Here is a 57,671-nt window from a genome sequence, read left to right as displayed (position 1 = left end):
ACTTCGCGATGATCAAAGTAACCAAAAGAGTTGTTGTTTTCACCGTATTTGGCTTGCAACGCCTCAAGGCGTCCACTGTCAGCAATATTTTGACTTGGTGCTTCAAGCCCTAATGCCATTTTAATCGGGTTTTGAACGCCCAGTTGCGGAACATCAACCGTTAACGTAAGCACGTTATCAACCACGGCTACAACCAAGCCAATACCGTCCTGCGGGTCAATTGAATCAGTCATCTCGTAACGACGATACTCGACTTCACCAAGCTTAACCAACTCATGCTTAGCGCCGCTCATCTGCTCTTCATGATCCAGTGTTTTCCATAACGCGGCAGGGTCTTCAATATCCACTTTGTACACCGGTACCATACCAATTGTGTACAACACAGGATTAATGTTTTCCCCGGTGCCCAAATAAGCTTTTAATGTTTCTGGCGACGCAGCACTCTCTAGGTATCCATCGAATAAGTTAACTGCAAACTGCTGTTGTGGAGACAGTGGTTCATCGGCAAAAAGTTCTGCAATCGAGCCTTGATTCGCCGTACCGAATGCGTTCATGTATTTATAATGGTTAAAAGGTTCAGTCTGATACGTCACCATAAGTGAATCTGCAGGAACTTGCGTTAACAGTGAGCCTGCATCACTCGCGGTAGTATTGTTTTGGTACAGGTAGCCAGCGCCCCCTGCTGCTGCGACCACTGCTGTAGCCAATAGTAGTTTTTTCACGACCAACTCCGTTGTCATAGTTATGTGTTCCTAAACGAAATGTAACGCTTAGGTTTAAAGCCAATGAATAGTGCTTTATATCAACCGCTATCATAAACAAGTTATCGATGTAATGAATGTCGGTTTGATAAATTATCCAACATTTATAAGGCAAACCGTGAAGTAAGTTGAATTGCGTGCGGATGCTATTGGCAATATTCACAATCCAATTTCTCGGATAACCGCCTTAAAAATCATAATATTCAGTTAAATGAAGCGATTTGGAGTAATTACGACCAAAATCAGCAGAATATTAAATCTTTATTGAGTCTTTTATCTAATATCTGAAAACGCCTCACGACCTGACACTTCTTTCCAATTTGCCTCTGGCAGTCCCTACTCGTTTTCCTTACATTCCTACTAACTCAGTGACGAGACGTATACCAAATACGAGCAATAGAAGACGATGAAAGACCAGTTGACGATCTCTATATCAACTATCAATGGCTCAAGACATTGGTACTTCAGTAAAAGGATGCAACGCAACATAAAAACGTTTTTCGTTTTTTTTGTTGTTGCTCTGGCCGCGACCGTAATCTTAATTCATCACTTGTACACTCGCGTTGATAATGCAGCGTTAAAACAAGCTGAATTGACAGAGCATTCACGCACCATGGGTGAAGAGCTCAGCACACTGAAAACACTTAAATCAGAGCTAGAAAATGACCTTTCAGAACGGGAAGAACGGGTACAACTTGTTTCGGAACGTTTGGGTGAATTAGAGAAAGTGCTTGGGGTTGGAGAACATACCTCGACAAATAACTTGGATGCTAGGCTCGATGCAGCGGCGATAACCTCAAACGTTCGCATGGTGTTATTAAACCAAATACCAAGTGGCTCTCCAGTCGGCAACGTACGGCTATCTTCCGGATTCGGTAAGCGTATCCATCCGGTGACAAAAGTTGCCAAAATGCATCGTGGGCTCGATTTTGCCGTAAATATCGGTACCAAAATTTATGCCCCTGCCGATGGGGTAGTGGAAGTTACCCGCCGCAGTAATAAAGGCTCTGGTAACTTCCTCAGGCTACAACATTCTTTCGGTTTTTCGAGTTCTTATTCGCACTTGAAAGCGTTCAAAGTAAAAAGTGGTCAGTTCGTCAAAAAAGGGCAGCTGATTGCAATTTCCGGCAACAGTGGGCTCTCTTCTGGCCCTCACCTGCATTACGAGGTGCGATTTGTTGGGCGAGCACTGAATCCGAAACCATTTGTCGATTGGAGCCTTAATGATTTCGAAGACATTTTTACTAAGGAGCGAAGAATACGATGGGAATCTTTAATCAAAACAGTGGAACAACGAGTAGCTCAGCAGCTTCAACTCTCATCGCCAAAGGCTGTTCTCTTAGCGGAGAACTCAAAGTAGAAAACGATGTCCAGATTGATGGCATCGTCGATGGTCAAATTAACGTGGAAGGCACTCTCGTTGTCGCAGAAAGCGGGCGAGTAAACGGTGAAATCTACGCTAAACAGCTGATCATTAATGGCATGATGGACGGAAACTGTCACGCAGAACACATTCAAGTGCTTGCCAAGGGACGCGTAAGCGGTAGGATCTGGAGCAATAACCTCAGCATTGAACCTGGTGGCAAATTCTTTGGTGAAGCAGCCGAATTACCTGAAAAGGAAGTGGTAACGTTAAAGGGTAAGGCTCAAGACAGTGCGATCACAAAAGAAAATAACACCAACAATGAAAAGCGACTTTCGCGTAAATCAGCATAAAAGCTTTGATTAAAGTGCTTAAAAAAGACGGCTTTCACGCCGTCTTTTTTATTACTATTGCCACGATTTTCGTCAGAAACTACGTGATTATTCGGCCGGATTTAAAACCATTACCGAGCGTTTTGCTTGTGGACCAAAAGCTGATTTTGCATGCGCTTTCACTTCATCTAACGTCACACTCTTAGCCACTTTCTCAACGTCAAGCAACACATCGACGCCGTAATCATGCACCAAATAACGAGTATATGCCCATGATCTCTGTGCTGGGTTGTCATCCAATCCTTGCATCGCGACTGCCAGTTGTTTCGCGGCCGTATCCACTTCTTTTTGGGTAATATTTGACGCTAAACCATCAAACACTTTGCCCAGTTTACTCTCTAAAAGTGCCACGTCTTCGGGCTCAACTTGAGACTCCAAGAGCCAATCAGAGATGGGTTCGCGATCTTGTGTCATGGTGTAAATGCTCGGGCTGTAATCAAGGCTAGACTCTTCTCGCACAATATCCAAAACACGTGCATTACTAATACGTTGCAAAATATCTTCGATAACCGTGTCTCTTGCCGTACGTTGGTAATCGCTCGTATTAGTCAAACGCATTACATACAACGATGAAGGTTCATGCCCATCCGCAACCACAGTTCGCTCCGGCACTTCCGGGTTAAACGCAACGTGATAATCAATCGAACGACTCGGTTTCATTTCGATAGAGGCCACATACTTACGCAAAAGTGGTGTAATTTCTTCCGGCTCTACGTTTGCAACAATAACCATCTTAAAACCATCATTGGTTTTGAAAAGTTGCTCATGCACCGCTAGTATCTGCTCGGAAGTCACTTGTTCAACATCATCACTGGACACTATACGATGACGACTACCCGGCAAATAAGAATTGCCGTTTGCTTTTTGAATCAGTTTTCCCATCGGTGATTCAAAAAAAGCGCCGCTCTGCTGTTTAAACTCTTGCTTCGCTGCTTCCATCTGGCGCTCGTCGACTTTAATCTCCGTCGCTAGGTTGTATAGTCCATTCAAAGCATCAGTTAGGTGCGTATTTGGCGCCGTAATTTGAGCTCCGTGACTGGTCGCATCAAGCATCGCGCCAAGCGCAATGTTGTTTTTGCGTAAGTAGCTATCTAGCTCTGAACCAGAAAATGTCCCTAACCCACTGCGTATTGCCGTTGTTGCTGCGATTTCATAAGCGGCATACAACGTCGGATCAACAGCGGCTTTACCACCTTGGCTCGCATAGTAAATATACGCTCGACCACCCGCTTTAGTATCTTTTTGGAACCACACTTCGATACCGTTTGATAGCGTATAGACTTGAAAACCACCCGCTTCCTGACGCATGCTCGTGATGCTGCCTTCCTGGGTAGGCTTTAAGAATCCATCCACTTTGTCATACATCTCTAACGGTTTTTCGCCAGTTTGAAGATAGGCACTGTTTAGAGCGGCAAATACACCATTGAACTGTTCTGACGTTTCGCTTTTCCCCAAACCAATAAAAAAGCTTGGCTGCTGAGATAACAAAGCCGTCAATTGTGTGTTAATGCTCTCTAAATTCTCGTTGTTGATGAATTCTGCCAAACTCTGGGCATAATTCTCTTTTGATTGGCTGACACTGTCTTGTCCAATTTGAAAAACACGTGCTTCTGCGTAACTGTTTGGCTTACGCTGACTCCAATCTGAATCAATATTTGCAAGTTCACCTTGCCAATTTGACATAACGCTATCTAACTCGGATTGAGTCGCACCATAATCTCTTAACGACGCCAAGGTACGAATGAAAGTCTGGTGCATTTGTTCGCGGCGATCTGGTGCAAACGAAATCCCTGCCGACATCATACGCTGATAGTTAGAGTAATAGGGCTCTGCATAAGCGTATTGAAAAGGTTCAGCGGCATCACTGAGTACACGGATCAAACGCTGTTGAATGAGTTGTGTTGCGACTTCATCACGCCACACTTCATGTTGTTGCTCAATCGTCGCGCTGCCACTTAGACCACGCTCAATCACTAAATGAAGACTTGGTGATTCCATCGTGTTACTTGGCAAGATTCTGTTTTCGTTGTTCACTCGAATATCACGGCGCTTCTCTATTACCGTATCCGAGGTACTTTCCCAGTTCGAGAACTTGCTTTTGATAATCTTGGACAGTGAATCTACGTCGATATTACCAGTCACAATCAACTCGGCATTTTGTGGCTGGTACCACTTGTCGTAAAACGCCTTTAACTTACTCGAGGAAGCGTTTTGAATCGCTTCGCGAGTACCAATTGGGTCATGTTCACCATACATAGTGCCTTCAATCGAGGCTTGGTAAGCATGCATAGAAAAGGACTTATCATCTGGATTAGCACGTCGCCATTCCCCAAGAATCACCCCTTTTTCTTTCTCTACTTGCTCAGGAGCAAACTCAAGTCCGTTACCGATATCTCTCATCCACTTCAGGGCATCTTCTAGCTTCGTATTATTCGCAAGGTCAAGTTGGTAAGACGTTTGCTGATAACTGGTAAAAGCGTTGATATCAGCGCCAAAGCTACCACCAGATTGCTCAAAAAGTTTGACAACGTCGTTACCGGTAAAATGCTCACTACCATTAAACGCCATATGCTCAACAAAGTGAGCGTAACCCTTTTGAGAAGATGTTTCTTGGAATGAGCCGATATTCATCACCAAACGGACCGAGACTTCTTGGTCTTCTGTTGGATAGAGATGGTATTTCATACCGTTCGATAACTGGTCCACGTGCCAGTTGGCGTCAGGTTGAATCGGCGTCGACTGTTGTATCAGAGCACACCCTGACACTAATAACGCGGGGACTAACAATATACTGCGCATAACGATTGCCCATAACAATGATTAAGCTAATCAATATATATCCGGTGCTATAACCTTCACATTTTTAATGGATTATCAGACACGCAAATGTGATAAAGATCACCATTTATTGAAATCAATTCTCATTTACAAAAATCGACAAATCCTTACTTTACAAATACATAAATAATATCGTTCCAAATCCTTTTGCTTATTTGGTGTAAAACTCAAATTCGCGACATGGAGTCAGTATTTATTTTGAGCAATAAAATATAATTATTGAACAGATTCGAATCTGACTTTCTGCTGCATATTCAACAGCGCAGAGAGCACTGATGAGAATAAAAACACAACAACTATTATTCAAAGATCTATTATTCGCTTTATGTTCAAAAATCTATCATTAAAAAACAAACTGGCAATCTCTGCCAGTGCCGCCATCATTCTAGGGGGAGTGCTGGTAGAGGGGCTGTCTTTTCGAGATTCATTAAATAGGCTCGATGTCGAAGTCGCACAGCGACTAGAAAGCACTAGCGCATCTTACAATCAATACGTAAAGGACTGGCTACTCTCTAAAGAGCGCGCACTGACTTCACTCTCTTCTGATTCAGAGAAACGTTCTCTGGTTACACATTTGAAACAAGTCCGAGACTCTGGCGCGTTCGATAACGTTTTCCTCGCTTACCCGGACGGGTCACAAGACAACGCTAATGGGGTGGTTTTGCCACCAGGTAATAACGATCCTCGCAAGTGGGGCTGGTACACCAACGCCATTGCCAATCCATCGAAAGTCTTTATGGATAATCCGACCGTTGCTGCTGCAACTGGTGCGAATGTGGTGTCGCTCGGTAAAGCCCTGCAATTGCATGGTCAAACCGTCGTTCTGGGTGCTGACGTAGAGATCGGTGATATCCTGAACAGCCTCAACCAAGTGATCCTACCGGGTGAAGGTTATATGTTTATTGCCAATGAACAGGGCAATATTTTCACTCATAACAACGGTAAACTGCTGAATCAACCGGTTAGCAAGCTAGGCCTCAACAACAACGACATTACGTCAGCCGCACGTTCAGGTACAGAACGTCGCGTCTCTATTAACGGCATCGAATATGTGATTTACGCGCGCCACATAGAGGGTACCAAACTCACAACGGTCACAGTGTTAGATCAAAACTCGTTGGTTGCCCCACTTTACGATGCAGTTTGGGATCAAATCATCGCAACCACTATCGTCGTCGTTATCTGTGTGGCTTTGTTTAACCTGCTATGTAACATCTTGTTCCGTCCGCTCTACAATGTTTCGAATGCGCTTGCGCAAATCGCCAACGGTAGCGGCGATCTGACTCAACGCATCAAAGTAGAAAACCGTGACGAAGTTGGTGAACTGGCTGAAAACTTCAACCAGTTTGTTGAAAGTTTACAGCAGCTTATTGGTCATATTCGTCACCAAGCGGAAGAACTAAGCCAGCAATCAGAACTGAGCACGACTCGCGCGAATCAGTCGGTTTCTGATCTGAACCATCAGCAACAAGAAATCACTATGGTGGCGACCGCTGTGACCGAAATGGCATCGGCAACGCAAGAGATTGCCGCACATGCAGAGCAGACGGCTAAAGCCGCTCAAGACTCTTCAGCAAGCACACAAAATGGTCATGAGTTGGTGATCAACTCCAAATCGTCCATCAATAATTTGTCTTCTGAAGTCAACCAAGCGAGCGTTGTCATCGGTGAGCTCAACCAGCACGCGCAAGACATCTCAACCGTGCTATCAACGATTCGAGACATCGCAGAGCAAACCAACTTACTGGCTCTGAATGCGGCGATTGAAGCGGCGCGTGCAGGTGAACAAGGTCGCGGTTTTGCCGTTGTTGCAGACGAGGTTCGCGTGCTATCACAACGCACACACACCTCAACCGAAGAAATTCGCTCGACGATCGAGACCTTGCAGCAAACCACACAACGCGCTGTGACTATCATGGATACAAGCTCTCAGCTCGCGCAAGGTTCGGTGGAAGATGCTGATCGCGCAGCACTGGCTCTGGATGAAATCAACGCGGCCGTTGCGCTGATCAGCGATATGGCAACGCAAATTGCGACAGCCGCCGAAGAGCAAACGCACGTAACCAATGAAATCACGCAAAACGTCACGTCCATTAAAGATGTGACCGATCACTTGGTAGTTGGTGCCGAAGAATCGATGAATCAATCTGCTGAGCTGAAATCGCAAGCTGAGGATCTCAACTCGAAAGTGGCAACGTTTAAACTGGCTTAAACGCCACATTAAGGACGCTCTTAAAAACAACAAACCCCGCTAGCGACTTTGTTACTAGAGGGGTTTGTTTTTATGGATCGACGTTTTTATTGCAGATAGCTTTCGAAAGACGTAAACCTACACCGCCACACACATCGGCGTGCCTGAGATTGGGTCGTTAAATACTCTCGCTTGTAAATCAAACACCGATGCCAACATACCTTCTGTCAGTACCTCTTGCGGTGTTCCCTGCGTGACTAACTGACCTTTTTCCAACACCACCAAATGATCGCAGTAACGGCACGCTTGGTTTAGATCGTGCAGCACTACCACCACTGTTTTGCCTTTGTCGTTCATCTGCCTCATGAGTTTCATCAGCTCAACTTGGTGAGAGAGATCCAAGTAAGTGGTTGGCTCATCAAGCATCACTACGTCGGTATCTTGCGCCATTACCATCGCAATCCACGCCCTTTGTCTTTGGCCACCAGACAACGATTCAACTGGCTTGTCAGCAAACTCAATCACGCCAGTATCTTGCATTGCTTGCTCGACCAAGGCTTTGTCTTGTTGACTTAACCTGCCCCAATGAGAGAGATAAGGCGAGCGGCCATATTCGACCAGTTTTCTGACGGTAATACCTTCAGGACTGACAAGAATCTGCGGCAGCAAAGACAACGAACGCGCCAAGCGTTTATCACCGTAGCTGCTTAGTGGTTTGTCGTCATACAACACTTGGCCAGAAGCAGGTTTATTGATGCGTACCAAGGTTTTTAATAGTGTCGATTTACCGCAACCATTTGGACCAACTAGTGCGGTAATTTTACCTTGAGGAATCGACAAAGAGAGATCTGGAATGATGGTCTGTTTGCCGTACGCGACGGATAAGTTCTGCGTTCGTAACATGCTTACCAACCTCTGTAACGATACAAAAGAAAAATGAAATATGGTGCGCCAATAACAGATGTTAGCACTCCCGCTGGTAGCTCAATTGGCGGCTGTAAGCCTCTCGCTAAACCATCGGCGCAAATCACCAACAAAGCGCCAAGGGTTGCAGCGGCTGGAATCAACAACTTGTGGTTGTGGCCAAACAGCAAACGCGCAAGATGCGGCGCAAGCAGGCCAACAAAGCTGATCGTGCCTGCCACAGACACACTGATGCTCGCCAATAGCACGGCAGCAATCAGCGCAAGAATTTGGATCTGTCTTGGTTTCGTGCCAAGCGTAGTAGCGCTTTCTTCTCCCAGTCCCATAACATCTAGCCGCCAAGCCAGCCAAAACGCCAATGGCAGTAGCAGCAATAGAGCACTCCAAATAAACGGCACTTGTTGCCAATTTCGTCCCCACAAACTGCCGGTTAGCCATACCATCGCCGTGTTGATTTCGATAGGGTGCACAATCAGAAGAAAATCGATACCGCTGGCTAAAAATGCGCTGACAGCAACACCAATCAGCGCCAAACGTGCTGGTGTTGGTTTCGACCAGTAAGCCAGCACAGCAATAAAGCCAGCAGCAAGCAAGCCTCCCGCCATAGCGACCATCGGCAACATTGCCACTGGCGCATTCGGATACAGCACCAAACAAGCGGTAGCCGCCAGTCCTGCTCCGGCGCTTATCCCCATTAAATCTGGTGAGGCAAGTGGGTTACGGATGACGCCTTGAACTAAAACGCCTGACAGCCCCAACCCAGCGCCCACGCCAATGGCGAGCAACATTCTCGGTAATCGATATTGGTGAATCACAAAGTCCGAGTCAGAGAAAGAAAACAGTAATGCAAAAACCTGTTGAGCCGACATGTTCGCCTCGCCAACAAACAGCGTGAGAGAAGACGCAATCAGCAACAATCCAACTAATGCAAACAGTTTGGTTTGATTCATCATGATGATTTCCTCATTGCAATCGCGATAAAGCAAGGTGTGCCCAACAGCGCGGTAATCACGCCCACTGGCGTTTCAGCCGGAAAGGCAATCGATCGTGATAAAGCATCTGACCACGTCACCAATGCCGCGCCACACAAAGCGGAAACCGGAATGAGAATGTGATAGTTGTGACCAACAATCGGGCGTACCAAGTGCGGCACTAACAACCCGACAAAGCCAATTGGCCCAGCAATCGCCACGCTAGTACCCGCCAACAGCACAACCGCTAAACCACTGATTAATCGCGTAAGACGAATGTTACCACCTAGCCCAACAGCAACTTCGTCCCCCAACGCGAGTAAATTTAAGTTTCGCGCTAAGCCCATGGCGAGCACCAAACCTAAGGTCACAAAAGGCCACAGTTGCTGCCACTGCTCAGAATCTACGGCAGAGAGTGAACCCGTTAACCAATGCAACACGCTGTAAGCCATGTCATCCGCCAAAATTACCGACGCACGAGTTAACCCTATCAGCAGTGCACTGATGGCAATGCCCGCTAGCACTAAACGCAATGGGTGAGAACGCGCGGAGAAAAAACCACCCAACAACATGACCGCACCACCACTTAGTAGCGCGCCGAGTACTGCGTTGATGATTGGGTTCAATTGACTAAAGAATGGTACGCCGATGGACGCCAAGGCCATAAAACAAGCCGCACCAGCATTAATGCCGAGAATGGATGGCGACGCCAAAGGGTTACGAGTCAATCCTTGCATCAGCACTCCAGATACCGCAAGCGAAGCGCCAATTAGTAACCCAGCATAGGTACGAGGCGCACGCAGCGTCTCGAGGATTTGATGCAGCATATTGCCCTCATCAAACGCAAACCAATAGCTTGTCAGATCATTAACGCTCAAAGAAAAGTTGGACCAGCCAATCATTGAGGCTGCATAGCCTGAGAGCGTACACAACGCCATAGCACAGACAAACAAGCTCGCTTTCCAATGCGATTTGCTAACCGAAGACGCGCTTTCCGAGCTTATCGCCTCACTCATGAGCGCTCCAATAACGCTTCAAGATTGCGGGCAATTTCTTCCGCAGCCAACATGCCGCGATTTAACGACCACAGTTCAGGAGAAACCTCAACAAGTTGCTGTTTTTTTGCAGCAGTTAGCAACTTAAACAATGGATTTTTGCGCCACTCATCCACAATATTTGGTTGAGAGTAAAGTCCAACTAACAACCAATCAGGGTTGGTTTTTAGTAAAAGTTCGAAACTGGTTGGGATATACGCTTTTTGCTCAGATGGAGCCAGCGGGCTTTGGATGCCTAGCGTACTCAAAACGCCACCAGCGTAAGAAACCGGGCTATGCAGCCACATCCCTTTGTCAGAAACCACACCAAACTGAATGGTTTCTTGTGTTGCAAAATGCTGTTTGAACTCCGCCATGGTCTGTTTGTGCTGCTCAATTCGTTGTGTCATTTTCGCTTGTTTGCCAATTGCCACGCCGATTTTGTGTGCGGATTCGAGATTTTCTTGATATGTCTCACCACGGCTTTTTAACAGCAAAGTTGGCGCAATTCGCTGCAAATCTTGATAAATCGCGCGATGACGTTCTGCATCAGCAATGATCAAATCCGGCTTGAGCACCGCAATCGCCTCTAAACTCGGTTGCGAGCGCATGCCGACCGATTGCCAAGGCTCAACCTTGGCACGAACAGCAGGAATGACTCGTGTGGCATCGTTGTCATCGGCGACGCCTACCGGTGAGACATCGACTGCCGCTAATGCATCGACAAACGAAAATTCTAAAACCACAATACGTTGAGGTATCGCTTCTAGCTCAAAAGTGCCTTGCTCATCTTGCACGCTGCGCGCCTGAGAAAATGCGCTAAATGACATCAAAGCTGAGCTCAGTAGCATCAGCAAAACGGTTGAAAAGTGTTTGATCGTAAATTGTTTTTTATTTTTCATCTTGCTTTTTTCCAGTGCTAAGAGTTTTCCAGTATCTAAGATCGGCAAAGTCGCCAAGGTAAATTGGCGACTTTTCTTTTCAAACTCGGTGAACGAAACGCTTAAAACTGATAGTTCAGATCCAGTGTGTAAGAGCGTCCCGGAGCTGGGTACCGACCAACTGGGCTTGTATCAATCCCGCGGAAGTAATACTCCTCGTCAAACAAGTTGTTCACCGCAACATTCATGCGTAACTTGCCTTTGTCGTCTTTGTATAAATCCGTCCCCAAGTTGAAGTTCCACACCATGTAAGATGGTACTTTACCCGTTGCGCCAGTTGCATCTTCGGCACTGGTGTTGGCGTTATCGGTATACGAATCACTAAAGTAGAAGCCCGATAGCGTGGTGTCCATGCCGTAAAATGCGTAGGTTGCATCCCAACCAAGCTGATGCTTAGAGGTGTAAGGCAGTTGATTACCTTTATTCGCGCCTTCTTCTTCAAGCGTAGCGTCTAGATAGTTGTAGCTTGCGCCTAAACTCAGTGCAGGTAGTGCTTCAGGCACGTAACGAGCAGAAAGCTCTATGCCTTGGTGAAGTGTTTTTCCGATGTTATCGAAGGTCTGCGTTGAGCTTTGCCATTGCAATTGATCTTCAAAGTCGATGCGATAAAGTGCAGCGTTAAAGCTGGTCGCATCTTGGGTGTAACGCGCGCCGACTTCGTAGTTCCAAGCCAGTTCGCTACCTTCTTCACCCAAACCTCGGATGTAGGCAATTTGTGGCGCACGAAGTGATTTTTGCGCGTTCGCATACGTCACCCACTGGTCAGTTAAGTTGTATGCCACCGTCAAACCTGGCAACCATTCCGTCACGGTGTTGTCTGCCGTTTGTTTTTTACCACGATCGGTAAACGTCATTCGAACCGACTCAACACGCAACCCAGGCGTTACCTTCAATGTATCATTGAACAAACCAATTTCGTTGCTAACGTATCCAGCAAACGCGTCCGTATCTAGATGCCAATCACGCGGAACGCTGGTTGCACCACCGGCGATTGGAGTCTGAGTGAGTTTGTAGTCAATGTCTTCATTAACATAACGGGTACCCACGATCCAGTTTTGAGTAACGGATTTACCTTCGCCAAAGTACATCGCCATTTTTGGCTCTATACCATACACGGTAAATTCACGTGGAGAGGTACGAACGTCCGTCGCTGGCAGAGCCGGATCCGCCCAATGGCCACCCGCGCTGTTAAAGCCCCACTTGAAAAGACGCTCTGACTTATGGCCAAACGTTAGCACTTCTAGCTCGGCACTGTCGGCAAATGGCAAATCGTGGATGTACTTAACACTCCAGCGTGTCGACTTACCTTCATAATCATCGTAAGGACGTTTCGATTGGTGACGATCTTGTTCGTAGTCTTGTGGCGAAAGTGCGCCCGGCATTTGCGTTTCAGCATCGTAACGTTGCAGGAATGCTTGAATCTCTTGAGTGTCACTCAATAGCCACTGTGCTTTAGCTTGAAAGTTCTTCACGTCCGTATCGGAATGTTCACGGAAGCTTTCACCTTTTAGGAAGTTACCTTCCAACTGTAGTGCAAATGTGTCGCTTAACCAGCCGCCCGTGCGTAGGTAAAAATCATTCAGCGGCGCATCACCGCCATCAAACACGGTAAGGCGGTTACTGATTTCAGTTTGCCACGTGTGTGGAATCGGTTTGGTCACTAAGTTGATCACACCACCGACGTTGTTTGGGCCGTACTGTACTGCAGCACCACCGCGTACAATGTCAATACGATCAAGCATCGACAGTGTTGCTGGGAAGATAGACTGACCAGTGTGACCATATGGCGCAAGTGTTAGCGGTACACCATCCATCAAGAACTGAGCATGACCACTACGGCTTGCTTTCAAACCACGTACGGAAATGTTGGGCAATACGCCCGTTCCGCTTTCATCCTGAACTTTAATACCCGGCACGCGCTGTAGCGCATTATCAATCGAGCCTGCGGCGGTTTTCTCGATTTGATCGCGGGTAATGACGGTACGAGCACCTGGGTACTCTTTGACGTCTTCAATTTCAGATTTACCAATCACGCTACCAGTGACAACGACGGTTTCCATCGCGGTAGTTTGTTCTGTTTTAGCAGGAGCGGCAACCGCGCTCATGGATGTGGCAGAAGCGATTGCAATCGCAAGCACACTGTAAGTGGTAGACAAACCAGCACGTACACGCACTTTACCATCCAAATTCTGGTAAGACATTAAGATCTCCTTTGCGAGAAATTGAGCCTCGGGCAGAATACATCCCGTAAGCTCTCGGGGCTAAACATCCTCAATATGAGGTAAAAATTGGCTAACAGGCGCTAACTACGCACAAAAAGCCTAGAACTGATATCCGTAGCTGAGCATAAACTCGGCTGGTGCGCCGTAGCCAATCTGGTTTAAGCCAGACGTGCCGTTTGTTGCGCCAAGAATGTATTTCTCATCCAAAATGTTGTAAGCGTTCGCTTGGATTTTATGACGACCAGTGGTGTACGCCGCCATCAAATCCACCGTTGTGTAATCGCCAAGTGCGACAGCTTCGTCGTTACCTGCGTAACGGTCGCCCACGTACTTCACACCACCGCCTAAACGCCAGTTGTCATCCAATTGGTAAGTGCTCCAAAGAGAGAACAAGTGGTCTGATACATCGTTCGGCTTTTTGCCTGTGGCTTTGTCTTCCGCGTCCAAGTAGCTGTAACCCACAGAGATGTCCCACTGTTTGGTGATTTGACCGCGAGCCTCTAATTCAATACCTTGGTGACGCACTTCAATTTTATCGATCACATCGCCGTCCACGTTAGTTTGTGGTTGCTCTTGATCAATCTGGAACAGTGCCGCATTCAACATTAATGCGTTATCCAAAAGGTACGCTTTCGCACCCACCTCTTTTAAGTCGGTGTGGAAGAATTCCGCCAATTTTGGATTGATGTAGATACCAGCGTACGGTAACTGCCAAGAGCGCGCTAAACTGGCGTATACGGATGTGTCGGAATTGATGCGGTATACCAAACCAGCACGGTAGCTGACTTTGTCATCATCCAATTTTTCCTTATCTGAGCCCGCTTTTTGTTGTTCGAGCTCCATCGAGTCGTAACGCACGTTACCGATCAAAGAAAGGTCGCCCCACGTATAGACGTCTTGCACATACAAACCTGTCGTGGTGGTGGTATTGTCACGAAATGGCTTAAAGCCCGGATCAGGCGTTGGACCAACGACTGGGTCGTAGATATTTTGCGGAGGAAGCGTTTTGTCACTTGCCAACGTTAGGTCGATATCGATCTGGTTGAAATCTGCACCCACCATCAATTGATTGTCCCTGGTTTCCCAAACCAACTCAGATTGTAAAGTGGTCGTAGTACGTGGATCGTAACCAAAGTTGTTGACGGTTTGAGACACTTCATTACCCGTCACTTTGCCCTGACGCGTGCCTTTTTGCTCAAGTTCGATATGGTTGAATGCCGCTCGGTTGTTCCATACCCATTGATCATTCAGACGCCATTCGTAATCCACCGCAATACGGAGACTGTCTGACTCCTGATAGTCGTTTGTGCCGCCAAAGTAAGTGCTTACTGGCAAATCAACTGGCTTGCCATTTTTTGATGGCACACCACGATACGGCACTAGTTCTTGATGGGCGTATTCCACGTCAACATCAATGGTGTGACCTTCCGCTGGTAACACACGAATGGTCGGTGCAATGAAGAAATCGTTTGAATCAACATGATCAACGTACGAGTCGGCTTGACGGTATTCCAGGTTAATACGCCCGTTGACCTTATCTGTAAACGCCATTGAGCTGTCGACCTGACCGACATACTGGTTGTTGCTACCTACACTGCCGTTTACGTGAGTAAAATTCTCACCGTTAGCGCGTTTCGTCACCAAGTTGATGATGCCCCCAGCCGAGCCACGGCCATACAAAGCGCCCGCAGGGCCTTTCACAATTTCAACGCGTTCAACATTCGCTAAGCTGCGGTAAGACTGCAACGTACCGTCATCTCGCAAGCCATCACGGTACATATCGTTGAGTGAATCAAAACCACGTATCATGAACTGATCGCGGCTGCCTTCGCCCAAGGTGTTATTGACCCCGGCTACCCCATCTAGCGCATCCACTAAGCGCACCGCGCCTCGGTCTTGCATTTCTGTTTTCGTTACTACGGATACCGCTTGTGGCACATCAAGCCATTCCACATCGGTTTTGGTGCCTGATTGAGGCATGTGTTCAGCATAACCTTCGTACTGATGACCGAAGACTTGAATCGTTTCAGTTGCTGATGGGGTTGAGTTCGTCTCTTCTGAAGCCACTGCGCTTGGTGCTACTAATGAAGAACCAATCGCGACCGCCAAGGGGGTCAGGGTCAATAATTTATTCATTCCATAATTCCGTTTAGTTGTTATAAAGCCAACGGATGGAAATAAGAACAAATATTATTTCTATTTGCAATATTAATTTTATGCTCTATATTTATTTACCCTAAAAACACAACTAACAACAAAAAAAATCAAACATCATAACAATAAACACTAAAACTTCTGCCCTCCGTCTCGAGAGAGGCACATTGGAAGACGACCGTGAGCGACTTTATCAACGTTAGAAGAAAATGTTAGAAAATTAGGAAAGCTCATGAAATCTACGATGATTATCGTAAGTCATGTCGTTAACGATGCAGTCACTCACGGGTTTGTGCCTGCAGCTAAAGCGATGGACCTTCACGTCGTTCTTATCACCGACCACAAGCTAAGCCATTTAGAGCTGGCGAGTCGTGATAGTCACTTTAATCCGGATACCATTCTAGAATGTGATGTCTTCAACCCATTAGAACTCATCGAAACCATCACGGAGCATGAATTAAAGCCAGACGCTATTTTTAGCAATAGTGATCACTTACAAACTTCCACCGCCATCTGCGCGCAATTTTTTGGCCTCCCATCCAAAGATTGGTCTGTCACGTTAAAGGCCAAAAACAAACACTTAACTCGACAAGTGTTAAATGAAAAATCCTTACCCAACACACAAAGCTGTTTGCTGCATCGCCATTCGAATGTGGCATTAGGCATGGCCTTCCCTGTCGTAGCAAAACCCAAAGAAGGCGTGGCAAGTTTAGATGTACAGCGCTGTGACTCCCAAAGCGAGCTCGATGCTTACTGCGAGGCGTTTTGGCAAAAGCACCCAAACGCCGCCATTCTGGTGGAGCAGTTTCTTCAAGGACCGTTGGTTACGCTCGAAACTTTAGGAGACGGTAACCAACTTATCGCCGTGGGCGGTTTTGATGTGTCGCTCTCTGAGCCGCCTTACTTCATCGAAACCGCCGCAGACTGGAACGGACCAAACGGCATTGCTCACCGAGAAGCTTGCTTGGCTCAACTGAAAGCGTTCGGCGTTGGTTTTGGAGTTTGCCACAGCGAATTTATCATTACGGAAAATGGCCCGATTCTGGTGGAAATCAACTACCGCAGTATTGGAGATGGCCGCGAATTCTTGCTCAACAATCTCGCTCACTTTGGTTGGTTTAGCACAATTTTGGGTCTGCATTTGGGTCGAAGATTGGACGGCGATTACCAAATTCATGGGTCAGCGCACGTGCACTACGTAGTTGCGGAACACAGCGGTGTGATCGACGGAGGTTCGACGTCGTTCATCCAACACGATGACGATATCATCACCCAGCAACAGGTACTAAAAACCGCTGGAGAACACTTCCAACAGAGTTATTCCAATAAGGATTATCTCGCCCGAATTTCGATTGTCTCACCATCAGGGCGAAACCTCGACCAAGCGCTGCAGAACGCGCTTAGCAATTTCGATCTCGCTCCGACTCGTGAGGTGGCAGCATGAATGACAACGCTTTGTATCTAACGCAACGATTGATCGACACTTGCTTACGCGAAGACATGTTTGGCATTTTGTCGAAGGCCAAGTTCAGTAGAGACGCGCCAAAAGGGGTAATTGTTCCTCAAGACGAGCAAGTCTGGCTGATATTTGCCAACTCTGATTTCACGTTGTATTTACCTGTTGCGCCAACGTATTACATGCAGCACTGGCGCTACGGTCACGCCAATGACGAAACACCACCAGGTTGGTGGGTGGAGAAAAATGGCCAAGTCGAGCATCAACAGCATTACAAAGAGTGGATTGCGCTACTAACGACACTGGCGCATGAGAGCTCTCACGAGTTGCTGGCGGGATACCTTCAAGAACTGGAATGTGCAGAGAAACACAAAGCGCTGTGTGACCAAGCGTTTCATCATCACGCAGACCACATTTCTCAACCAATATCCGAGCTTGGTTCTTGGCATCAAAAACTGCTGCTAGCCGACCAGATCGCTTCTTACCTTGACCATCCGTACTATCCAACTGCGCGGGCGAAGTTTGGTCTGAGCGATGAAGACCTTGCTAAGTACGCGCCCGAGTTTGCACCAAGCTTTGCTCTGCATTGGATTGCGATTGAAAAATCACTGGTGACATTAACCAGCGAACAACCTGATTGCTGGCCGACCATGGAGCAAGTTGGGCTTCCTGCTGATTTTGCACTGAGCCACGTTCTGTTCCCTGCACATCCGCTCACCCTGCGATCTTTAGAAGCCTTACCCGAAGGTGTAATAGAAGCGCCTTTAACGTATCTAGACGTGACGCCAACGCTTTCCGTTCGTACTGTGGTCGTCAACGAGGCACCGCACATTCACATCAAGGTTCCGCTGATCATGCGATCGCTAGGCACGAAAAATATTCGCTTAATCAAGCCTTCAACACTGTATGACGGCCACTGGTTTGAACGCCTACTCAGCCACCTTGAACAAACGGACGCCGATTTAAACAGTCGCTTGTTCCATTGCAACGAAAAACACGGTGGACACGTCGGCGAGGATAAAACCTTCGCGTACATCGTACGTGAGTACCCACTTACTCATTGCGAAGACAAAGCGTTAGTTCCGGTTGCAGCACTAGCAAGCCCAATGCCTGACGACCGCTTGTTCTTAGAACATTTGGCAGAACATTACTATCAACAAGATACGCTGGCGTGGTTCCAAGATTACGTCGACCTATTATGCCAAGTGCACCTCACCTTGTGGCTTCGTTATGGCATCGCATTGGAGTCCAACCAGCAAAACGCCATCATTGCATTTGATCAACAGGGCAAAATGACGCTCGCGATGAAAGACAACGACGCGGCGCGGATTTGGCCAGAGCGCTTCCACTTTGCAACAGAGCATGCAGCCCAAAAACACGGCGCAAAACTACTTCCAGTGGATTGCGATGAACTGCTCGATCAACGCATCAAAGTCGACAATGAATTGGCGCTCGGTCAGATGTTTACCACCATCACATTACAATTGGATATCGCAGCGATTGTAGAAGCCATGGCAGCGAAGGGCATTGCCTCTTCAGCATCGCTTTATGCCATCGTGGCCAAAAGCATTGCAGAGCAACTCAACCGATTGGAAGGCGAAGGGTTAGAGACAAAACTGGCACGCGAGTTACTGCAAGAAGCACCTGATTTGCACGCCAAATACTTGTTGAGCTCTGGCAGTTTGCTCTCGAAAGAAGCCTCCGGCGCGAGTGACATCAATAAGTTCTATGGTTTGTCGGCTCCGAACTTCTTGCTGCTTTCTAGCGAAGAAGCGCAACGCGCCTACTTAGAAGCCATCAAAAAAAGCGTACGTTAAACGATTATGACCAAACTCATCTACAGTGTGTTGTTGTGCCACTTTATCGCTGCGTTTGCCGCGTTAGGTATGCCGCTATTTCTACCCGTCGTGTTGCCAACATTAGGCGCAAGCATTGATGCGGACTGGGCAGGGGTATTGTTTATCCTACCTACGTTTTGTACTGCGTTGGCGGCGCGATTTTGGGGCAACTTTGCCGATCGCTACGGTCGCCGCCGCTCACTCTTGCGTGCGCAACTTGGCCTTGCAGCAGGGTTTGCGCTATGCGGCTTGGCAGACAACCTCGCCATGTTTGTGTTTGGTCTTATTGTTCAAGGAACCTTTGGCGGCACCATGGCCGCCTCGAACAGCTACTTATCTAGTCAAATTAAAGAAGCCAAAACACTCGGCAAGTCACTCAATAAAACCCAACTATCTGCTCGCTTGGCGCTGATCGTTGCGCCCATTGGGCTCGGCTGGAGCTTGTCCGAAACCAACCCACTCAACGCGTACCTTTGGTTATGCGTTTTGCCTTTAATTGCTATGGGCATCACGCTAGCACTGCCAGCGGATAAACCCGCCGAACAAAACCTCGAAAAGCCAAACTCAGAATCTCAGCAAGAACAACCCATTGCACAGAAAAACGCAATGCATGCCATTCGTTGGATCTTCTTTGCTCAGTTCGGGTTTGCGTTTTCTATGGTGGTGACCTTTCCTTATTTCTCGCCGTTTGTGCAGCAATATGGCATCACTAACCACGCATGGATCGGTTTTTTGTACGCACTGCCGCATGGTGTCTATCTGTTGCTGGCAGGCAAAATCCACGTGTTGTCAGATGGGCTGAATCGCCATCAACCGCTGCGCACGTTGTGGCTTGGGTTTGCATTGCTTGCCGTGAGCTCTGCCTTGCATTTGATTGCATCCGAAACCGCACTCATTGCTGCGAGAATTATCTTCGGCATCGCGATGGTGTGTTGTTATCACGGATTGCATCAGCATCTTGCGAGCAATCTGGATCGCAAACTCAGTGGCAAAGTATTTTCTCGCTTTGATGCCATGTCCAAATGGGGGGGCGTGGCAGCGGGATTTTGCGCTTCTTTCATTTCTAGCTTGGGGCTACTTGAGGTTCCTTTCCTACTTTCTGCGATAGTCAGCGTAATCACCTTGATCGCGCTGGTTCTCCATTCAAAATTTGGAAATCAACATGTTACAAACTCAATCCTCTCAGACTAGCGAGTTGCGCGCGCATGATGTGCAGCTCAATCGTGAGAAGGCCCAACTCAACACGATAATGGGTGTTCTTAATTGTTACTTACGTGAATTTGCGCTACCGAATCAACAAGTGGAATGGCACTACCAATCGACATCGCTACCCCAAACGTTAAAACGCAACTATTCCGCCAAGCAGCGGGTAGCCGTTCATCTTTCTCAACAAAATGGCGTGCTGGTTTTGCCGATTCACTACGCGAGCAAACTGGGCAAAATCAAATTGGCAGAACTGCCGTGGGCGAAAATGCCGGGATCTGGTTGGGCGAAATTGGATGCCACGCAAACTCTTACGCTTTTGCTTAACTATCTCAAGCAGGTGTTGGCGATCCCGTTCAACCATGAGCTGATCGAACAACTGGAAAATAGCGTGCTGGTTACCGAGCAGTTTCTCAACGTCGCGCCCAAATCGCATCACAACGAGTTTATCGCTTCGGAACAGTCTCTGATTTGGGGGCATACTTTCCATCCGACCCCGAAAAGTCGTTCGGGCGTCACCATGGATGATCTCTTGGCGTTTTCTCCAGAAGTCGGCGCGCAAGTCCCGTTGTACTGGTTTGAAGTGGATACATCGTTACTTGATGTGCTGAGTTCCGACGGAGAAGCTAACCCTGCGCAACGCATGCTACAACAGCTCGCGCCACAACACACCACCAGCAATGGGAAGACCCTCTACCCTTGCCATCCTTGGGAAAGCTACACCATTTTGAGCAACCCAAGCGTGAAGCGTGCCATTGAACAAGGCAAGATCACGCCACTGGGTTTAGGTGGTGAAAAGATGCAGCCGACCTCTTCAGTTCGTACCCTCTACCACCCAGATATGGATTGGTTTGCGAAATTCTCCATCAACGTACGATTAACCAATTGCGTGCGAAAAAACGCGTGGTACGAACTCGACAGCGCCGTGCAGCTCACGTCGATTCTCAAACCAATTCGAGAAAACGAACAGCTGCACAACCCCGTATTTAAAGTGATGACAGAGCCTTACGCCACCACATTGAATCTAGAAAGTGTCGCTGAGCGTAATTGGGATGACAACACCAAAGCGCGCGAATCGTTTGGGATTTTGTATCGCGAAAATTTCTCGCTGAGCGAAGTCGATATCTTAAAACCAACCCTCGCTGGCGCTCTGTTTGCTTACGACAAAAACGGCAACAGTTGCATTGCTCAACGCCTTAAAAACAAAGCGCGTACTACGCAAAATCGCTATTCCGACATCGCGACACTGTGGTTTGAGCGCTATTTGCATTGCCTGATCCCGGGCGTATTTAATTACTACTTCAAACACGGGGTGGCGTTTGAGCCGCATTTGCAAAACACCCTGATTGGCTTTGAGCAAGAGATGCCGTGTTGTGTTTGGATTCGTGATTTGGAAGGCACTAAATTACTGCCGGAGTTCTGGCCAGCAGAAACATTAACTGACTTGTCTGAACGCGCGCGACAATCGGTTTGCTACAGTCGCGAACAAGGCTGGAATCGCATCGGATACTGCACCTTTATCAACAACATCAGCGAAGCGATTTTCTTCATCGCAGAAGGTGATGAGCCACTAGAGCAAACGCTGTGGAATGCGGTGCAAAGTGCCATTGTGCGTTGGCAATCCGTGAATGGAAAACAGCCGGAACTAGAAGCGTTGCTGAATGGCGGTCACTTCCCAAGCAAAAATAATTTCACCACGCGCTTGATGCAAAAAGCCGATAAAGAGTCGGGCTATACCCAAGTCGCCGCGCCTTGGCAGCAACACGAAAAAGGAGCGCAACATGTCTAATTCCCTCTCTCTACCGACACGCGTTAGCCAACAAGTTCACACGCTCGCACAGCAGCAAAATCAACCCTTGTGCGCGTACGTGTATGACCTAAACGCCTTAGAAGAACACATCAAACAACTGCGTCACGTTTTGCCGAAAAATGTCGAGCTATTTTACGCAGCCAAAGCCAATCCATCAGGCCCTGTTCTCAAAACACTCGCGCCGTATGTCGATGGTTTTGAAGCGGCATCTGGCGGGGAGCTGGCACACCTCCACCAGCAACAACTCGATAAGCCATTGATCTTCGGTGGCCCAGGAAAAATGCAAAGTGAATTGCAACAAGCGATTGAGCTTGATGTCGATGCAATTCATGTCGAAAGCCTCACCGAGCTACAACGCATTGGAGCACTAACCGAGCGCCTCAACCGCCCGGCTTCGATCTTTTTGCGTATGAACATTGATATCGGCGACATCACGCTCAGCAAGTTGGCGATGGGCGGCAAGCCGACCCCTTTTGGTTTGGACGAGTCCGAACTGAGTAATGCTTTGATGTTGCTGCGCGATTTCCCGCAAGTGTCACTGAAAGGATTCCATTTTCACTTGATGTCGCATCAGCTCGATGTTGAACGTCACTTAGCGTTAATGCAGCGCTATTTCCAAGTCGTGAAAACGTGGCAGCAGGAGTTCGAACTCAGTGAGCTGATGATCAACTTGGGCGGCGGTATGGGGATTAACTACCAAAACCCTGAGCAACACTTTCCGTGGATGGAGTTTTGCGACAAGTTGGAATTCCTCATCGCCAAAGAGCAGTTGCAAGACTGGACACTGCGTTTTGAATGCGGACGTTTCATCACGGCGGCATGCGGTTATTACGTGATGGAAGTACTGGATATTAAACAAAATCTTGGCGAAAACTTTGTCATCGCGCGCGGAGGAACTCACCACTTCCGCACGCCAGCGGCGCAGAGCCATGATCATCCATTCGTCATCCTGAAAAGCGAGCAACACCATGAGATTTCTCATCCAATTCAGCATGCACAAGCGACCTTTGTCGGCCAGCTTTGTACGCCCAAAGATGTGCTGGCACGCAATCAACACGTCGCCCACGTCGATATTGGTGATTACGTTGTGTTTACCTTAGCGGGCGCCTATGCGTGGAACATCTCCCATCAAAACTTCTTGATGCATGAACCGCCGATCTTCCACTATTTCTAAACGGCATACTTCGCTTCACTCAAGCCCCAATCATTGGGGCTTTTTTATTCCATCTCGGCACAGATTCATTGCCATTAACCGCTTTTCGAAATCGCAATAATGCGTTTTATCAGCTCGTCGGGTTCCATCTTGGGGTTGCGGTAAAAACGGAAAATTTCCGAGTTTATCGCTTGGTGGGCAACCGGATTGACCGCCATTGAATCAATCATACTCGGCACAGCGAGGTTGTGTTTAACGCCGTAGTGAAAGTCTTGATATGACTGGACCTGACACGGATTAAAATCGCTGATGTCGATATCGGTACGTACCGGAATCGAGCCCTTTACCTTATTGAACTTAGCTTGAAACTCGACATCTGCCAGCGCGCTTGCGGTTTGCTGAGCAGCCTCGGCAGAAAACGACTTGCTCGACATAAACACCAAGCTGTCCATGTTGTAGAGGAATACACCATCGCTGTCCGGCGTTGGGTAACAGCCGACCTCTTGCGGAACCGAGACTTGATTGGCGAGCAGCTCACCTAAAATCCAATCTCCACCGATTTGAAACAGCGCTTGACCGTCGGCTAGCGCTTGGGTTGCCGTATCCCATTTACTGTCGGGTAATTGGTTGTCGATCAACAAACTTAGGCGGCGAAATTGCTTCAACGCTTGGCGCAGTGTATCGCTGTCGATGCTGTCGCGTTCTAGTTTAACCATCGCATTGGTGTAGAACTCAACGCCGCCAGTGGAGATCACTAAGTTCTCGAAAAGTTGGGCGACTTGCCACGGCTGCTCACCGACCGCGATCGGCACGATGCCATTTTGCTTAGCAAGCTCCATGGCGGCGAACATCTCTTGCCAGTTTTTCGGCGCGGACAGATTCAGTTGTTTAAGCAGCTTGTGGTTGACCCACAGCCAGTTTAAGCGGTGCAGTGTGAGTGGCAGGGCGATGTAGCCGTTTTGTGTTTTATTGATTTCGATAGACAGCGGGTAGAGCACCTCGTCCCAGCGCTGCTCATCCGCTACCGCGTTGACGTTGTGCAAAATACCGATGGCATCCCACGCCTTAATACTTGGCCCTTCGATTTGCGCGAAGCTCGGTGGGTTGCCCGCCAGCGCGCGTGCTTGCAGTACCGTCATCGCGCTGTCGCCACCACCGCCTAACACCGGACTTTGCAGCAGCTCTATATCGTGCCGTTTTAGCTGAGCTTTAAGTGTTTGCAGCGCTTGCTGCTCGCCGTCAGAAGTCCACCAATGTAAAAACTCTACCCCTTGTGGCGACTCAGCGCGAGCGACGCAAGGGGCGAGCAACAGTGGGAACAAGAATGCCAGTTTGTTCATAGTCAGTCTCTCGGGAAAGTCAGTGTGGCGCAGAGGCCGCCAAACTGAGAATGGCTCAGCAACAAGTTGCCACCATGAGCCTTTGCAATGCTCTGTGAAATGGTTAACCCCAGCCCACTGCCTTCTTTATCGTTGCTAGCGCGGAAGTATGGCTGGCAGAGCTTTTCAAGTAATAAGTCGTCAACACCATCACCGTGATCTTCAATTTCAATCTGGATCGACTCTGGGCTTTCACTCAGCGTAATGTCCGCTTGATGGCCGTATTTGAGCGCGTTATCGACCAGATTCTGAATGCAGCGCTTAATCGCTAACGGTTTACCAGCAAAGTGGGTGCGGATTTCACCGTGGATGCGAATTGTGTCCGGCGCATCGGCGATATTGGCGGAAATGTGCTGAATCAGTTGGGTGAAATTGATCGGCTCGATTTCCTCGTGGATATCGGTCTCTTTAATGCATTGCAATGCGCCTTTGACCATCAAATCTAGGTCGTTACTCAGGCGGATAAAGCGTTCTCGGTCGGCGTCGTCATCCAGCATTTCCGCCCGTAGTTTTAGGCAAGCAATAGGCGTTTTCAGATCGTGTGAAATGGCACTGAACAGCATCTCGCGGTCTTTAATGTGGCTGTCGATGCGTCGGTTCATTTTGTTAAACGCACGTACCGCCGCTTTCAGTTCGTTACTGCCGCGCTCAGAGACTTCGGGCACGTCTAATCGGCTCGACATCAGGGTTGCGGCTTTTGCCAGCTCTCGAATGGGTTGAATTTCTTTACGAACGATAAACCAGGTACACAGCAACAGCATTAGCGCGGACAGTAATAGCGTGAGCCATTGGCGCAGCTCAAAATAGTTAGTCTCTAGGTTGATGTAAGGCGCGGGTAGCACCGCCGCGAGATAAAACCATTCATTCTGTGCGACTTCGACCTGCATCACCAGAATAGGCGGATTGAGGTCACCAAACGAAAGCGAATAATGCGCCCACAATAACGGCAGTTCGTCGATAGGTAGCTCGTTGTTGAACACTTTGAGTTTGTCGCGCTGGGTGAACTCCACCTCGATATTAGGAATGCCGCTCAGCTCGCTTTCTAATACCTCGCGAACTTGGTTGATGACCAACGTTTTGCGTTCGCTTTCTGGCAGTGGGTCGACGTCAATCTGGTGATTGTTGAGTGAGACGAAAAAGCGCGTGCCGCCCATGTTGCGCAGTTGATTGAGCACCAAGTGGCGATATTCAGAAGGGAGGGTTTGAAAGAAAGCGATGGTGGAAGAAGCGCTCAGTGCTAAGCTTTTGACTGTGGTGGTCAGGCCCTCTTTATCGCGTTCGCTGGCGTGTTGATACCAGATAATCCCGGATAATACCTGCGCCAGAATGATCACCAGCAACAGGAACACACTGGTGCGAACGACCAGTGATCCCGTCCAGCGTTTAATTCTCATAGTGCACGTCCGTGGTCAGCATGTAGCCTTTGTTACGCACCGTTAGGAGCAGCGAACGGTCTTTATCTTCAAGGTGATGACGCAAGCGGCTGATCTGCACGTCAATGCCGCGTTCAAACGGGTCGGCATCGCGTCCCCAGATCTCGCGCGCAATGTCATCGCGAGACAATATTGATTGCGCGTGGTTGACGAACAAACCGAGCAGCGACAAATCCGCGCCACTCAGTTGCTTGACCTCGCGGCTAGCAATGTGGGTCAGTTGCCGGGTTACGGTATCCAACAACCAATCGTCAAAACGCACTTTACGCGTCAGTTTGCTATTGGCGGTCGATTGGCTGCGTCTCAGAATGGTTTTGATGCGCGCGAGCAGTTCACGCGGGCTGAATGATTTGGTGATGTAGTCGTCAGCGCCCATTTCTAGCCCTGCGACTCGGTCGGCTTCTTCAGTGACGGCGGTCAGCATGATGATCGGGATATCGGAGTTTTTGCGCAGTTTCTGGCACAGGGTAAAGCCATCTTCACCGGGCATCATAATATCGAGGATGATCAAATCGGGATGGTGATCGTTGAGCAGCTGCCACATCACGCCGCCGTTTTCTGCGCAAAGTACTTCAAACCCAGCGCGGCCAAGGTAGTCTGACAACGCTTCGCGAAGGTCGAGGTTGTCATCGACGACCAGTATCTGCTTGTTTTCCATCCGACTTTCCCTGTGTCCGTCCCTTTGCCTGCCCCTGAGTTTGGCGCTGGCCAATATGATGCATTCTTAAACGCCCATGCACAATCGAGCTGATTACAATTTTCACTTCTCGGTGTAAGAGATTTGTAAGCGGCCACTTACAAACTGATTGCCTTTTGTAACCTTAGGCGCCGCCTTGCTCGCTATGATCATCCTGACCTTACGTGAAACAACATGACCTGAAGGAATCAGGTCCGACAACACTGGCATTCGTCAGGAGGAAACCATGTTTGCAAGTATATTTGGACAACTACAAAAAATAGGGCGGTCGTTAATGCTGCCTGTGGCGGTGTTACCGGTGGCTGGCTTGATGCTGGGTATTGGTAACGCGGGTTTTGCGTTTATTCCAGACGCGGTCAACAAAGTGATGCTCGCCGCCGGTGAAGGCGTGTTCGGCAACATGCAGTTGATGTTTTCGGTCGGTGTAGCGCTCGGGTTATCAAAAGGCAATGACGGTGCGGCTGCGCTCGCTGGCTTAGTTGGCCTAATTATTATGAACGCATCGCTCGGTATCGTGACTGGCCTGCGCGGCTTAGAAACTGACGCCACCATCATGGGCGTTGAGACGCTGCAAACCGGGGTGTTTGGCGGCATCTTTATCGGTGCGGTCGCGGCAATCATGTACAACCGCTTCTACAACATCAAACTGCCGGAATATTTGGGCTTCTTCGCGGGTAAGCGATTTGTGCCCATTGTCACGGGTTTATCGGCGATCGTCGTTGGTGCTATCCTCGCGTTTGCATGGCCACCTGTCGGACAACTTCTTGATGCATTTTCTCATTGGGCAGCGTACCAAAACCCTGTTCTCGCGTGGGCGGTTTACGGCGCGGGCGAACGTTCATTACTCCCGGTTGGTTTGCACCACATCTGGAATGCGCCGTTCTTCTTTGAAGTCGGCAGCTATGTAGACCCAGAAACCGGCAAAGAGTTTACCGGTGAGCTCACTCGCTTCTTCGCGGGCGATAAAACCGCAGGTTATCTGTCTGGTGGCTTTATGTACTCCATGTGGGCGCTACCCGCAGCGGCACTGGCGATTTACCACTGCGCGACTCCTGAGCGCAAGAAAATCGTCGGCGGTTTGATGATGTCTGCGGCGTTGACCTCGTGGTTAACTGGTATCACTGAGCCAATCGAATTTACCTTCCTATTCGTCGCGCCAGTGCTGTACGTAATCCATATTTTCCTAACTGGTATTGCGTTTGCGATCACTGCATTTTTGGAAATCAAACACAGTACGGACTTTGCGCACGGTGCGATTCAGTTCTTCCTTTACTACCCAATGTCGACCAACGCGTGGATATTCATCATCATCGGTCCAATCTGGGCGACGCTGTACTACGGCTTGTTCCGCTTCCTAATTGTGAAGTTGGATCTAAAAACGCCGGGTCGCGAAACCGACATTGCAGAAGTGAAGATCGCCGGACAACCCGATGAAATTGCGGTGGATGTAGTAGCGGCATTGGGCGGCAAAGCCAATATTAAGTCAGTCGATGCGTGTATCACCCGTCTGCGTGTCTCGGTGAAAGACATTGCTAACGTTGATGTTGCTAAGCTAAAAGCACTTGGCGCGCGAGATGTATTAGTGATTGGCGACAGTTTACAAGCGATTTTCGGTACGCAGTCTGACTCAATTAAGTCAGAAGTGCACAGCGTACTCGCCACCTCCTGATCTTATCTACCCCCAATCTAGGTAAGATTTGCCAACCTCCTTGTGAGGTTGGCTTTTTCGTTTTTGGGGTAAAAAAAAGCGAAGCCAATAACCAGCCCTACTTCGCCGCCGCGTTGGTTAAATTGCCCAGCACGCCGCTGATTTTGTTCAATACCTCGTCGCAGCCTTCAATATGATGGCGCTGTTTTAAATACATCGGAGCGTTGTAAGCTAACCACGTTTTGCCTTCAGCATCTTCATACACCAACACTTTTTGGGGTAAATCGAGCGCCACTTCCTGCGCACAGATCATCAGTGGCGTGCCCACTTTAGGTTTTCCAAACACGATAACTTCGGTTGGTCGCAACGTCATATCAACTTTCGTGGCATTCTCTTGATGGTTAATGCGCGCAAAGACGTTCAACCCTTTTTCTTGCGCGATAGCGACAAATTTATCCGCCGTATCTTTTGTTGAATGCGTGCTCGCAACGGTTACCACGCCCTCACCAGCCAACGCACTCAATGACGTCAACGCCACTACCAACCCGATGATTACTTTTTTCATTTGTCGTCCCTTCCTCTCTCTGAGTCGAAAACTAGATATAGAAAAACCAAATATAGGAAAACTATAGAAGTCAGATTCCGCTATCGCGAATTGCACTCTACCCACTCAAGAGTCGACCGTGTAATACGGATTAATTGATTCAGATTAATAAAGCGTTAACTAGCTGAGCATCAAAAGCGTGAAATACGTAACATTTGCCGCCTATTTTAGTAAGAAAGAGAAAAGTAGTGACACGCGATCAATTTGAGTTATTAGCACCCGGTGGTGATTTAGATTCCATCAAAGCCGCCATTGCCGCTGGCGCCGATGCAATTTACTGCGGGCTCGACCGCTTTAATGCTCGTAACCGAGCGACCAACCTCACCTTAGATAACTTAAATGGCGTGTTAACGTTAGCCCATCAGCACAGCTGTAAGATTTTCCTAACGTTGAATGTGCTGATTTTAGAAAGTGAAATTCCAGCGATTGTTCGCTTACTCAGCCAACTGAACACCACCAAAATCGATGGCGTGATCGTACAAGATCTCGGTCTGGCCTACATTCTCAAACATCACTTCCCCGATTTGGATGTGCACGCTTCAACGCAACTGAACACGCATAACGAAGGTCAGATCCTCTTTCTCAACCAGCTCACCGCAAGCCGAGTAAACTTATCTCGCGAACTTAACATCAGTGAGATAAAACATCTGGCGCAATTTGGTCGCGAGCACAACGTAATGATGGAAGTGTTTGTCCACGGCTCATACTGCATCGGATTCTCCGGAATTTGCTACATCAGTTCAGCTCGCAATGGCGCATCAGGTAACCGTGGACGCTGTAGCCAACCTTGTCGCGAACAGTACGAAACGACCAAAACAGGCAACAACTACCCATTCAATATGAAAGACAACTCCGCCTTTGGGGACTTGAAAGCGCTTGCCGATGCTGGCGTGTATTCCTTAAAAGTGGAAGGACGAATCAAGAAATCGCACTACGTCTATACCGTGGTCGACAATTGGCGTCAGCAAATCGATCGCTTGTGCGAAGGTTTGGAACTCTCTGAAGACACCACAGAGTTATACACGGTGTTCAACCGTGATTTCTCCAACGCATTTTTGCAAGGCGATTTCGGCAAGGCGATGTACATCGACAACCCGCGCGACCACGCTGTAAAGCATTTTTCGAAGGTTTATCAATGCCAGTCTGCTGATGATGTACAAGCGGTGAAAAAGAAACTCTACGACGACAAAACCGCGATCATTGAGAAAGTGGCAGAGCAAACTAAGTCGTTCGATGTCACTTCGACACAAGTATCCGGCAGCAGCTTGAAAGGATCGATTGATGTGCCAACTCTGCCAACATTACCTCAACCAGAACCTCGCCAAGGTGCGCCAAAATTATCGGTTCTGATCTCGTCAGCACAAGAAGCCATGCTGTGCGAATACCGCGACATTGATGTTTACTATCAACTGCCAATGGGATTGTCTGGTGAACTGAACGCGATGATTGAGTTGTTCCAAGCCAATCCAATGCTCAAACCTTGGTTCCCAGCCATTTTGATTGGCGAAGACTATCACGCCGTGCGCGTATTTTTGGAAACCATCCAACCTGAGTTGTTGATCACCAACAACTCAGGCGTCGGCATGATCGCAAAAGAGCTCGGCTTAGGCTGGGTGGCAGGCCCGCAACTGAACACGGTGAACTCATACGCGTTTAAATGCCTCCAAGACGAGTTCGCGGTAAGTGGCTCGTTTGTTTCTAACGAGCTGAATATGAAGCAGATGCGTCACATAAAGCGTCCGAAAAACATGCGCAGCTTCTACAGCATTTATCATCCAAATACCCTACTCACGAGCCGCCAATGTTTGTTCCAACAAACCGAAGGTTGCCGCAAAATTAAGGTTAACAAAGGCTGTTTGAAGCGTTGTGACAAGCGCACATCGATCATCAACCTAAAAGACAACCCGTATGTGGTGCAAAAACAAAAAGGTAGCCACAATTCAATCTACAGCGAGCACAACGTCTTAAACCTGCAAGTGATGCACGATCTGCCGCAATTGTTTACCGATGTGTTGATCGATCTGCGTGATATCCAGACCGAAACGAAAGTCTCAGCAAGCAAACCTGAGTTGATTGACGCGTTCTTAGCTCTACTTGAAGAGTACAGCGAACAAACCGTCCAAACGCTGAATGCCATGATTCAACCAACAGCCAACGCGCAGTATTTGAAGGGGTTGTAGGCGGTACTTGAAAGTTAAACAACGCATCCACTCTCAACATATCTTGAACACACACAGTGCACTGACTACAATAGCGCACTTTTTACGGAATTTAGGTCACAAACATGACAGATACAGCTAAACCAGCTCTACCAGATCGCCTAGCGGGTAACCCACGTAGCCCATTCTTCATCAAAGAATGCTTCGAGCACCAAATCGGTATTCGTATCAACGGCCAAGAGCGTACTGACGTAGAAGAATACTGCATCAGCGAAGGTTGGGTAAAAATTGCTTCTCCTAAAGCAAAAGACCGTTTCGGTAACCCAATGCTAATCAAGCTTAAAGGCGAAGTTGAAGCGTACTACGTGTAAGCTGACCACGCTTAATATCTTTGAAAGCTCGAGTCTGACTCGGGCTTTTTTAATGCCTGTCATATCCCTTCCTCATTTAATCTCTTCCCTCTTCTTTTCAGTACAAAGTAGGGTCTGTTTATCTTTCGAGATTAAGTTTTGTTCGAGGTAAAATCGTTTTAGGCGAGGCAAGGAGTGTGTAGCCTAGCATCCTAAGTAAATACTCCTTAACAAGGCATAGAACGATTTTAGCCGAACCCTTTGGGCAGCGTTTGTTGGTCATTTCTCCTGCGTTATCAGCTTTTTCATGTAGGCTAACTACACATCAAAGCTTCTGCCTTGCACAAATACCCAACAATTCGCTGCAAAAATCAGCTCGAAAGGTCAACAGACCTTAAACTCGATGTAAATCGCTGTTTTTATCTAATTGTTGTCTAAAGTTTCTAGAGAACTAACTGCAATAGTGATTGCCAAAAGAAACGACACCTTTTGAATACAGGGAGAGGAAATGGAAAGCCCACTTGTCACACTCAAACACGCCAGCAAAAGCTTTGTTGATGGTAAAGAGACACATCGCGTGTTGGAAGGCGTCGACTTCACGTTGAACACAGGAGCGAGTGTTGCGCTGACGGGCGCAAGTGGCAGCGGCAAAAGTACTTTGCTCAATGTCATCGCTGGCTTTGAGCCGCTTTCCGAAGGTGAGTTGTGGTTAGATGGCGATAACACGGCGGCTTGGAAAGACCCACAATGGAGCCGATTTCGACACCAAAAACTCGGTGTTATCTTCCAGCAATTCAACCTATTAACGCCACTCAACGTGCAGCAAAACATCGCCTTCCCTCTGCATTTGAATCAACAGAAATGGAACGACTGGTGCGATTATTTGGTCGAGACTCTGGGCATCAGCCAACTGCTCGATAGACATGTTTCTGCCCTTTCCGGTGGTCAACAACAACGAGTCGCGATTGCGCGCGCATTGGCACACAAACCTAAGCTTCTACTCGCCGATGAACCCACAGGTAACCTCGACCAAAAAGCAGGCTTGGAAGTGATGAAACTACTCAGTGAAATCACCACCCAAGGCAATACCGCCGTGCTCTTGGTGACCCACAGCCATGAATGCGCTGAATTTATGAAAGCACGGCTGCGATTGGATAACAGTCAGCTACAGAACAGCCATCAAGTAAACAAACATGAGCTTCACCATGAAGCAAACTAAGCCATCAAACACCAGATTCACTCATACTCGACTCGCCCTGAATCTGTTTGCAGCGCACTATCGGCAGGCGCCACTGCAAGCCGCCGCGATTCTGATCGGTATCGTGTTGGCTGTGACCTTATTCGTTGCGGTGCAAGCCATCAACCTCAATGCCAAACGAAGTTATGCGGAATCTACCGAGCAGCTTAGCGCACAAGCTCAGAACTTAATTATTCCACCAGCAGGGCAAAACTATCTGCCCGAGTCTCTTTATTTCACCCTTAGACAAAACGGGCTCAGTGCAGCACTACCTGTAATCGAAGGGCGAGTGAGAGACGAACAAGGGCGTCGCTGGTCAGTGCAAGGTAGTGAGTTGATTGCCGCAATTTCCTCACGTTCGCGCTATTCGTCAGAAAACCAACAAAACGTGTCTTTGTTCGACAGTGCTTTACCTTTACCTGAGCTTTTGGCCGGTAAGCCGATCGTGATGATGAGCCAATCTCAACATCAAAACTTAGGGGAAGTAGAAACCCTAACTCTGGATGACATTCCAACCCAAGTGGTGGTGCTACCAGACGAATGGCAGTTAGGTAGCCGAATGTTGATGGACATTGGCTTTGCCCAGCAACTGCTCAATAAACAAGGGCAGCTCAGTTACATTGCAGTTTTCCATTCGGGTGATAAAGGGGATAAAGACACGCAGGCAAATTGGCAGAAGCTGATTAGCGATCAAGGGCAATGGATTTCCAATAACCAAAGTACAGACCTTGGTTCGCTGACCGACAGCTTTCACCTCAACCTCACCGCAATGAGCTTACTTGCCTTTTTAGTCGGGCTGTTCATTGCCTACAACGGCGTAAAATACAGCTTGCTGAAACGCAATCGGCTGTTAGTGCAGATTCAACAGGCGGGCGTTGCGCCGAGCATTGTGTTCTCTGCGCTGTTAGTTGAACTCACGATTCTGGTTACCATCGGTGCTTCCCTCGGTTTTGTGTTGGGCATACAGCTCAGCCATTGGCTGCACCCGACCGTAGCACTGACTTTAGAACAACTTTACGGCGCAACACTGCTGCCCGGCACTTGGCAGTGGCAATGGTGGGCGCAAGCATTGCTGCTCACGTTAGCCGCCACCCTATTGGCATGTTGGCAGCACTTTAAACAGCGAGTGCGCCAACCGCTTTCCTCTCATGGCGGATTTTATCAAGCACCTGAAGCCTCTAACGAAAACCAATTGTTTTTGATAGGTGCTGCGTTAACGATTCTTGCGCTTGCGGGTTTATGGCTGAGTGAGCACCACCGATTTACCATGGCGTGGCTCGGCGTGCTTGTGGTGTCGATTCCTTTGTATCTACCCAAAACAATCAGCGTATTAGCCAATTGGTGTGAAAAACGCACCAGTTCCGGTTTGATGCAGTATCTGTTTGCTGAGCTGCGCGAGCTGATTTCTCCGCTTTCTCTCGCCATGATGGCACTGCTACTCGCCGTTACTGCCAATATGGGGATGAACACCTTAGTGGGCAGCTTTGAATCCACCCTTAAACAGTGGTTAGAACAAAGGCTGCACGCCGATATTTACGTCAGCCCTGCGCAAGGAGAAATCGCTGATGTAGAGCGCGCATTAGGGCAGTTCGATAAGGTTGAGACCGTCTACAAGCAATACTACGTCGACGATAACCTGCAAGGCTTACCGATTTTGCTTGGCACCAAAGACAAAGACACCTTAGAACAAACCATGGTATTCAAATCGCACTTGGAAAACTTCTGGTCACGCTTTTATCAAGGTAAGTTAGTCGCGATCAGTGAACCTACTGCGGTCAAACTGGGTTTATCACTGGGTAGCGAGCTCACGCTTGATGCTGTTCCAGATAAGAACCTGCTTGTGGGTGCGGTATTCCACGATTACGGCTCACCCAACGGTGAAGTCTTATTAGCACCCAAATTATGGCAAGAGAGTGGCTTTACCGACCTGCCAACAAGCCTTGGTATTAAAGTCTCGGGTGACCCACAAATCGTCTACGAGCAACTGCGCGAGCAATTGAATCTGCACCCAAATCAGCTCTACGATCAGGCGCAAATCAAATCCATCGCGTTGGATATTTTCTCGCAGACCTTCGCCATTACCCGCGCACTCAACGGTGTGACTTTAATGGTCGCGGTGATTGGCTTGTTCAGTGCTTGTTTCATGTTACTCGACGCGCGTAAAGCCGCTATTGCAAGGCTGTATGCACTTGGCGTCAGCCGTCGTAAATTAATGACCATGGTGGTCGGACAGATCGTCGCTTTAGTCAGTTTTACGCTGGTTATTGCCCTACCTTTAGGAGCCATGGTGGGATATGTGCTGACAGATATTGTCACCTTGCGCGCTTTTGGTTGGAGCTTAAATTATCTGTGGAATTGGAGTGATGCGCTGAGCATTGCGGCAATCACCATCTTGGTGGCAGTGATCGCAACCTTGATTCCGCTGTGGCGATTGGTCAGTAAGCCTGTCGTATCCAGTTTGCAAAGCGAGGTGTTGTGATGGTTCGATTGGCAAGCAAGCTTACTCTACTCATAAGCAGCTTATTCCTATTCGGTTGTGAAGATGCCCAACAAAAAAATATGGGCACGCAAAATATGGGCACGTTGCTGGGCAGTGGAGATACACAAAGCGAGAGCAACTTATTCACACCCGTAGAAAAAGGGATTGAACTCACCTTCCCTGCAGACCATCAAGCACACCCAAACTTTCGTCATGAATGGTGGTACTTAACCGCTAACTTGATTGATGAAGATGGCACTCCACTTGGCGTCCAGTGGACACAGTTTCGCTTTGCTGCTGCGCCGCCAACGGGCGAAGATGACGTGAAGAAAACCGAATGGCAAGCTCAACAAATCTACATGGCGCACAGCGCAGTGACGACCGCAGACAAACACTACGCCGATGAAAAATGGTCGCGCGATCAAGCCTCTCTCGCTGGCGTCGACACTTCACCATTTCGGGTTTATCTCGATGATTGGCAGTGGACTTCTTCAACCACCGATCTCTTCCCTGCCACATTGAATGCAAACTCCGAACAGTTTGGCTATTCGCTCACTCTTACCAGCAGCGCACCGTATCAAAAACAAGGAGAGCAAGGGTACAGCACCAAAAGCGCCGATGGTCAGGTGGCTTCGTATTACTACAGCCAACCGTTTATTGATGTCTCCGGTGAAGTCACGATCGACAGCAAAACCCATCAAGTGTCGGGCAAAGGCTGGATAGACCGAGAGTGGAGCTCGCAATTCTTACTCGACTCACAACAAGGCTGGGACTGGTTTGCCCTAAGATTGAGTGACGACACCAGCTTGGTGGTGTTCCAGTTGCGGGATTCCAAAACCGGTCAAGCCAGTTACTCCAGCGCAAGGCTGATGCAGCAAGATGGGGCTGGCATCGCCATTTCTCAAAAAGACATTCAGTTAAAGGCGACCAAGCAAACAGAAATCCAAGGGCGAAAGTATCCAACCCAGTGGCGAGTGTCGATTACGAACCAGCAAATTGAGCTTACGGTTTCTGCACTCAACCCGAACGCAAAAATGCCCCTTTCTGTGCCTTATTGGGAAGGCCCGGTGCGTATTGATGGCTCTCATTCTGGGACGGGTTACATGGAGCTAACAGGGTATTGAAATATTGCGCGGGAGCCCCAATTATTCTGCTAGAACAAATACTGGCAACCAAGTCATACACTGATTGAAAGGAAATATGATGAACCCAATTATCGCCTTGCTGAAAGAGAACAACATCAGCGATGAACAGATCAACGAAATCTTCCAGACTCTGACGCAAAACCCGCTCGCAGCAATGGCAACCATCAGCCAACTAGGTTTGCCACAAGACAAGCTACAAATGCTGATGGCGCAAGTGATGCAAAACCCTGCGCTAATCAAAGAAGCCGTAGACGAGTTGGGATTGGATTTCTCAAAGGTTGAAGAAGCAAAAGAGAAGCTTCAAAGCCAAAACCAAGGCAACTAAGTCTTAGCCATTTAGCGCTGAATATAGAAAAGGCCGTTAACCCGAGCATGTGGGTTAACGGCCTTTTTTGTTGGCTACGTTGTTGTTAGCTACTTTTTTGTCAGCTAATTATTAGCGATTTAAAGACGCGAATTGTTCTGCGGTCATACCGTAGTAAAGCTTGTCGTCAAAGCCTTGCTCTAGTTTGTAGTAGTCTTTCTGACGGCCTTCTTGAGTAAAACCATTTTTCTCTAACGTCTTGTAAGAACCAACATTAGAAGCGTAGCAATCGGCACTGACTTTATGGGCGTTTAGCTCAGTAAAGCCAATCTCGGTCATCATTTGGCAAGCGCGAGTCGCAACGCCTTTGCCCCATGCGTAAGTAGGTAATTGATAACCTACTTCGTAGTTGCCAGTTAAGAACATCACTGCGGTCACCGCACACATTCCCATGTACTGACTTTGCTGGTCACGAATCACGAACGTTGGGCTATCTGGCCAGACACTGTCTCTAATCGCTTGTGCTGTATTTTCAATAATAGGGCCAAAGAAACCTTCATACAGGCTGTTGTCAGCAGGTGCGAAGAACAGATACTGATTGACCTTATCGTCGTTCAACATCTCGAAAATATCTTGTAGATCAGAGCCTTGAATCAGTTGGATCGTCAAAGATTCATTAAATGGGATGGCTTCGCCTTGTTTTAGTTTTTGATATGACATGTGTTACCTCGTTATCTGCTGAAAATAGTAGCCCAGCGAATAAGAGAAAAATTGGATTTTTGCGACAACTTTCAGGCTGAGTAGCAATGTATCACGACTCAAAATCGCCATAGATATCGATGGTTAAGTCGCGCTTTTTCAAGTACTTGCTCGGCGTTTTTCTTAGCTGCTGTTTGAGGGTACGAATCAAATGCGATTGGTCACTGAAGCCAAATTGCTGTGAGAAGCTCGCCCAATCAATCGCCTCTTGTTGCTTGTAGAGGGTCAAAATCATCTGCTCCAGACGTGCCATTTGTTGATACTGCTTAACACTCAACCCCACCACTTGCTTGAAACTGCGCTCAAGTGTTCTGCGAGAACAAGCGCACTGTTTGGCTATCTCATCAATATCCATCGCTAGCTCAGGTGAGCGTAATGCTTGAGCGTCCATCACGGATACCGCTTTTTGTGACGCCAAAAACGGTTTGGTACGGCAAGGTTCGATATCTAACGCATCTAGATGTTGTTTGATGTAGTTCAGCAAACATTGCGGTGAATCTTGCAACTCTAACTGCCATAGACCTTGTTGAAAGCGCTCATCAAACGCCGCGCTGAGCCAATCAAACCATTCGCATTGGTTAATTGCGCTAACTTGAGATACATCACTAAAAAGTGACTCAATGGCATACAAACCCTCTGGGCGAAAGGTGATACCAATACGCTTGATGGGAGCCGTATCTTCCAACAGCAGCAAGTGTTCGTTAGCCGTTAATAAATGGCAGCCTTTGCCAGTAAGCTTTGTGTCTCCCGTGTCGTAGCTGTAGCCTTGCTCTGGTGGCGTAAAGAGTAAATGAGCACGCGGGTTTGGAATAAGGTGCGGCTTGGGGTCAATGACTTCACCCTCTGGCACTTCCAAGTACCAAACTTGATGAATGAGCCATTCGTACTCTGGCAGAGTGTGTTTCCAAGCTATCATGATTGTCCTAGCGGTTAGTAAAGATAATAAGCGCAACGTTTTTGCTTAAACATCTGTTAGTTGAGTGTGACTGATTGACGCGCATCTCGCCACGCATTTCTCACCCTGCTCCCTTGCAAGCTTGTTGGATTGCGGTAGGCTTTGAGCAGAGAAAACAAGCTGAACAGAACAAGGAAATACCCCGATGCGCGTCGACTACCACCAACGACTGGTTCCTGTGATTCGTTATTTAGAACAACACTTTAATGAGCCACTCAACCTGCCAGAAGTGGCCGCGCTGGGGAACCTTTCCCCTTATCACTTTCATCGCACCTTCAAAGCCGTGCAAGGCGAAACACTGGCCGACTTCATTCGACGTTTACGTTTAGAAGCCGCCGCCGATGACTTGTTCAAATCCAAGCAACCGGTATTGAACATTGCCCTAGAGTACGGATTTTCTAGCTCACAGAGCTTAGCCAAAGCCTTCAAACAACATTATGGCGTCACACCTACAGCCTTTCGTGACTGCGAAAACTATCAGCAATTTTCTGAATTAGCACGAAACAGCAAGATTGGACACACGTTGCGCAAGAATGGAAACGAAGTAACACCAAGCGATTCATATACTGGCTCTGAACTCACCAAATGGAGCACGACAATGGAAACGCAAAACTTTGAAAAAGCAAAACTGGCTTACATTCGTGTAAACGGCCCTTACGGCCAAGGCTATGAAGAGCCATCAGGTCGCCTGTATCAATGGGCAGGAATGAAAGGTTTGGCAGGCAATACCTGCATCTTCATCTACCATGACAACCCAGAAATCACGCCAGACGAGAAGTGCCGTACTGATATCTGCTTGATGGTGCCAGAAGATACCGAAGTTCCGAAAGGCATTGAACTGCAAGACTTCCCCGGCGGTCAATATGCCGTGATGCGCCAGCACATTACTGACCCGAGCCAATACTCAAAAGCGTGGGATGATGTCATGAGCAAAGTGATTGAATCCGGTATTGAGAACGACGATCGTCCTTGCTTTGAACTTTACCACAGCTTTGACCCACAAACGCACCATGCAGACGTTAGCTTCTGCACTGCCATCAAATAAACCAAAAGCCTGCATCGTTGCAGGCTTTTTCATTTCTTACTCTGGTTGCTTAAATCCGTTCTTCCAAACGCTGTTTATCTTTTAATCCAATTACTTAGAACACGAACGAATACCTCAGTATTTTCGTGATCCTACTTCGCGTTTTGACCACGCGCGTTCATTTGCTCGGCTGAGTTGGGATTCATTTCACAGATTATTCATGAAGCGAACCTAGACTGAAAAAATTCCATCGACCCCGTTCGACCTACAACGCTAGGCACAATAAAAACTAGGTACTACAGCACCTCTAGGACATTCCATGAAGAAGAACTTACTTGCCATTGCTCTTGGTAGCGTAATTGCGCTGACTGCTGCCCCATACTCTATCGCGGCTAACGATGCTGCTATCCAATCTTCCGCCGACTACTCACAGATCGTCACCAAACGTCAGGTTGTCGACCAACTGCTGAATGACGCGGTACAAGCATTCAAATCCCCTGCGCGTATCTCGCATGCGGGTTTTACCGCCAAAATGCCGAGCAACATGGAGATTGTTACCGACCGCTTACTAGAAGCCTACAAACTTGAGCCGTACCGCACTGACCTACTGATTTCTGCGGCAAACGCACAGATCTACAACAAGAATGCAGACCGCGCGATTGAACTATTTGAACAAGCTCTTTCTGTCGCACCAGACGATGTGGATTTGCACGCTTACTTAGCGGTATGGCAACGCTTTGAGGGCAACCAAGCAGAATCAGCGAAACACATGGCGACGCTCATGAAGCTCAATGCAGGTAAAGCGGCAGATATCCAACGCATCTTCGACACCGTAGACCGCGTACTTGCAACGCCACTAAAAGAGAAAGCCGATAAAGGCAAACTGGATGACAAAGGCGCTATAGTCACGTTGGGATACGCGCTGAACCCAGATGGTTCAATGCATCAAATCTTGGTTGAGCGTCTGGAAACCACGCTAGCAATGGCGAAAGCAAACCCAGACGCGTTGATCGTGTTGACGGGTGGTGTACCGAAGAACCACAAAACCGAAGGCAAATTAATGGCAGATTGGCTGATTGAAAAAGGCATCAGCAAAGATCGCATCATTGAAGAAAACTACGCCACCAGCACGGTAGGTAACGCCCTATTCAGCAGCTACGCATTGGCACGTCATAACATCAAGCACGCGACCATCATCAGCTCAGCGAGCCATGTGCGCCGTGGTCAAACCTTGTTTGAAATCGCAAGCTGGCAAACTGGCCCGCAAGACATCACTTTTGACACAGTGAGCTATCCAGACAAGCCACTGAAAGACTTAGCCAAAGCCAGCGATGGCGAATTGCTTGGTATCTACCGCGATGCACTGCGTACCTACGGTATGTGGAGCTACCGCTCTTACCCGCTAGAGTCGCGTTAAGTATTCTCGACTCATACCAATCAAAAAAAGCCTGCGTGCTTGCAGGCTTTCTTGTCTTTGTGCAGTGATAAGAACCGCTTAAATTGCTTCGCCGTTTACCGTTACTGCCACATCAATGTTGCCACGAACTGCGTTTGAATATGGGCAAACTTGGTGTGCAATGCGCGTTAGCTCTAGCGCTTGTTCTTTTGGCATGTCTAGCTCTACCGCTAGACTCACTGTTAGTGCAAAGCCACCGTTATCGTTAGGACCGATACCCACTTCCGCTGTCACGGGTGCGCTTTTCAGGTTTACTTTACCTTCACGCGCTACGTGCAAAATCGCGTTAGAAAAACACGCTGAATAACCCGCTGCGAAAAGCTGTTCTGGGTTAGTTGCTGCGCCTGTGCCGCCCATTTCCTTCGGGTATGACAGCTCTAGATCGAGAAGACCGTCATCTGTTTTTACTTGACCATTACGACCAGCCAAAGCGGTAGCTTGAGTTTTGTATAGAGTAGTCATGCGAGTGTCCTTCTTAATTTAAGTTGCGCACAATTTAATTGTTTGCAATCTTATATCGAAGTGAAGATAGTTTGCAACTATATTGTGCACAATTTATTTTATAACTCTCTTTCTCTGTAAGCAGGTAGGCAACACCAATGAGCCAGTGTTACACCGACAACACCATGACCGACGACGATAAACTCTTACTCGAAAACCAAGTTTGCTTCCCGCTCTACAGCGCAGCAAATGCGGTGATCCGAGCTTACCGATCGTTGTTGGATGAGCTTGATCTGACCTATTCGCAATACTTAGTGATGATGGTGCTGTGGGAAAAAGACGGTGCCAGTGTGAAAGAATTGGGGTCACAACTGCATTTGGACTCAGGCACACTCACACCGCTGCTTAAACGCTTAGAAGCAAAAGGCTATGTAGAGCGCGGCCGAAGTGAAACTGATGAACGCGTTCGTGTACTCAATCTAACCGAGCAAGGTCGTGCCCTTAAAGAGCAAGCTAAGTCAGTGCCAAACGCCATGATGTGTAAAATCACCTTAGAGCTAGATGAAATGATCATGCTGAAGAAGTTGTGTGGCAAAGTGCTCGACAATCTGAGCTAACAAAATAAAGCATCCGCTTCCCCACTTCCTATTAGAAAGAGCCTGCCGAGATGCAGGCTCTTTCGATCTTAGCTAGAAGATCTACTCAAAGTAATCATCGGTATTCTCTATTGCTACTCTGCCTTCATCTTCAATAAAACCTATCAAAGCAAACCCACTTACATCAGATTTCCCTATCAAGTGAAATAGGAAATGGCTATCAATAGGATAGCTACAAGCGATTTTCCTTAAACACACTCCGATGAGAATATACTTTCCGAAAGCAACAACAGCTCAGCTTAAAACATTCAAAGGAAAGTAAATTATGATTAATACTCAAATCAAACCATTTGCAGCTACAGCGTACAAAAACGGCGAATTCGTTGAAGTAACAGAACAAGACGTTCTAGGTAAATGGGCAGTATTCTTCTTCTACCCAGCAGACTTTACGTTTGTATGTCCAACAGAACTGGGCGACCTAGCAGACCACTACGAAGAGCTTCAAAAACGTGGCGTAGAAGTTTACTCAGTATCAACTGACACACACTTCACTCATAAAGCATGGCACGACAGCTCAGACACAATCGGTAAGATTCAGTACTACATGCTTGGCGACCAAACAGGCAACATCACAAACAACTTCGGTGTGATGCGTGAAGGTCAAGGTCTTGCAGACCGTGCAACGTTCCTAATCGACCCAGAAGGTACTATCCAAGCAATGGAAATCACTGCTGAAGGTATCGGTCGTGACGCAGAAGACCTACTACGCAAAGTGAAAGCAGCTCAATACGTAGCAGCGCACCCAGGCGAAGTTTGCCCAGCTAAATGGAAAGAAGGTGAAGAGACACTAGCTCCATCACTAGACCTAGTTGGCAAAATCTAAGCCACTGAAATTTAAGTTCTAATCAGTTCCCGATTTCCTTTTTCTGATTAGAACTGAATTAGAGAGCACTTCAGGTTAGATACCTTGACGACCTTCTGCCTGATTTGCTCTCTCCCCCTCAGGTTTTATCTACAGTAACCACTTTTAGTTTTAATTAAGGTAGTAACAACTATGTTAGACCAAGCGATCCAACAACAACTCAAACAATATCTGGCTAATGTAAAAGAAGAAGTTCGTTTAGTGGTTAGTCTAGATGAAAGCAAAGCATCGAATGACATTTTGTCTCTAGCGAACCAAATCGCAGAGATGAGCGACCTAATCACCGTTGAACGTGACGACAACGCAAGCGCACGTAAACCAGTGATGGCGGTAACTAACCCAGCAAAAGGCACAGCACTACGCTTTGCAGGCTTGCCAATGGGTCACGAATTTACCTCTCTAGTATTGGCACTGCTTCATTCTGGCGGTCACCCAATCAAACTAGAACCAGAAGTGATTGAGCAAATCGCAGCGCTAGACAAAGATCTAGACGTAGAAATCTTCATTTCACTGTCGTGTCAAAACTGCCCGGACGTGGTTCAAGCGTTCAACATGATGGCGGCGATCAACCCGAAAGTAAAAGCAACCATGATCGACGGTGGTTTGTTCCAAGATGAAGTGAAACAACGCGACATCATGGCAGTACCAAGCGTATTCGTGAACGGTGAGCTATTCGGTCAAGGTCGTATGTCTCTGACTGAAATCCTAAACAAAGTGGATGACGGCGCGAGCGAGAAAGCGGCGAAAGCACTAAGCGAAAAAGACCCATACGACGTACTTGTTGTCGGCGGTGGCCCTGGTGGTAGCGCAGCTGCTCTATACGCCGCTCGTAAAGGTATTCGTACTGGCGTTGTTGCTAAGCGTTTTGGTGGTCAAGTTATGGACACCATGGCAATTGAGAACTTCATTTCGGTAAAACGCACTGAAGGTCCAAAACTAGCAACTGACCTAGCAGAACACCTAAAAGAATACGACGTAGACGTAGTAACTGAGCAACAAGCTGAGAAGCTAATGGGCGCAGCACACACAGAAGATGGTTTGATTCACATCCAGCTTGAAAGTGGCGCAACGCTGAAAAGTAAGAGTGTCATCTTAAGCCCAGGTGCACGCTGGCGTGAAATGAACGTTCCGGGTGAGCAAGAGTACCGCAACAAAGGTGTCGCGTACTGCCCACACTGTGACGGCCCACTGTTCAAAGGCAAGAAAACCGCAGTTATCGGTGGTGGTAACTCAGGCATCGAAGCAGCTATCGACCTTGCTGGTATCGTAGAACACGTAACGGTTCTTGAATTTGCAGACGTACTTCGCGCAGACCAAGTGCTTATCGACAAAGCGAACTCACTACCAAACGTAGACATCATCACGATGGCGCAAACAACAGAAGTCGTGGGTGACGGTACTCGCGTAACAAGCTTGAAGTACAAAGACCGCAACACAGATGAGATCAAAGAGATTGAACTGTCAGGTATCTTTGTTCAAATCGGTCTAGTACCAAACACAGAATGGCTAAAAGATTCAGAAGTAGCGCTATCTGAGCGCGGCGAAATCGAGGTCGGTAGCCGTGGCGATACGAGCCTAGAAGGTGTGTTCGCAGCCGGTGACGCAACAACCGTTCCTTACAAACAGATCATCATTGCGATGGGTGAAGGTGCAAAAGCAAGCTTAGGCGCATTTGACTACCTAATCCGTAAGCAAGGTTAATCTCCAATTTCTTGAGCACAAAGCGCACGGTGCTGTGTTTTCTTCCCCGGAAAACCAATCGGGGCACCGTGACAGCGATGAGTAACAAGAAATACAATCAAAAAACCTAGAAGCCCAAAGACTTTGCCAGCAGATATTAACTGCTGGCTTTTTTGGTTTGGGGAGAGGTGTAAGCAAATCTCTCAGCGCTCCGAGTTCAAACTGGAGGGAATGGCTCTACAATCACGGATAATTCAGTTCACTCCACCAGCATCACAACGCGCTGCGAATAGATTCTGAATACTCGCTTAGGCTCCTTCAGAATGACGCTGTTCGTTTAGCGTTCTCTCCCCGTCATTCCCGCGAACCTAGGTGAGACTCGGAATCTACTCACCGTAAACTCGATCGAAAATGAGTAGCACGAACAAACAAAAGGTGAAACAAGGTTGCAAGCACCTTACCCAACATTCAACCAGCAACCCCACCTAACCTCCCCTTGTATCAAACTCCGAAGCTCTCAACACGCAGAGCTCAAAAGGGAGGAACTGGTTCTGTGCTCGCGGATAGTTCAATTCACAACGCAACATAACAACACACTGAAAGTAGATTCTGAATACTCGCTTAGGCTCTTTCAGAATGACGCTCTTCGTTTAGCACTCTCTTTCCGTCATTCCCGCGAACCTAGGTGAGACTGGGAATCTACTCACCACAAACTCGATCGAAAATGATTAGCAAGAACACGAACAAACAAAAGGTGAAACAAGGTTGCAAGCCCCTAACCCAGCTTTCAGATTCAAAGTACCAAACCCACCGAATCTCTCAATGTATCCAGATCCAAAGATATCAACCCTAAAAAATTTTAAAAAAGCCCTTTACCTCAACTTAACTTGAGATTTTAGCATATTCATCGTTGGCTAGAAAATGACAAAAAGGAGCACATCATGATCCAACTAGAACATATTAACTTAGTCGTGAAAGATATCCCTGAAATGCTGAAGTTTTACCAAACTGCATTTCCACATTGGTACGTGCGTGATGAAGGTAAAGGCGAATGGAGTGGCAAACCAAGAAACTGGCTACATTTTGGCGACGAGTATCAATACATAGCCATGAGTGACCATGGCGAAGGTGAAAACCGCGAGTTGAGCGGGCACCAAGTTGGGCTAGCGCATTTTGCTTATGTGACCAACAACGTCGATGCAATCATCAAAAGACTAACCGATGCAGGTTATCCGATTGCCCAACCTGGTGCTGATGAACCATACCGCAAAAATGTGTATTTTGTTGACCCTGCCGGTTTTGAGATTGAATTTGTTGAATACCTGGCGGATGACCCAAAACTTCGTAACCTGACAAGCTAAAAGAGATGTAAATAATAAAACGCCAGCAGATAGTGACTGCTGGCGTTTTATTTTATCTATCAGGCTTCTTTATCGCATTAGCGCTGTTTGGCAAAAACCTGAGTCCAGTAATATCCGTAGCGTGCAGAATGATTTTCGACAAGCGACGCGCCCATCTGATCAAAATCCGCACTCATGATATTAAGGCAGTGGCCTTCACTCGATAACCAAGCATTCACGACGGCGTTAATGCTGCTTTGCCCTACGGCGACATTCTCACCAATGGCGCTCCAAGCATAACCCGTTGCGTTAACTCGATCTGACATCTTGCTGCCATCGGAGCCTGTGTGGCTCATGAAATCGCTGTTCGCCATATCGCTTGAATGTCGATAAGCGGCGCTTTCCAAATCGTAGCTCCAAGTCAGGGCCCCAACAGGTGGCATGGTGGTTGCGCCACACTGTTGTGTAGTAGAGCGGGCGCTGTTGACCGCTGCAAGCATCTGCTCGGCAAATGTGCCTTGTGACGATGTGGAACCTGTGTTTTGTGAGCCGCTTTCTGCTGGGGCTGACGACTCCCCGTCGCCGCCACATGCGCTGAGAAGTAGGGCCAAAGCAGGCACTAAGATCTTAGTTGGCATTGTCTTTCCTTTATGAGTGACGAAGAGCAAACTGCGCTTTTCGATAATAACGCCCAATAAACTAACAAAAACCAATAAAAGCGCCATATAGCTTAGGGGGTTTTAACCAAAGACTCACATGAAGTTTTCAATCGCCTTGGTTCGGTCGATAAATCGGCAACGTTTCAGCCCAAGTATGGAATGGCGTTTCATCCATATCCTGTATTGCTTGAGTGATAAAATCGATGAACACCCTAACTCGTGCAGGCACATATTCCCGGTTGGCATAGAGAAGATACACGCCATTTCCTGCTTGGCGCATGCTCGGAAATATCGGCACTAAACGCCCCGATTTAAGCCAGTCTCTCGCGATAAAATGAGGGATCTGAGTTAATCCTAAGCCTTCTGCGCAAAGCTCTGCCATGGATTCACCGTCATTTACAATATAGTTTCTTTCGGGGTCATATTCACTCGCACCGTCTGGTTCTGGCATCCGAATCGGCAACAGTTTCCCCGTTTGTTTAAAACGAAAACGAACCCAAGAATGGTCATTGAATACATCCGGGCCACTCGGAACACCATGGCGCGCTAAGTAATCCTGACTGGCACAAATGATAAAATCGATAGGGCTCAGCTGACGCACAATCAATTGACTATCGTGAACGACACCAGAGCGAATCGACACATCAATACCTTGCTCAATAATATCAACGTAGGCGTCATCGTAATGAATATCGATAGTGATGTTAGGGTAGCGGCGGCAAAACTCTTTTAATAAAGGACGAATATAGAGGCGACCGTACGAGACTGGCACATTAATCTTAAGCTGCCCTGAAAGCGCATCATTGTGACTTTTTAATGAATCCTCACATGCCGCCAGCTCCTCCAGTACAAACCTAGCAGTATTTGCGTACCTACGACCAGCTTCTGTCAGGCGGCTCTGTCGCGTAGAACGTTGAAAAAGCTGTATACCCAAATCGCTTTCAAGACGATGTATGGCTTTACTCACGGTCGAAGGGTCAGTGCCATACACTTTGGCAGCCGCAGCAAAACTACCGCCATCTAAAGTGGCAATAAAAAATCGTAGGGACCGTATCTTATCCATATAACCAATGAACTCTATTCATGAATTTTATTCACTTTAGTAAAGACAAAGTGGCTCTTCAATCACTAATTAGCCTAAATATAATGAACCTCAATAACTTGATGCTCTGTTAACGAGGAAAAAACCATGGGTAAAAACGGATTGAAGAATGCACTACAACTATTGATAGCGACACTAGTCCTATTCTTTGGGATGCTTCAAACAGCACATGCCGCAGATAAACGAATTGGTATTCTGGTTTACGATGGCGTACTGACCTCTGATGTTACTGCTCCTTTAGAGGTTTTTGGCGTCGCAAGTCGTCTCACTTGGTTTAGTGATTATGACGTGCTCACCATTTCCGTCTCAGATCAGAAAACCATCACCACTGAAGAAGGATTAAAAATTGGTGTGGATGCTTGGATTGGTGATCTGCCGGAACTCGACGTATTGGTTTTAACATCCAGCTATGACATGGATGCACTAATCGAAAATAAAGATCTCATTCACTTTATTAAAACTACCTCAAAGGCGGCAGATTGGATGGCAAGTAATTGCTCTGGCGCGTATTTGTTAGCCGAAGCTGGCCTTTTAAACGGCAAAAAAGCAACAACTTGGGCCGGAGGTGAAAACGGCTTTCAAAGAGATTACCCAGCAGTCAAAGTACAAGTCGACCAGAATTTTGTCATTGATGATGGCGTTATCACTTCGAACGGTAGCCTAGTTAGCTATCAAGCTGCTCTTAAGCTACTTCACCTTATGACTTCAGAGTCTAAAGCTCAGGAAGTCGCAGATGCCATCCAGTACTCACGCTTTTCCAACCAACCATTTTAAGCGTGTAAGAAAGAAATCAGAGTCACCCTTCGATATTTGGAAGGTTAACTCTTCGAATTTGTCTTCCTAATCGAACAACCCTTTTTATCACTGTAAAAGCGATAAAAAGGGTTGTCGTTCATCTGGCAGACACAACGTGCTCTCCAAACTTTTTATCTTAATGCTATGGAAAAACATAAACGTTACGAAGCACTGACGAAAGATCGATACCAAGAGATTTACCGTCTCGCGTATTGGTTATGCAAAGATCACCACCTTGCTCAAGATTTAGCGCAAGAAACCTTTCTGAAAGCGTGGCGATTCTTTGATAAATTAAATGACCCCAACGCCGCGAAGTCTTGGCTCATTACTATTTTGCGTCGTGAGAATGCTCGGCGCTTTGATAGAAAACAGTACGATTTTGTCGACATTGATGAGTGTGCAATACAGACAAAAACCTACCCTGGCAGTGACTACGACATGGCCCAAGATTGGCTTCAAAAACAAATGATGATTCTCGAACCCAAATACCGAGAGCCGTTGCTCTTGAGCTTAGTGGCTGGGTTGAATCATGATGAAATTGCCCAAGCCTTGAGGCTCAACCACAACACAGTGGCGACTCGATTATTCAGAGCGCGTAATCAGATCATCGCACAGAAGGAGAGTCATTAAGACACAAAAAGTAGTCAATCATGTAAACTAACTGGCTATGCTCCGGTCTATTTCATAAGTCGTTACACAACTCGACGCTTTAACGCTTTACATCAAGCGCGACTAGATGAACACTTCTTGTCAAAGTACAATAACAGCCGACATAGAGTAGAGTCAGTAAAACATTATGAGTAACACGACGGCGAAAAAGCCGAATCCCTTATTTGAAATCCTTTTCAACGTATTTATCCCTTCCTTCATTTTGATGAAGTTTAGTGGCGATGAGCATCTAGGGACAGCAATGGCGCTGGTTGTCGCTTTGCTATTTCCTATCATTTATGGCGGTATGGACCTTGTCCGTAACAAGAAATTTAACTTTATTTCTGCTCTGGGCTTTATCAGTGTTCTACTAACTGGTGGCATCGGCTTGTTAGAGCTTGATACACGCTGGTTAGCACTAAAAGAAGCCCTGATTCCTGGCCTGATCGGTTTAGCGGTTTTGGGTTCAACGTTTACCCGCTACCCGCTGATGCAGAAGTTAGTACTGAATGACACTGTGTTGAACCTCGCGTTGATTAACCAACGTTTAAAAGAAAATGGTAAAACCGATGCGTTCGAACGTTGCCTTATGTCTTCTAACTACCTGTTTGCAAGTACTTTTGCGTTCTCATCTGCAATGAACTACTTCCTTGCGACTTGGATTGTGACTAGCCCTTCTGGTACTGCTGCCTTTAACGAAGAGTTAGGAAAAATGACGCTGTACAGTTACCCAATGATTGCCATCCCAAGTATGTTGATGATGTTCGGTATTTTTTATTACATTTGGCGTCAAGTACGTGCGATGACATCGCTCGAAACAGAGCAAATCTTCCATCTAAAATAGCCCTATCATTACAAATAAACCCATAAAAAAGGGAGGATTTTATCCTCCCTTTTCTCAACAGGCCCACTGTAATTCACAGCGTCAAAATGATTTTTCCTGACACTGCTGACGAGCGTCGCTCAACCATTTCAATCGCTGTTTGAAAGTCCTCTAACGACAGATCATATGCAACGTTTAACTTTATGTCGCTGCTAATAAAGTGTTCTAACATTTCAGCGAACACCGTCTTTCTCCCGCCTTTACCTACCGATTCTTCCCAATACCGCAAAAAGAATGTACTAAAGTCGATGTTGTTGGCCTTCATCGATTCAAAAAACTCAGGCGTATAAGGCGTTAACGACAATGTTCCGTAGTTGATGTATTGGCCATTTTCTTTCAAGGTACGAATGAGATCCGTGCCAGCCTCACCACCTATCGCGTCCAGAGCGACCGTTGGTTGTGGCAGTTGGCGCGTTTGCAGCTGCGCTTGTAAGTCTTTCTTCGCGTCCAACACTGGAATAGTATCGTACGGATACTCGTCTGGCTTTGAGGTCACAGCAATCAGTGTAAAACCCAGTGAATGGGCGAGCTGGGCAAATATCTTACCGATCGCTGACCCTGCTGCATTGATGATCACCACATAGTCTTTGTTCAACTTAGCTACTTTAGTGGTGATCACCCACGCGGTTAACGCGTTGATGTACAACTGACTGGCATAGCCGTTCTCCAAACTCTCAGGTAGCGGAAAAAGATTCTCAGGCGAGGCATCGATGTAGTATTGCCAAGTACCACTCATCGCCACCAACACCTTTTGCCCAACTTGAAGGTCAGTTTGACCAACTGCACTGACTTCCACCACACGCCCAACCGCTTCAAATCCCGGCACGCGAGGTGGTATGTGAACGCGGCGGTATTGCCCAACACCATGAATGGAAAGCAAGTCACTTGGGTTAATGTTTGTAGCTTCGAGTCGCACCCGAACCTTGCCCTGAGCAAGCGGTTTGAGGGGCTCTTTTTCCAACGACAGCGACGTTTGGGGCTGACCAAAACAGAATTGATTCACTCGAGTATTTATCGTTGGTGCCATTGTTATTCATACCATGTAATTGAAATTCAAAAAGGAAGTTTCGCGACTTCTACTCAAAAGCATTAAGTGAAGTCGAAGCTCTGTATTTCTACCTGCGCGATGCGCCGTTCACTCTAAACTGTTGTGGCGTCATATCAAAATAGGCTTTAAATGCTTTGATGTAGGATGAGTCATTTTGATAACCCACTAGGTCTGCAATGGCTTGGATTGGCAACGATTCATCTAACAAAGAAAGCGAGTAAATTAGCCGAATTTGTTGCCGCCAAAGCAGAAATGAAGTGTTGAATTCCTTGGCGAACAGCCGTGATAAAGTACGCTCAGACGCCCCAATTTTCTCCCCCCACTCTTTTAGCGAACAGCTTAACGCGGGCTCGTCTGTCAATTGCTCGAAAATCAGTTTTAGTCGTCTGTCTTGTGGCAGCAATAACTGAAATGTCTGCACGTTGCTTTTCAAAATTTGATCATGCAACACCGCCAGCAAATGCAGCACTTCTTCGTGGCTTGTCTCACCTTCACACTGTCTGCGGATCTCTTGTAAAAGCTCATTTAAAAACGGCGTTAAAGCAATGGTTCTCACTTGTTGCTCGTACGTTGCGCCAAACTCAGGGTTGAGGTAAATGCCAACAAATATCGTGTTGCTTAGAGCAATCGACTCGTGTTGAACACCCGCAGGAACAAATAACGCAGAGGTGTGCGGAACCAAGTGCTGATAATGCTCAGTTTGTGTTTGCAATAACCCTTTGATAGGAAAGATGATTTGATGCCAAGTGTGTTGATGCAGCGCATCAATGTAACCTTTTGGCATGTCGATGGTTTTCACCAAAACAGGAGAATGGGGATTCGCGTCCATCATCTTATTGGAGGTGACGACGCCTGACTTCGAATCAATTTGGCGAGTTAGCATTGTTAGTTGTCTTTTCATCCCTACTCCGACACACGTTTACTAGGCTATCATGCTCCGCATCGCGAATGAAGGTAAACACTTTATCTCTCATTCAAATAATAAGGAGGTTATATGAAGAAAATCGGCGTCGTAAAAGCTGTGCTAGCAGGGAAAACCGTCCCTTATGCTCATGGAGCGCAAAGCGCAATCAACAAACAAGTGCTGCCTGAGCGCCAGCATGCAACAGAGCTTGGTTTTATCAGTGATGAGCAAGGTGATCCGCGCTTTCATGGTGGCATTCAAAAAGCGCTTCATATTTACCCAAGCGAACACTACCCAATCTGGCAACAAGAATTAGGCGAAAGACCAATTTTCCAATCCGCCGGCGGCTTTGGCGAAAACATCAGCTCCGAAGGCGTCACCGAATCCACGATTTGCTTGAAAGATAAAATTCGCATCGGCTCAACACTACTGGAAGTGTCGCAAGGTCGCATGCCTTGTTGGAAACTTAACGTACGTTTTGACCAACACGACATGGCGAGAAGACTGCAAGATACGCTTCGAACAGGCTGGTATTTCCGAGTGTTGGAAGAAGGCGATATCGGTGCAGGTGACGAGATTATTCTGTGCGAAAGACCTTATCCAGAATGGCCATTGGCTCGCATCATGGGTGCGGTTTTCACTGGCTGTTTAGATAGAGAAGAACTCACTAAGCTGTCTGAACTGCCGTTAGTCGAGTCTTGGGGCAAGTTAGTCGAGCGCCGCCTAGAAACCGGCGAAGTTGAAGATTGGGAAATGCGCTTGGTTGGCCCAACTGTGAGTTAACACCCCAAAGTAAAATTTTAAGCCACGCTCTGAACCGACTATGCCGCCAGAGCGTGTTTTTTTGGTTTACTTCGCACTCGGGGCTGGGCGTTTCGACTTACCTTGGAACTGCTTAATGCTCTTCTTAGCATGAGTTCGGCGGTTGGCTTTTTTATCGCGTGGCGCGCGTTTGCTCTCGCCAGTTGATGGCTTATCCGTTACTGGAAAACCAACCAGATCTTGCACTAGCAATGCACGTTGAGTCAGGTGACGAATCGCGTTTAGTGCGTCCATTTCACCATGACAAACCAATGACACCGCCACACCTTGTTCGCCTGCGCGAGCGGTACGTCCTACTCGGTGAACGTAAGTTTCTGCATGCATTGGCAGTTCAAAGTTGATCACTACAGGCAATTGCTCAATGTGAATGCCGCGCGCTAGTAGATCGGTGACAATCAACACCTGAATTTGCCCAGATTTAAACTGCGCCAGTGCTTCTTCTCGCTCATCTTGACTCTTATTGCCATGCAGCGCATTGGTTGAGATGCCCGCTTTATTCAGCTTCTTCGCTAAGCCATCGGCGTTCTCTTTCGCACCAATAAAGACTAATGCCTGCGTCCAAGCATTCTGTTTGATAAGTTCAATCAACGCCTTGGTTTTGCTGCCTTTATTGATCAAATACAACGTTTCAACGATGTCTTGATTTGTGCTGTTTTCTTGATGCGCTGAGACTTGCTTTGGTGCCTGCATGAGTAGCTTCGCTTTGCCCTTTAACTCATCTGAAAACGTAGCCGAGAACATTGCCGTTTGACGCTGGTTTGAAATCAGCCCCGCAATATTTTGCACGTCAGGCCAAAAGCCCATATCCAACAAACGATCCGCCTCATCCAGCACTAGGTAGTGGATATTGCTTAAGTCTAAACCGTCTTTTGCCAGATCAACCAAACGACCTGTCGTCGCGACAAGGATATGAGGATTTGTCGCTAGCGCCTGCTGTTGTTGCTCTTTATCAACGCCGCCACACAAACACACTGCGTTGAGTTCAAGAACTTGACCAACTTGGTTAATTGCTTCACTCACTTGCATTGCCAGCTCACGAGTTGGCACAAGAATCAGCGCTTTTTGCTCTGGATTGACACCCAGCTTTTCCAACAAAGGCAAACCATAAGCAAGGGTTTTGCCGCTGCCTGTATTTGCCAAAGCCAATAGATCTTGACCAGCCAACAGCTCAGGAATGGCCAACGCTTGAATATCGGTCGGTTTCTTGAAGTCTTTTGGCAGTGCGTGAATCAGCTCAGAACTCAATGAGAGAGTAGAAAATGGCATTAACGAAAACCTTGTACTTTGGGTTGAAGAAGCAATAAAAATAATGAAGATGCGGTAAAACGCAGGCGCGGACTTTACCACAATCTGCTAGGTGAACCATCCTATTTTAGGCGCTTAAACCAAGCGTCGCCTACGCAAATCGTCAGAAAACAAAAAAGCGCAATAAAGCCGTTAGTCTGTACTGCCACAGAGCTAACGGCTAAAAACCCTTGAAGAGAACGCTTCGTCAGCCTTTCACTGCGGCTGAAAAGAAATGTGCAGTTTATTAAAGCACAGCTTTACGATTCGGTAAGAACACTTCACCCAACATGCAACGAACCGAACCACCACCAATAGATTCTATGGTAGAAACGTCGAATGGCAGCAATTTACCGTGCGTTGCCAATTGCTTTCTTTGTGCAGGTGAGAATGCATCGTACGCCGATTGCGACATCGCAATCACCTTGTCGCCGTTGATCGTTTCTAGTTGCAGAATGTTACCGCAGAACTGGTTCATCTGATCAAGCGAAATTGAGATGACTTGCTTGTCTTTGGCGAGTGACTTCATTACAAAACGACGCTCAAATTCTGGGATCACTTCGTCACAAATCACGCAAAACTGTTCGCCAACCGCCATCATCACATTGGTGTGATAAATCGGCGCACCAGACGGCAAACGAGTTTGGAAAGAAATCACTCGTTCATAGCCAATACGATCGGCGTAATCTTCTAAAACCAGACGATCACAACGTTGTGAGAGTGCGGCGTAGACCGTTTTATTTAGGTGGTCAAACACCATCACACCCGTGCTTTCTAAATACGCTTGCTCGTCAAGATATTCAGTTAGACTGCTGCGTCGATGAACTTCTCGCCCTGCTTGCGCTAGTGCTGCCACAAGTGCATCGGGACGTACTTCTTTTTGACGGTTTTCACAGGCCATTGGAAAGGTGTACAACGTGCCATCTGGCGTAGTGCTAAACCAATTGTTTGGAAATACCGCGTCTGGCGTTGCAACATCTGAAGTTGGATAATCAAACTCAACAACTTGAACGCCCTCTTGACGCAGCGTTGCAACCATACTCGCGAACTCGGCCATTACTCGACGTGAGACTTCTTCTTGGCTGAGTGACACTTTATGTTGGAACTCATTATCTTGTGCGGTTTCTTCATTAAAACGAAACTCTTTCGGTGGCACCATCACTACGCAGTTTGCGGTTTGGCGCTGAGCACTTTGCGTGCTTTCTTCTTTCCCATTAGCAAATTGGGTCACTGATTCGTGTAATAGCATCCAATACATTCCTTATCACTAGAATGAGGAGATTGTAAATTTATTGTTAACTTCAGTTTTGCTGTTTTGACAATTAATTTAATTGCCCAAAAGTAATTTTTGCTGCATTAAGTTCATTTTTCCTTAAATTTTATTGTCACTTTGCAGGTTTAAGCTTTTATGGCACCACGATGAACATGATAAGAATTCATCATAAGAATCAGAACCATAGACAATCACACTCATAACCAACTAGTTACATTTAAGACACAATCGGTTAGACTATTTTTTCGCCCCTCTCGTCAATCGGTCTGCTTTATCGAGGAGCAGGCAAAAAACTCTCATACACGCGGTTTCGTCCAAAGCAGCGTGAATCGATGGATTTAGCCACCCCAAATGGCACTGTTTTAACTTTAGGATGAGTTATGTTTAAACGATTTGAAGGCTTTACAGAGCCGTTTCCCAAATCTACACCGGATCAGCCTCCTTCAGGGATGTTCGCTTTTCTGCGTTATTACACTCGTGGTTATGAAAAGCCTTTGATCATCATGTCTTTGATGGCCACAATTGTGGCTGTTGTTGAGGTAATGTTGTTTGGCGCCATGGGACAATTGGTTGATTGGTTGTCTACCAGCAATCCAGAAACGTTCTTACAAGACAACAAATCGGATTTGATTTTCTACGGAGCCTTATTGCTGGTTGTCATGCCTATATTGGTGATCTTGTACTCGTTGCTCGTTCATCAAACGTTATTGGGCAACTACCCAATGTCTATCCGCTGGCTTGCACACCGGTATTTGCTCAATCAAAGCTTGAACTTCTATCAAGATGATTTTGCAGGCCGAGTCGCAACGAAAGTCATGCAAACCTCATTAGCTGTGCGCGAAACCGTGATGAAAGCTATGGATGTGTTTGTTTACGTTACGGTTTACTTCACCAGCATGATCATTATGTTAGCGACGGCAGACTGGCGTTTGATGATCCCAATGATTGTCTGGCTACTCGCTTACATCGCTATCCAAATCTATTTTGTCCCTAAGCTCAAAGACGTCGCTTCAGCACAGGCCGATGCACGTTCGACAATGACAGGGCGCATCGTCGACAGTTATACCAATATTCAAACCGTCAAACTGTTTTCTCATAGCCAGCGCGAAACCCAATATGCCGAGCAAGGCATGAAAGGATTTTTGAATACGGTCTATCGTCAAATGCGCCTAGTGACCGGCTTCGACGTCGCTGTAGAGATCTCAAACTATATTTTGGTCTTTTCCGTTGCTGCTTTATCTATTTACCTGTGGTTGGATAGTGCCATTAGCGTTGGCGCGATTGCGATTGCTGTTAGTCTTGCATTACGCGTAAATGGTATGTCGATGTGGATAATGTGGGAAGTTGGCGCCCTCTTTGAAAACATGGGAACCGTTGTCGATGGAATGAAAACACTCTCTAAGCCTATTGATATTAAAGATAAACCAGGTGCAAAAGACTTGGTTGTCACTGAAGGAGGCATTCACTTTGATAACGTCAGCTTCCATTACGGTGAGAACAAAGGCGTAATTAGCCATCTCGATCTCAACATCAAACCAGGAGAGAAAGTAGGCTTGGTTGGGCGCTCCGGCGCCGGAAAATCGACTTTGGTGAACTTGTTACTTCGTTTCCACGATGTCGAAGACGGCAGCATTAAGATCGATGGACAGAACATCTCAGAAGTCACACAAGACTCTTTGCGTTCAAAGATCGGTATGGTGACCCAAGATACTTCTCTGCTACACCGTTCAATTCGTGACAATATTTTGTATGGCAATCCAGATGCGACAGAAGAAGATTTGCTGAAAGCCACTAAGCAAGCGCATGCCCATGAGTTTATCGAAACTCTGACCGACCCATTTGGTAATGTCGGATACGATGCGCAAGTTGGTGAACGTGGTGTGAAACTGTCTGGCGGCCAACGTCAGCGTATCGCAATATCTCGTGTGCTACTCAAAGACGCACCATTGCTGGTATTGGATGAAGCAACATCGGCTCTGGATTCAGAAGTCGAAGCGGCGATTCAGGAAAGCTTGAATGAATTAATGCAAGGGAAAACGGTTATTGCTATCGCTCACCGATTATCGACCATCGCACAAATGGATCGCCTCATCGTGCTAGATAAAGGCAGCATCGTTGAACAAGGTTCTCATCAAGAACTCATTGCGAATAACGGCATTTACGCCCAGCTTTGGGCGCATCAAACTGGCGGATTTATCGCTGAAGAACTAGACAATCAACACGCTTCTTAACGAGTGATAAGCTCAATAAAAACGGCGCTTTAAGCGCCGTTTTTTATTTTAATCCATGGCTAGATGCTCATATAGCCATTGTGGTTTCTCATATATGAAACACTCTCCATGATAAAGCTCACACTTTTTCTGCTAATATACCGCCTCGTTGCGTATCCATTGC

At 47.4% G+C, this 57,671-nt stretch carries 47 protein-coding genes (1 of these 47 only partly in view); 26 read left to right on the top strand and 21 right to left on the bottom strand.

Annotated features, from left to right (window positions below; genetic code table 11):
* Nucleotides 1–740, bottom strand: partial view of a hypothetical protein gene (locus H9L11_RS17595; RefSeq protein WP_017634495.1) — the beginning only. Its footprint begins 1,015 nt before the window's first position; only the first 740 of its 1,755 coding nucleotides appear in the window; it begins with the start codon at nt 738–740; its stop codon lies off the left edge, out of view.
* A gap of 427 nt (nt 741–1,167) precedes the next feature.
* Here H9L11_RS17595 and H9L11_RS17590 point away from each other — a divergent pair, with 427 nt between their 5' ends.
* Together H9L11_RS17590 and H9L11_RS17585 are read left to right on the top strand one after the other, a co-directional pair.
* A complete protein-coding gene (locus H9L11_RS17590; RefSeq protein WP_005374721.1) occupies nt 1,168–2,121 on the top strand; it encodes a M23 family metallopeptidase in 954 nt (317 codons plus the stop codon).
* A complete protein-coding gene (locus H9L11_RS17585) occupies nt 2,025–2,477 on the top strand; it encodes a polymer-forming cytoskeletal protein (protein ID WP_080276973.1) in 453 nt (150 codons plus the stop codon). The genes H9L11_RS17590 and H9L11_RS17585 overlap by 97 nt, the downstream gene beginning before the upstream one ends.
* An 87-nt stretch (nt 2,478–2,564) precedes the next feature.
* On the opposite strand, the gene H9L11_RS17580 is transcribed toward H9L11_RS17585, so the two are convergent.
* Complete coding sequence (locus tag H9L11_RS17580; RefSeq protein WP_033906636.1) at nt 2,565–5,315, bottom strand: M16 family metallopeptidase; 2,751 nt, start codon at nt 5,313–5,315, stop codon at nt 2,565–2,567.
* Nucleotides 5,316–5,679: 364 nt separating this feature from the next.
* On the opposite strand from H9L11_RS17580, the gene H9L11_RS17575 reads away from it, so the two are divergent.
* Entirely contained in the window at nt 5,680–7,566 is a 1,887-nt protein-coding gene (locus tag H9L11_RS17575; RefSeq protein ID WP_005383451.1) for a methyl-accepting chemotaxis protein, read from the top strand.
* A gap of 117 nt (nt 7,567–7,683) precedes the next feature.
* Here H9L11_RS17575 and fecE read toward each other — a convergent pair whose 3' ends face one another.
* The 6 genes from fecE to H9L11_RS17545 form a co-directional block, all read right to left on the bottom strand.
* The gene (gene fecE / locus H9L11_RS17570; protein WP_005374717.1) at nt 7,684–8,448 is read right to left on the bottom strand and encodes a Fe(3+) dicitrate ABC transporter ATP-binding protein FecE; all 765 of its coding nucleotides are present in this window, start codon (nt 8,446–8,448) and stop codon (nt 7,684–7,686) included.
* A 2-nt stretch (nt 8,449–8,450) separates the two neighbouring features.
* On the bottom strand, nt 8,451–9,422 hold the full coding sequence (locus tag H9L11_RS17565) for an iron chelate uptake ABC transporter family permease subunit (RefSeq protein ID WP_033906635.1): 972 nt from the start codon (nt 9,420–9,422) through the stop codon (nt 8,451–8,453).
* Nucleotides 9,419–10,456, bottom strand: a complete 1,038-nt coding sequence (locus tag H9L11_RS17560) for an iron chelate uptake ABC transporter family permease subunit (RefSeq protein WP_205391325.1) — start codon at nt 10,454–10,456, stop codon at nt 9,419–9,421. Before H9L11_RS17560 ends, H9L11_RS17565 begins: the two co-directional genes overlap by 4 nt.
* Nucleotides 10,453–11,376 carry a Fe(3+) dicitrate ABC transporter substrate-binding protein FecB gene (locus tag H9L11_RS17555; protein WP_033906853.1) on the bottom strand — a complete coding sequence of 308 codons (924 nt, stop codon included), beginning with the start codon at nt 11,374–11,376 and terminating at the stop codon, nt 10,453–10,455. The genes H9L11_RS17560 and H9L11_RS17555 overlap by 4 nt, the downstream gene beginning before the upstream one ends.
* A gap of 101 nt (nt 11,377–11,477) precedes the next feature.
* Nucleotides 11,478–13,616 (bottom strand): TonB-dependent siderophore vibrioferrin receptor PvuA, encoded by a 2,139-nt coding sequence (pvuA, locus tag H9L11_RS17550; RefSeq protein ID WP_025768677.1) that lies wholly within the window; start codon nt 13,614–13,616, stop codon nt 11,478–11,480.
* Between the two features lie 120 nt (nt 13,617–13,736).
* A complete protein-coding gene (locus H9L11_RS17545; protein ID WP_205391324.1) occupies nt 13,737–15,773 on the bottom strand; it encodes a TonB-dependent siderophore receptor in 2,037 nt (678 codons plus the stop codon).
* A gap of 250 nt (nt 15,774–16,023) precedes the next feature.
* Between H9L11_RS17545 and H9L11_RS17540 the strand changes: the two genes are divergently transcribed.
* The 5 genes from H9L11_RS17540 to H9L11_RS17520 are packed head-to-tail and all read left to right on the top strand — an operon-like array spanning nt 16,024 to nt 23,272.
* Entirely contained in the window at nt 16,024–17,235 is a 1,212-nt protein-coding gene (locus H9L11_RS17540; RefSeq protein ID WP_205391323.1) for a hypothetical protein, read from the top strand.
* Nucleotides 17,232–19,064 (top strand): IucA/IucC family protein, encoded by a 1,833-nt coding sequence (locus H9L11_RS17535; protein WP_205391322.1) that lies wholly within the window; start codon nt 17,232–17,234, stop codon nt 19,062–19,064. The genes H9L11_RS17540 and H9L11_RS17535 overlap by 4 nt, the downstream gene beginning before the upstream one ends.
* Before the next feature lie 6 nt (nt 19,065–19,070).
* Nucleotides 19,071–20,276, top strand: a complete 1,206-nt coding sequence (locus H9L11_RS17530; protein WP_047731545.1) for an MFS transporter — start codon at nt 19,071–19,073, stop codon at nt 20,274–20,276.
* Nucleotides 20,248–22,077 (top strand): IucA/IucC family protein, encoded by a 1,830-nt coding sequence (locus H9L11_RS17525; protein WP_205391321.1) that lies wholly within the window; start codon nt 20,248–20,250, stop codon nt 22,075–22,077. Before H9L11_RS17530 ends, H9L11_RS17525 begins: the two co-directional genes overlap by 29 nt.
* Nucleotides 22,070–23,272: a type III PLP-dependent enzyme gene (locus H9L11_RS17520; protein WP_205391320.1), complete on the top strand. Its 1,203-nt coding sequence runs from the start codon at nt 22,070–22,072 to the stop codon at nt 23,270–23,272. Before H9L11_RS17525 ends, H9L11_RS17520 begins: the two co-directional genes overlap by 8 nt.
* Before the next feature lie 74 nt (nt 23,273–23,346).
* Here the strand turns inward: H9L11_RS17520 and H9L11_RS17515 are convergent, their stop codons facing one another.
* Genes H9L11_RS17515 through H9L11_RS17505 form a run of 3 tightly spaced genes read right to left on the bottom strand, consistent with a single transcriptional unit; the run spans nt 23,347 to nt 26,721 of the window.
* Nucleotides 23,347–24,591, bottom strand: coding sequence for an ABC transporter substrate-binding protein (locus H9L11_RS17515; protein WP_205391319.1), 1,245 nt, complete (start codon nt 24,589–24,591; stop codon nt 23,347–23,349).
* A gap of 2 nt (nt 24,592–24,593) precedes the next feature.
* Nucleotides 24,594–26,024, bottom strand: coding sequence for a HAMP domain-containing sensor histidine kinase (locus H9L11_RS17510; RefSeq protein ID WP_017634508.1), 1,431 nt, complete (start codon nt 26,022–26,024; stop codon nt 24,594–24,596).
* The gene (locus H9L11_RS17505; protein WP_017634509.1) at nt 26,014–26,721 is read right to left on the bottom strand and encodes a response regulator transcription factor; all 708 of its coding nucleotides are present in this window, start codon (nt 26,719–26,721) and stop codon (nt 26,014–26,016) included. Before H9L11_RS17505 ends, H9L11_RS17510 begins: the two co-directional genes overlap by 11 nt.
* Before the next feature lie 265 nt (nt 26,722–26,986).
* Between H9L11_RS17505 and ptsG the strand changes: the two genes are divergently transcribed.
* Nucleotides 26,987–28,429, top strand: coding sequence for a glucose-specific PTS transporter subunit IIBC (gene ptsG, locus H9L11_RS17500; RefSeq protein ID WP_205391318.1), 1,443 nt, complete (start codon nt 26,987–26,989; stop codon nt 28,427–28,429).
* A gap of 97 nt (nt 28,430–28,526) precedes the next feature.
* Here the strand turns inward: ptsG and H9L11_RS17495 are convergent, their stop codons facing one another.
* Nucleotides 28,527–28,973, bottom strand: coding sequence for a DUF302 domain-containing protein (locus H9L11_RS17495; RefSeq protein ID WP_054576550.1), 447 nt, complete (start codon nt 28,971–28,973; stop codon nt 28,527–28,529).
* A gap of 227 nt (nt 28,974–29,200) precedes the next feature.
* Here H9L11_RS17495 and H9L11_RS17490 point away from each other — a divergent pair, with 227 nt between their 5' ends.
* From H9L11_RS17490 to H9L11_RS17465, 6 genes are all read left to right on the top strand, one after another.
* On the top strand, nt 29,201–31,192 hold the full coding sequence (locus H9L11_RS17490; protein ID WP_205391317.1) for a peptidase U32 family protein: 1,992 nt from the start codon (nt 29,201–29,203) through the stop codon (nt 31,190–31,192).
* Between the two features lie 104 nt (nt 31,193–31,296).
* Nucleotides 31,297–31,542, top strand: coding sequence for a DUF3297 family protein (locus H9L11_RS17485; RefSeq protein WP_005374689.1), 246 nt, complete (start codon nt 31,297–31,299; stop codon nt 31,540–31,542).
* 487 nt (nt 31,543–32,029) lie between these two features.
* A complete protein-coding gene (locus tag H9L11_RS17480) occupies nt 32,030–32,740 on the top strand; it encodes an ABC transporter ATP-binding protein (RefSeq protein ID WP_205391316.1) in 711 nt (236 codons plus the stop codon).
* Nucleotides 32,727–35,237: an ABC transporter permease gene (locus tag H9L11_RS17475; RefSeq protein WP_205391315.1), complete on the top strand. Its 2,511-nt coding sequence runs from the start codon at nt 32,727–32,729 to the stop codon at nt 35,235–35,237. Before H9L11_RS17480 ends, H9L11_RS17475 begins: the two co-directional genes overlap by 14 nt.
* Nucleotides 35,237–36,361 (top strand): lipocalin-like domain-containing protein, encoded by a 1,125-nt coding sequence (locus tag H9L11_RS17470; RefSeq protein WP_158155563.1) that lies wholly within the window; start codon nt 35,237–35,239, stop codon nt 36,359–36,361. The genes H9L11_RS17475 and H9L11_RS17470 overlap by 1 nt, the downstream gene beginning before the upstream one ends.
* Nucleotides 36,362–36,440: 79 nt before the next feature.
* Nucleotides 36,441–36,707, top strand: coding sequence for a DUF2999 family protein (locus H9L11_RS17465; protein WP_004746427.1), 267 nt, complete (start codon nt 36,441–36,443; stop codon nt 36,705–36,707).
* A gap of 111 nt (nt 36,708–36,818) precedes the next feature.
* Here the strand turns inward: H9L11_RS17465 and H9L11_RS17460 are convergent, their stop codons facing one another.
* Nucleotides 36,819–37,406 (bottom strand): GNAT family protein, encoded by a 588-nt coding sequence (locus H9L11_RS17460; RefSeq protein WP_064355004.1) that lies wholly within the window; start codon nt 37,404–37,406, stop codon nt 36,819–36,821.
* Between the two features lie 91 nt (nt 37,407–37,497).
* Nucleotides 37,498–38,361 (bottom strand): helix-turn-helix transcriptional regulator, encoded by an 864-nt coding sequence (locus H9L11_RS17455; protein WP_169628472.1) that lies wholly within the window; start codon nt 38,359–38,361, stop codon nt 37,498–37,500.
* 184 nt (nt 38,362–38,545) lie between these two features.
* Between H9L11_RS17455 and H9L11_RS17450 the strand changes: the two genes are divergently transcribed.
* Both H9L11_RS17450 and H9L11_RS17445 read left to right on the top strand, forming a co-directional pair.
* Nucleotides 38,546–39,445, top strand: a complete 900-nt coding sequence (locus H9L11_RS17450) for an AraC family transcriptional regulator (RefSeq protein ID WP_054576543.1) — start codon at nt 38,546–38,548, stop codon at nt 39,443–39,445.
* 298 nt (nt 39,446–39,743) lie between these two features.
* Complete coding sequence (locus tag H9L11_RS17445) at nt 39,744–40,841, top strand: YdcF family protein (protein ID WP_104980250.1); 1,098 nt, start codon at nt 39,744–39,746, stop codon at nt 40,839–40,841.
* Nucleotides 40,842–40,919: 78 nt separating this feature from the next.
* Here the strand turns inward: H9L11_RS17445 and H9L11_RS17440 are convergent, their stop codons facing one another.
* Nucleotides 40,920–41,342, bottom strand: coding sequence for an organic hydroperoxide resistance protein (locus H9L11_RS17440; protein ID WP_042522254.1), 423 nt, complete (start codon nt 41,340–41,342; stop codon nt 40,920–40,922).
* Between the two features lie 137 nt (nt 41,343–41,479).
* On the opposite strand from H9L11_RS17440, the gene H9L11_RS17435 reads away from it, so the two are divergent.
* From H9L11_RS17435 to H9L11_RS17420, 4 genes are all read left to right on the top strand, one after another.
* Nucleotides 41,480–41,938 (top strand): MarR family transcriptional regulator, encoded by a 459-nt coding sequence (locus tag H9L11_RS17435; protein WP_042522256.1) that lies wholly within the window; start codon nt 41,480–41,482, stop codon nt 41,936–41,938.
* 304 nt (nt 41,939–42,242) lie between these two features.
* Nucleotides 42,243–42,800, top strand: coding sequence for an alkyl hydroperoxide reductase subunit C (ahpC, locus tag H9L11_RS17430; protein ID WP_005374632.1), 558 nt, complete (start codon nt 42,243–42,245; stop codon nt 42,798–42,800).
* Between the two features lie 171 nt (nt 42,801–42,971).
* Entirely contained in the window at nt 42,972–44,540 is a 1,569-nt protein-coding gene (gene ahpF / locus H9L11_RS17425) for an alkyl hydroperoxide reductase subunit F (RefSeq protein ID WP_005374617.1), read from the top strand.
* 920 nt (nt 44,541–45,460) lie between these two features.
* Nucleotides 45,461–45,880, top strand: coding sequence for a VOC family protein (locus H9L11_RS17420; RefSeq protein WP_005374615.1), 420 nt, complete (start codon nt 45,461–45,463; stop codon nt 45,878–45,880).
* Between the two features lie 77 nt (nt 45,881–45,957).
* Here H9L11_RS17420 and H9L11_RS17415 read toward each other — a convergent pair whose 3' ends face one another.
* On the bottom strand, nt 45,958–46,497 hold the full coding sequence (locus H9L11_RS17415; RefSeq protein ID WP_017820077.1) for a CAP domain-containing protein: 540 nt from the start codon (nt 46,495–46,497) through the stop codon (nt 45,958–45,960).
* Between the two features lie 127 nt (nt 46,498–46,624).
* On the bottom strand, nt 46,625–47,581 hold the full coding sequence (locus H9L11_RS17410; RefSeq protein ID WP_042522258.1) for a LysR family transcriptional regulator: 957 nt from the start codon (nt 47,579–47,581) through the stop codon (nt 46,625–46,627).
* A gap of 126 nt (nt 47,582–47,707) precedes the next feature.
* On the opposite strand from H9L11_RS17410, the gene H9L11_RS17405 reads away from it, so the two are divergent.
* From H9L11_RS17405 to H9L11_RS17395, 3 genes are all read left to right on the top strand, one after another.
* Nucleotides 47,708–48,394 (top strand): DJ-1/PfpI family protein, encoded by a 687-nt coding sequence (locus H9L11_RS17405; protein ID WP_005383525.1) that lies wholly within the window; start codon nt 47,708–47,710, stop codon nt 48,392–48,394.
* A gap of 165 nt (nt 48,395–48,559) precedes the next feature.
* The gene (locus H9L11_RS17400) at nt 48,560–49,045 is read left to right on the top strand and encodes a sigma-70 family RNA polymerase sigma factor (protein WP_005383526.1); all 486 of its coding nucleotides are present in this window, start codon (nt 48,560–48,562) and stop codon (nt 49,043–49,045) included.
* 166 nt (nt 49,046–49,211) lie between these two features.
* Nucleotides 49,212–49,907, top strand: coding sequence for a VC0807 family protein (locus H9L11_RS17395; RefSeq protein WP_005383527.1), 696 nt, complete (start codon nt 49,212–49,214; stop codon nt 49,905–49,907).
* Between the two features lie 73 nt (nt 49,908–49,980).
* Here the strand turns inward: H9L11_RS17395 and H9L11_RS17390 are convergent, their stop codons facing one another.
* Both H9L11_RS17390 and H9L11_RS17385 read right to left on the bottom strand, forming a co-directional pair.
* Nucleotides 49,981–50,973 (bottom strand): zinc-dependent alcohol dehydrogenase family protein, encoded by a 993-nt coding sequence (locus H9L11_RS17390; protein WP_033906613.1) that lies wholly within the window; start codon nt 50,971–50,973, stop codon nt 49,981–49,983.
* A gap of 88 nt (nt 50,974–51,061) precedes the next feature.
* Entirely contained in the window at nt 51,062–51,877 is an 816-nt protein-coding gene (locus H9L11_RS17385; RefSeq protein WP_033906852.1) for a helix-turn-helix transcriptional regulator, read from the bottom strand.
* A gap of 111 nt (nt 51,878–51,988) precedes the next feature.
* On the opposite strand from H9L11_RS17385, the gene H9L11_RS17380 reads away from it, so the two are divergent.
* Nucleotides 51,989–52,681 (top strand): MOSC domain-containing protein, encoded by a 693-nt coding sequence (locus tag H9L11_RS17380; RefSeq protein WP_033906612.1) that lies wholly within the window; start codon nt 51,989–51,991, stop codon nt 52,679–52,681.
* Nucleotides 52,682–52,747: 66 nt separating this feature from the next.
* Here H9L11_RS17380 and H9L11_RS17375 read toward each other — a convergent pair whose 3' ends face one another.
* Nucleotides 52,748–53,986, bottom strand: a complete 1,239-nt coding sequence (locus H9L11_RS17375) for a DEAD/DEAH box helicase (protein ID WP_205391314.1) — start codon at nt 53,984–53,986, stop codon at nt 52,748–52,750.
* 265 nt (nt 53,987–54,251) lie between these two features.
* The gene (locus tag H9L11_RS17370; protein WP_033906610.1) at nt 54,252–55,253 is read right to left on the bottom strand and encodes an arginine deiminase-related protein; all 1,002 of its coding nucleotides are present in this window, start codon (nt 55,251–55,253) and stop codon (nt 54,252–54,254) included.
* A gap of 404 nt (nt 55,254–55,657) precedes the next feature.
* On the opposite strand from H9L11_RS17370, the gene H9L11_RS17365 reads away from it, so the two are divergent.
* Entirely contained in the window at nt 55,658–57,508 is a 1,851-nt protein-coding gene (locus H9L11_RS17365; protein WP_005374597.1) for an ABC transporter ATP-binding protein, read from the top strand.
* Nucleotides 57,509–57,671: the final 163 nt, after the last annotated feature.

The organism is Vibrio sp. sp1 (assembly GCF_016920955.1).
GTDB classification, from domain to species: Bacteria; Pseudomonadota; Gammaproteobacteria; order Enterobacterales; family Vibrionaceae; genus Vibrio; species Vibrio alginolyticus.
Note: the sequence above shows the minus strand (reverse complement) of the source record. Positions and strands in the feature narration are given on the sequence as shown.

What these genes read in the sequence shown, in the direction of transcription:
- H9L11_RS17590 (WP_005374721.1), top strand. Translation starts at nt 1,168, where the DNA reads ATGAAAGACCAGTTGACGATCTCTATATCAACTATCAATGGCTCAAGA.
- H9L11_RS17585 (WP_080276973.1), top strand. Translation starts at nt 2,025, where the DNA reads ATGGGAATCTTTAATCAAAACAGTGGAACAACGAGTAGCTCAGCAGCT.
- H9L11_RS17580 (WP_033906636.1), bottom strand. Translation starts at nt 5,315, where the DNA reads ATGCGCAGTATATTGTTAGTCCCCGCGTTATTAGTGTCAGGGTGTGCT.
- H9L11_RS17575 (WP_005383451.1), top strand. Translation starts at nt 5,680, where the DNA reads ATGTTCAAAAATCTATCATTAAAAAACAAACTGGCAATCTCTGCCAGT.
- fecE (WP_005374717.1), bottom strand. Translation starts at nt 8,448, where the DNA reads ATGTTACGAACGCAGAACTTATCCGTCGCGTACGGCAAACAGACCATC.
- H9L11_RS17565 (WP_033906635.1), bottom strand. Translation starts at nt 9,422, where the DNA reads ATGATGAATCAAACCAAACTGTTTGCATTAGTTGGATTGTTGCTGATT.
- H9L11_RS17560 (WP_205391325.1), bottom strand. Translation starts at nt 10,456, where the DNA reads ATGAGTGAGGCGATAAGCTCGGAAAGCGCGTCTTCGGTTAGCAAATCG.
- H9L11_RS17555 (WP_033906853.1), bottom strand. Translation starts at nt 11,376, where the DNA reads ATGAAAAATAAAAAACAATTTACGATCAAACACTTTTCAACCGTTTTG.
- pvuA (WP_025768677.1), bottom strand. Translation starts at nt 13,616, where the DNA reads ATGTCTTACCAGAATTTGGATGGTAAAGTGCGTGTACGTGCTGGTTTG.
- H9L11_RS17545 (WP_205391324.1), bottom strand. Translation starts at nt 15,773, where the DNA reads ATGAATAAATTATTGACCCTGACCCCCTTGGCGGTCGCGATTGGTTCT.
- H9L11_RS17540 (WP_205391323.1), top strand. Translation starts at nt 16,024, where the DNA reads ATGAAATCTACGATGATTATCGTAAGTCATGTCGTTAACGATGCAGTC.
- H9L11_RS17535 (WP_205391322.1), top strand. Translation starts at nt 17,232, where the DNA reads ATGAATGACAACGCTTTGTATCTAACGCAACGATTGATCGACACTTGC.
- H9L11_RS17530 (WP_047731545.1), top strand. Translation starts at nt 19,071, where the DNA reads ATGACCAAACTCATCTACAGTGTGTTGTTGTGCCACTTTATCGCTGCG.
- H9L11_RS17525 (WP_205391321.1), top strand. Translation starts at nt 20,248, where the DNA reads ATGTTACAAACTCAATCCTCTCAGACTAGCGAGTTGCGCGCGCATGAT.
- H9L11_RS17520 (WP_205391320.1), top strand. Translation starts at nt 22,070, where the DNA reads ATGTCTAATTCCCTCTCTCTACCGACACGCGTTAGCCAACAAGTTCAC.
- H9L11_RS17515 (WP_205391319.1), bottom strand. Translation starts at nt 24,591, where the DNA reads ATGAACAAACTGGCATTCTTGTTCCCACTGTTGCTCGCCCCTTGCGTC.
- H9L11_RS17510 (WP_017634508.1), bottom strand. Translation starts at nt 26,024, where the DNA reads ATGAGAATTAAACGCTGGACGGGATCACTGGTCGTTCGCACCAGTGTG.
- H9L11_RS17505 (WP_017634509.1), bottom strand. Translation starts at nt 26,721, where the DNA reads ATGGAAAACAAGCAGATACTGGTCGTCGATGACAACCTCGACCTTCGC.
- ptsG (WP_205391318.1), top strand. Translation starts at nt 26,987, where the DNA reads ATGTTTGCAAGTATATTTGGACAACTACAAAAAATAGGGCGGTCGTTA.
- H9L11_RS17495 (WP_054576550.1), bottom strand. Translation starts at nt 28,973, where the DNA reads ATGAAAAAAGTAATCATCGGGTTGGTAGTGGCGTTGACGTCATTGAGT.
- H9L11_RS17485 (WP_005374689.1), top strand. Translation starts at nt 31,297, where the DNA reads ATGACAGATACAGCTAAACCAGCTCTACCAGATCGCCTAGCGGGTAAC.
- H9L11_RS17480 (WP_205391316.1), top strand. Translation starts at nt 32,030, where the DNA reads ATGGAAAGCCCACTTGTCACACTCAAACACGCCAGCAAAAGCTTTGTT.
- H9L11_RS17475 (WP_205391315.1), top strand. Translation starts at nt 32,727, where the DNA reads ATGAAGCAAACTAAGCCATCAAACACCAGATTCACTCATACTCGACTC.
- H9L11_RS17470 (WP_158155563.1), top strand. Translation starts at nt 35,237, where the DNA reads ATGGTTCGATTGGCAAGCAAGCTTACTCTACTCATAAGCAGCTTATTC.
- H9L11_RS17465 (WP_004746427.1), top strand. Translation starts at nt 36,441, where the DNA reads ATGAACCCAATTATCGCCTTGCTGAAAGAGAACAACATCAGCGATGAA.
- H9L11_RS17460 (WP_064355004.1), bottom strand. Translation starts at nt 37,406, where the DNA reads ATGTCATATCAAAAACTAAAACAAGGCGAAGCCATCCCATTTAATGAA.
- H9L11_RS17455 (WP_169628472.1), bottom strand. Translation starts at nt 38,361, where the DNA reads ATGATAGCTTGGAAACACACTCTGCCAGAGTACGAATGGCTCATTCAT.
- H9L11_RS17450 (WP_054576543.1), top strand. Translation starts at nt 38,546, where the DNA reads ATGCGCGTCGACTACCACCAACGACTGGTTCCTGTGATTCGTTATTTA.
- H9L11_RS17445 (WP_104980250.1), top strand. Translation starts at nt 39,744, where the DNA reads ATGAAGAAGAACTTACTTGCCATTGCTCTTGGTAGCGTAATTGCGCTG.
- H9L11_RS17440 (WP_042522254.1), bottom strand. Translation starts at nt 41,342, where the DNA reads ATGACTACTCTATACAAAACTCAAGCTACCGCTTTGGCTGGTCGTAAT.
- H9L11_RS17435 (WP_042522256.1), top strand. Translation starts at nt 41,480, where the DNA reads ATGAGCCAGTGTTACACCGACAACACCATGACCGACGACGATAAACTC.
- ahpC (WP_005374632.1), top strand. Translation starts at nt 42,243, where the DNA reads ATGATTAATACTCAAATCAAACCATTTGCAGCTACAGCGTACAAAAAC.
- ahpF (WP_005374617.1), top strand. Translation starts at nt 42,972, where the DNA reads ATGTTAGACCAAGCGATCCAACAACAACTCAAACAATATCTGGCTAAT.
- H9L11_RS17420 (WP_005374615.1), top strand. Translation starts at nt 45,461, where the DNA reads ATGATCCAACTAGAACATATTAACTTAGTCGTGAAAGATATCCCTGAA.
- H9L11_RS17415 (WP_017820077.1), bottom strand. Translation starts at nt 46,497, where the DNA reads ATGCCAACTAAGATCTTAGTGCCTGCTTTGGCCCTACTTCTCAGCGCA.
- H9L11_RS17410 (WP_042522258.1), bottom strand. Translation starts at nt 47,581, where the DNA reads ATGGATAAGATACGGTCCCTACGATTTTTTATTGCCACTTTAGATGGC.
- H9L11_RS17405 (WP_005383525.1), top strand. Translation starts at nt 47,708, where the DNA reads ATGGGTAAAAACGGATTGAAGAATGCACTACAACTATTGATAGCGACA.
- H9L11_RS17400 (WP_005383526.1), top strand. Translation starts at nt 48,560, where the DNA reads ATGGAAAAACATAAACGTTACGAAGCACTGACGAAAGATCGATACCAA.
- H9L11_RS17395 (WP_005383527.1), top strand. Translation starts at nt 49,212, where the DNA reads ATGAGTAACACGACGGCGAAAAAGCCGAATCCCTTATTTGAAATCCTT.
- H9L11_RS17390 (WP_033906613.1), bottom strand. Translation starts at nt 50,973, where the DNA reads ATGGCACCAACGATAAATACTCGAGTGAATCAATTCTGTTTTGGTCAG.
- H9L11_RS17385 (WP_033906852.1), bottom strand. Translation starts at nt 51,877, where the DNA reads ATGCTAACTCGCCAAATTGATTCGAAGTCAGGCGTCGTCACCTCCAAT.
- H9L11_RS17380 (WP_033906612.1), top strand. Translation starts at nt 51,989, where the DNA reads ATGAAGAAAATCGGCGTCGTAAAAGCTGTGCTAGCAGGGAAAACCGTC.
- H9L11_RS17375 (WP_205391314.1), bottom strand. Translation starts at nt 53,986, where the DNA reads ATGCCATTTTCTACTCTCTCATTGAGTTCTGAGCTGATTCACGCACTG.
- H9L11_RS17370 (WP_033906610.1), bottom strand. Translation starts at nt 55,253, where the DNA reads ATGCTATTACACGAATCAGTGACCCAATTTGCTAATGGGAAAGAAGAA.
- H9L11_RS17365 (WP_005374597.1), top strand. Translation starts at nt 55,658, where the DNA reads ATGTTTAAACGATTTGAAGGCTTTACAGAGCCGTTTCCCAAATCTACA.